50 protein-coding genes and 3 pseudogenes (1 of these 53 cut by a window edge) are annotated in these 56938 nt (G+C 68.8%); 28 read left to right on the top strand and 25 right to left on the bottom strand.

What is annotated here, in order from left to right; genetic code table 11:
* Positions 1-658: the 5' portion of a hypothetical protein gene (locus J7E96_RS15145; RefSeq protein WP_215131508.1), read on the bottom strand. It extends 65 nt beyond the left edge of the window; the window shows 658 of its 723 coding nt (coding positions 1-658); the start codon lies at positions 656-658; its stop codon lies off the left edge, out of view.
* Positions 658-1188, bottom strand: a complete 531-nt coding sequence (locus tag J7E96_RS15140) for a SigE family RNA polymerase sigma factor (RefSeq protein WP_215131506.1) — start codon at positions 1186-1188, stop codon at positions 658-660. The genes J7E96_RS15145 and J7E96_RS15140 overlap by 1 nt, the downstream gene beginning before the upstream one ends.
* A 186-nt stretch (positions 1189-1374) precedes the next feature.
* On the opposite strand from J7E96_RS15140, the gene yicI reads away from it, so the two are divergent.
* Positions 1375-3642, top strand: coding sequence for an alpha-xylosidase (gene yicI / locus J7E96_RS15135; RefSeq protein ID WP_215131504.1), 2268 nt, complete (start codon positions 1375-1377; stop codon positions 3640-3642).
* A 148-nt stretch (positions 3643-3790) separates the two neighbouring features.
* Here the strand turns inward: yicI and J7E96_RS15130 are convergent, their stop codons facing one another.
* Both J7E96_RS15130 and J7E96_RS15125 read right to left on the bottom strand, forming a co-directional pair.
* Complete coding sequence (locus J7E96_RS15130) at positions 3791-3994, bottom strand: hypothetical protein (protein ID WP_215131502.1); 204 nt, start codon at positions 3992-3994, stop codon at positions 3791-3793.
* Complete coding sequence (locus tag J7E96_RS15125; protein ID WP_215131500.1) at positions 3991-4368, bottom strand: hypothetical protein; 378 nt, start codon at positions 4366-4368, stop codon at positions 3991-3993. The genes J7E96_RS15130 and J7E96_RS15125 overlap by 4 nt, the downstream gene beginning before the upstream one ends.
* 174 nt (positions 4369-4542) lie before the next feature.
* On the opposite strand from J7E96_RS15125, the gene J7E96_RS15120 reads away from it, so the two are divergent.
* The gene (locus J7E96_RS15120) at positions 4543-4815 is read left to right on the top strand and encodes a GntR family transcriptional regulator (protein ID WP_215131498.1); all 273 of its coding nucleotides are present in this window, start codon (positions 4543-4545) and stop codon (positions 4813-4815) included.
* 91 nt (positions 4816-4906) lie between these two features.
* Here the strand turns inward: J7E96_RS15120 and J7E96_RS15115 are convergent, their stop codons facing one another.
* The 7 genes from J7E96_RS15115 to J7E96_RS15085 all read right to left on the bottom strand — a co-directional run bounded on the left by J7E96_RS15115 (position 4907) and on the right by J7E96_RS15085 (position 11076).
* Positions 4907-5134, bottom strand: a complete 228-nt coding sequence (locus J7E96_RS15115; protein WP_215131496.1) for a hypothetical protein — start codon at positions 5132-5134, stop codon at positions 4907-4909.
* Positions 5131-5397 (bottom strand): hypothetical protein, encoded by a 267-nt coding sequence (locus J7E96_RS15110; protein ID WP_215131494.1) that lies wholly within the window; start codon positions 5395-5397, stop codon positions 5131-5133. Before J7E96_RS15110 ends, J7E96_RS15115 begins: the two co-directional genes overlap by 4 nt.
* Positions 5394-5603 carry a hypothetical protein gene (locus J7E96_RS15105; protein WP_215131492.1) on the bottom strand — a complete coding sequence of 70 codons (210 nt, stop codon included), beginning with the start codon at positions 5601-5603 and terminating at the stop codon, positions 5394-5396. Before J7E96_RS15105 ends, J7E96_RS15110 begins: the two co-directional genes overlap by 4 nt.
* 82 nt (positions 5604-5685) lie before the next feature.
* Positions 5686-6525 (bottom strand): helix-turn-helix transcriptional regulator, encoded by an 840-nt coding sequence (locus J7E96_RS15100; protein WP_215131490.1) that lies wholly within the window; start codon positions 6523-6525, stop codon positions 5686-5688.
* A complete protein-coding gene (locus J7E96_RS15095; protein ID WP_215131488.1) occupies positions 6522-7277 on the bottom strand; it encodes a DUF6879 family protein in 756 nt (251 codons plus the stop codon). The genes J7E96_RS15100 and J7E96_RS15095 overlap by 4 nt, the downstream gene beginning before the upstream one ends.
* Before the next feature lie 159 nt (positions 7278-7436).
* Positions 7437-8054, bottom strand: a complete 618-nt coding sequence (locus tag J7E96_RS15090; protein ID WP_215131486.1) for a major capsid protein — start codon at positions 8052-8054, stop codon at positions 7437-7439.
* Between the two features lie 178 nt (positions 8055-8232).
* Positions 8233-11076, bottom strand: a complete 2844-nt coding sequence (locus J7E96_RS15085) for a glycoside hydrolase family 3 C-terminal domain-containing protein (protein WP_215131734.1) — start codon at positions 11074-11076, stop codon at positions 8233-8235.
* A gap of 372 nt (positions 11077-11448) precedes the next feature.
* On the opposite strand from J7E96_RS15085, the gene J7E96_RS15080 reads away from it, so the two are divergent.
* From J7E96_RS15080 to J7E96_RS15060, 5 genes are all read left to right on the top strand, one after another.
* Positions 11449-13116, top strand: coding sequence for an extracellular solute-binding protein (locus J7E96_RS15080; protein WP_215131484.1), 1668 nt, complete (start codon positions 11449-11451; stop codon positions 13114-13116).
* Complete coding sequence (locus tag J7E96_RS15075; protein ID WP_308295968.1) at positions 13113-14057, top strand: ABC transporter permease subunit; 945 nt, start codon at positions 13113-13115, stop codon at positions 14055-14057. The genes J7E96_RS15080 and J7E96_RS15075 overlap by 4 nt, the downstream gene beginning before the upstream one ends.
* Positions 14054-15007, top strand: a complete 954-nt coding sequence (locus J7E96_RS15070) for a carbohydrate ABC transporter permease (protein WP_215131482.1) — start codon at positions 14054-14056, stop codon at positions 15005-15007. Before J7E96_RS15075 ends, J7E96_RS15070 begins: the two co-directional genes overlap by 4 nt.
* A gap of 117 nt (positions 15008-15124) precedes the next feature.
* Positions 15125-17299, top strand: coding sequence for a sialidase family protein (locus tag J7E96_RS15065; RefSeq protein ID WP_215131480.1), 2175 nt, complete (start codon positions 15125-15127; stop codon positions 17297-17299).
* Entirely contained in the window at positions 17299-19272 is a 1974-nt protein-coding gene (locus tag J7E96_RS15060) for a beta-galactosidase (RefSeq protein ID WP_215131478.1), read from the top strand. The genes J7E96_RS15065 and J7E96_RS15060 overlap by 1 nt, the downstream gene beginning before the upstream one ends.
* Before the next feature lie 287 nt (positions 19273-19559).
* On the opposite strand, the gene tnpA (J7E96_RS15055) is transcribed toward J7E96_RS15060, so the two are convergent.
* Together tnpA (J7E96_RS15055) and J7E96_RS15050 are read right to left on the bottom strand one after the other, a co-directional pair.
* The gene (gene tnpA, locus J7E96_RS15055) at positions 19560-19988 is read right to left on the bottom strand and encodes an IS200/IS605 family transposase (RefSeq protein ID WP_215131477.1); all 429 of its coding nucleotides are present in this window, start codon (positions 19986-19988) and stop codon (positions 19560-19562) included.
* Positions 19989-20214: 226 nt separating this feature from the next.
* Positions 20215-21219, bottom strand: coding sequence for a LacI family DNA-binding transcriptional regulator (locus tag J7E96_RS15050; protein WP_215131475.1), 1005 nt, complete (start codon positions 21217-21219; stop codon positions 20215-20217).
* A gap of 352 nt (positions 21220-21571) precedes the next feature.
* Here J7E96_RS15050 and J7E96_RS15045 point away from each other — a divergent pair, with 352 nt between their 5' ends.
* Entirely contained in the window at positions 21572-22525 is a 954-nt protein-coding gene (locus J7E96_RS15045) for a polysaccharide lyase family 1 protein (protein WP_215131473.1), read from the top strand.
* Positions 22526-22625: 100 nt separating this feature from the next.
* Here the strand turns inward: J7E96_RS15045 and J7E96_RS15040 are convergent, their stop codons facing one another.
* Positions 22626-24194, bottom strand: a complete 1569-nt coding sequence (locus tag J7E96_RS15040) for an arabinogalactan endo-1,4-beta-galactosidase (protein ID WP_215131471.1) — start codon at positions 24192-24194, stop codon at positions 22626-22628.
* 29 nt (positions 24195-24223) lie between these two features.
* Positions 24224-26236: a beta-galactosidase gene (locus J7E96_RS15035; RefSeq protein WP_215131469.1), complete on the bottom strand. Its 2013-nt coding sequence runs from the start codon at positions 26234-26236 to the stop codon at positions 24224-24226.
* 186 nt (positions 26237-26422) lie between these two features.
* On the opposite strand from J7E96_RS15035, the gene J7E96_RS15030 reads away from it, so the two are divergent.
* From J7E96_RS15030 to J7E96_RS15005, 6 genes are all read left to right on the top strand, one after another.
* Complete coding sequence (locus J7E96_RS15030; protein ID WP_215131467.1) at positions 26423-27745, top strand: ABC transporter substrate-binding protein; 1323 nt, start codon at positions 26423-26425, stop codon at positions 27743-27745.
* Positions 27742-28698 carry a carbohydrate ABC transporter permease gene (locus J7E96_RS15025; protein ID WP_215131465.1) on the top strand — a complete coding sequence of 319 codons (957 nt, stop codon included), beginning with the start codon at positions 27742-27744 and terminating at the stop codon, positions 28696-28698. The genes J7E96_RS15030 and J7E96_RS15025 overlap by 4 nt, the downstream gene beginning before the upstream one ends.
* Positions 28695-29612, top strand: a complete 918-nt coding sequence (locus tag J7E96_RS15020; RefSeq protein ID WP_215131463.1) for a carbohydrate ABC transporter permease — start codon at positions 28695-28697, stop codon at positions 29610-29612. Before J7E96_RS15025 ends, J7E96_RS15020 begins: the two co-directional genes overlap by 4 nt.
* The gene (locus tag J7E96_RS15015) at positions 29609-30658 is read left to right on the top strand and encodes a LacI family DNA-binding transcriptional regulator (protein ID WP_251069927.1); all 1050 of its coding nucleotides are present in this window, start codon (positions 29609-29611) and stop codon (positions 30656-30658) included. Before J7E96_RS15020 ends, J7E96_RS15015 begins: the two co-directional genes overlap by 4 nt.
* A gap of 174 nt (positions 30659-30832) precedes the next feature.
* Positions 30833-32650 (top strand): rhamnogalacturonan lyase, encoded by a 1818-nt coding sequence (locus tag J7E96_RS15010; protein WP_215131730.1) that lies wholly within the window; start codon positions 30833-30835, stop codon positions 32648-32650.
* Positions 32651-32675: 25 nt separating this feature from the next.
* Positions 32676-33482, top strand: coding sequence for a pectate lyase (locus J7E96_RS15005; RefSeq protein WP_215131458.1), 807 nt, complete (start codon positions 32676-32678; stop codon positions 33480-33482).
* A 169-nt stretch (positions 33483-33651) separates the two neighbouring features.
* Here J7E96_RS15005 and J7E96_RS15000 read toward each other — a convergent pair whose 3' ends face one another.
* Positions 33652-34932 (bottom strand): RNA-guided endonuclease TnpB family protein, encoded by a 1281-nt coding sequence (locus J7E96_RS15000; RefSeq protein ID WP_215131456.1) that lies wholly within the window; start codon positions 34930-34932, stop codon positions 33652-33654.
* A gap of 101 nt (positions 34933-35033) precedes the next feature.
* On the opposite strand from J7E96_RS15000, the pseudogene J7E96_RS38810 reads away from it, so the two are divergent.
* Together J7E96_RS38810 and J7E96_RS38805 are read left to right on the top strand one after the other, a co-directional pair.
* Positions 35034-35216, top strand: a pseudogene (locus J7E96_RS38810) (hypothetical protein); the annotation flags it as partial.
* Positions 35147-35371, top strand: coding sequence for a transposase (locus J7E96_RS38805; protein WP_374196680.1), 225 nt, complete (start codon positions 35147-35149; stop codon positions 35369-35371). The pseudogene J7E96_RS38810 and the gene J7E96_RS38805, both read left to right, overlap by 70 nt.
* 103 nt (positions 35372-35474) lie before the next feature.
* Here the strand turns inward: J7E96_RS38805 and J7E96_RS14990 are convergent.
* The 5 genes and pseudogenes from J7E96_RS14990 to J7E96_RS14970 form a co-directional block, all read right to left on the bottom strand.
* A pseudogene (locus tag J7E96_RS14990) lies at positions 35475-36197 on the bottom strand (Tat pathway signal sequence domain protein); the annotation flags it as partial.
* A gap of 51 nt (positions 36198-36248) precedes the next feature.
* Positions 36249-36812: a hypothetical protein gene (locus J7E96_RS14985; protein WP_308295966.1), complete on the bottom strand. Its 564-nt coding sequence runs from the start codon at positions 36810-36812 to the stop codon at positions 36249-36251.
* An 8-nt stretch (positions 36813-36820) separates the two neighbouring features.
* Complete coding sequence (locus tag J7E96_RS14980) at positions 36821-37624, bottom strand: carbohydrate ABC transporter permease (protein WP_251069937.1); 804 nt, start codon at positions 37622-37624, stop codon at positions 36821-36823.
* A gap of 89 nt (positions 37625-37713) precedes the next feature.
* Positions 37714-37881 (bottom strand): annotated as a pseudogene (locus J7E96_RS14975) (ABC transporter permease); the annotation flags it as partial.
* A 23-nt stretch (positions 37882-37904) separates the two neighbouring features.
* Positions 37905-39146, bottom strand: coding sequence for a transposase (locus tag J7E96_RS14970; RefSeq protein ID WP_251069936.1), 1242 nt, complete (start codon positions 39144-39146; stop codon positions 37905-37907).
* A 104-nt stretch (positions 39147-39250) separates the two neighbouring features.
* On the opposite strand from J7E96_RS14970, the gene tnpA (J7E96_RS14965) reads away from it, so the two are divergent.
* On the top strand, positions 39251-39679 hold the full coding sequence (tnpA, locus tag J7E96_RS14965) for an IS200/IS605 family transposase (RefSeq protein WP_215131452.1): 429 nt from the start codon (positions 39251-39253) through the stop codon (positions 39677-39679).
* A 103-nt stretch (positions 39680-39782) separates the two neighbouring features.
* On the opposite strand, the gene J7E96_RS14960 is transcribed toward tnpA (J7E96_RS14965), so the two are convergent.
* Genes J7E96_RS14960 through J7E96_RS14945 form a run of 4 tightly spaced genes read right to left on the bottom strand, consistent with a single transcriptional unit; the run spans position 39783 to position 44120 of the window.
* Positions 39783-40637: a carbohydrate ABC transporter permease gene (locus J7E96_RS14960; RefSeq protein ID WP_374196681.1), complete on the bottom strand. Its 855-nt coding sequence runs from the start codon at positions 40635-40637 to the stop codon at positions 39783-39785.
* Positions 40634-41923 carry an ABC transporter substrate-binding protein gene (locus J7E96_RS14955; RefSeq protein ID WP_215131448.1) on the bottom strand — a complete coding sequence of 430 codons (1290 nt, stop codon included), beginning with the start codon at positions 41921-41923 and terminating at the stop codon, positions 40634-40636. The genes J7E96_RS14960 and J7E96_RS14955 overlap by 4 nt, the downstream gene beginning before the upstream one ends.
* 32 nt (positions 41924-41955) lie before the next feature.
* Entirely contained in the window at positions 41956-43044 is a 1089-nt protein-coding gene (locus J7E96_RS14950) for a rhamnogalacturonan acetylesterase (RefSeq protein ID WP_215131446.1), read from the bottom strand.
* Entirely contained in the window at positions 43044-44120 is a 1077-nt protein-coding gene (locus J7E96_RS14945) for a family 43 glycosylhydrolase (protein WP_215131444.1), read from the bottom strand. Before J7E96_RS14945 ends, J7E96_RS14950 begins: the two co-directional genes overlap by 1 nt.
* Before the next feature lie 497 nt (positions 44121-44617).
* On the opposite strand from J7E96_RS14945, the gene J7E96_RS14940 reads away from it, so the two are divergent.
* From J7E96_RS14940 to J7E96_RS14890, 11 genes are all read left to right on the top strand, one after another.
* Positions 44618-45265 carry a GntR family transcriptional regulator gene (locus J7E96_RS14940; protein ID WP_215131442.1) on the top strand — a complete coding sequence of 216 codons (648 nt, stop codon included), beginning with the start codon at positions 44618-44620 and terminating at the stop codon, positions 45263-45265.
* Positions 45262-46179 carry a dihydrodipicolinate synthase family protein gene (locus J7E96_RS14935; protein WP_215131440.1) on the top strand — a complete coding sequence of 306 codons (918 nt, stop codon included), beginning with the start codon at positions 45262-45264 and terminating at the stop codon, positions 46177-46179. The genes J7E96_RS14940 and J7E96_RS14935 overlap by 4 nt, the downstream gene beginning before the upstream one ends.
* Positions 46176-47906, top strand: coding sequence for an L-arabinonate dehydratase (gene araD / locus J7E96_RS14930; RefSeq protein WP_215131438.1), 1731 nt, complete (start codon positions 46176-46178; stop codon positions 47904-47906). The genes J7E96_RS14935 and araD overlap by 4 nt, the downstream gene beginning before the upstream one ends.
* Before the next feature lie 89 nt (positions 47907-47995).
* A complete protein-coding gene (locus J7E96_RS14925; protein WP_215131435.1) occupies positions 47996-48931 on the top strand; it encodes a carbohydrate ABC transporter permease in 936 nt (311 codons plus the stop codon).
* A complete protein-coding gene (locus J7E96_RS14920; protein ID WP_215131434.1) occupies positions 48928-49848 on the top strand; it encodes a carbohydrate ABC transporter permease in 921 nt (306 codons plus the stop codon). Before J7E96_RS14925 ends, J7E96_RS14920 begins: the two co-directional genes overlap by 4 nt.
* Positions 49845-50996, top strand: a complete 1152-nt coding sequence (locus J7E96_RS14915) for a Gfo/Idh/MocA family protein (RefSeq protein WP_215131432.1) — start codon at positions 49845-49847, stop codon at positions 50994-50996. Before J7E96_RS14920 ends, J7E96_RS14915 begins: the two co-directional genes overlap by 4 nt.
* On the top strand, positions 50993-51850 hold the full coding sequence (locus tag J7E96_RS14910) for a PmoA family protein (protein ID WP_374196679.1): 858 nt from the start codon (positions 50993-50995) through the stop codon (positions 51848-51850). The genes J7E96_RS14915 and J7E96_RS14910 overlap by 4 nt, the downstream gene beginning before the upstream one ends.
* The gene (locus J7E96_RS14905) at positions 51847-53400 is read left to right on the top strand and encodes a glycoside hydrolase 43 family protein (protein WP_215131430.1); all 1554 of its coding nucleotides are present in this window, start codon (positions 51847-51849) and stop codon (positions 53398-53400) included. Before J7E96_RS14910 ends, J7E96_RS14905 begins: the two co-directional genes overlap by 4 nt.
* A gap of 83 nt (positions 53401-53483) precedes the next feature.
* Positions 53484-54770, top strand: coding sequence for a sugar ABC transporter substrate-binding protein (locus J7E96_RS14900; protein WP_251069933.1), 1287 nt, complete (start codon positions 53484-53486; stop codon positions 54768-54770).
* On the top strand, positions 54767-55606 hold the full coding sequence (locus tag J7E96_RS14895) for a rhamnogalacturonan acetylesterase (protein WP_215131426.1): 840 nt from the start codon (positions 54767-54769) through the stop codon (positions 55604-55606). Before J7E96_RS14900 ends, J7E96_RS14895 begins: the two co-directional genes overlap by 4 nt.
* On the top strand, positions 55606-56889 hold the full coding sequence (locus J7E96_RS14890) for a polysaccharide lyase family 1 protein (RefSeq protein ID WP_215131424.1): 1284 nt from the start codon (positions 55606-55608) through the stop codon (positions 56887-56889). The genes J7E96_RS14895 and J7E96_RS14890 overlap by 1 nt, the downstream gene beginning before the upstream one ends.
* Positions 56890-56938: the final 49 nt, after the last annotated feature.

Genomic DNA, 56938 nt, shown 5'->3' with positions numbered 1-56938 from the left:
TCGCTGCCGCGGAGGCGCTGTACGTATCGCCTCCCGCGTCCCGCGCACCCTCGCCGTGATTGTACTGGCCTGCGAAGACGTGCTGTCCCGCAGGGACCGTACGGCCCGGCTTGAGTGTCCAGCGGAAGACGAGGGCGTCGTTCTCCTCGCGTACGGAGACGGTGAAGTCGTCGACCGGGAGCGAGCGCCAGCTGCCGGTGTCCGTGACGCCGCCTGTCTGGGTGACGCGCAGTTCGACCGTGAGCGCTTCGAGCGGTTCACTGGTCTTCAGCCTGACGTTGCTCTGTGCCCAGAAGCGATTGCTGTGCGGGTCCACCACGCCCTCACCCCGCAGGTAGGCGTCCTCCGCCGCATGGTCCGCACCGTTCGCCGGTGGCGGAGTCGGAGTCGGGGTCGTGGGTGGCGGCGTCGCGGTCGAGTGCGTGGGTTTCGTGTCTCGGGTGGCGGACGCCACCGCGTAACCACCCGCCACCAGCACCCCGGCCACGGCGGCCGTCGCGCCCGTGATGCGCAGCCAGGACGCCGGGGACCCGGTGCGACCGCCCGCCGCCCCGGCCGTCGGCGGTGTCATGCCGCGCTCCACCCGCGCCAGCATCCGCGCGCGGTCGGGCCGGTGCGCGGCGGCCGCTTCGCGCAACTGTCTGCGCAGCTCGTCCATCAGCGCCTCTCTCCCACGAGTTCCGCGGTGGCATTGCTGTCCAGCAGCTTTTCCAGCTGCGCCACGCCCTTCGACGTCTGGCTCTTCACCGTACCGACCGAGATTCCGAGGGCGAGGGCCGTGTCCCGCTCGGAGAGGTCGAAGGCGTGGCGCAGTACCACGCAGGCTCGTTTACGGAACGGCAGTGTGCGCAGCGCCTGTTGGACGTCGACGACCGCCGGTACGTCCGGGCCGTCCGCGTGCTCGGCGCGGTGCGGCCAGAAGAGCGCGACCCGGCGGCGTTCCCGTACGGCGCTGCGGATGCGGCTGCGCGCCAGATTGGCGACGACACCGCGTGCGTACGCCGCGGGGTGGTCGGCGGCCCGTACCCGGTCCCAGCGGTGCCAGAGGGCGACCAGCGCGTCGGCCGCCAGATCGTCGGCGGCGTCCGCGTCCCCCGTGAGGAGGTGGGCGAGGCGGGCAAGACCGGCGTGGTGGCGCTCGAAGAAGTCGTGGAACTCCGCGGCGGCGTCCGGCGGGACTGTGCCCACGGCTGGCCTCCTCCCCTTGCCCGGCGTAGGTGTCCCGCGCCATTTGTATATTGGCCTGCTTAATAGTGCGCCTGTTCCTCTGGTCCGGGAACGCGGCGTCACGTAATTTGTTCGGCGTACGACCAAAATGGTGCCGGAGAACGGCAGCCGCCACCCTGCCTCGCCTGATCCCCGCAAGGAACCACTGTGAAGTTCACCGACGGCTTCTGGCTCATGCGCGAAGGCGTGCACGCCTCGTACGCCACCGAAGTCCGCGATCTGCATGTCAGTTCCGACCACATCACCGCGTACGCCGCCGTCAGACGCGTCGAGCACCGCGGCGCCACCCTCAACACCCCGCTCATCACGGTCGAGTGCTTCTCACCGGCCGAGGGCGTCATCGGCGTACGCGCGACCCATCACGCCGGAAAGGCGCACCACGGGCCCGAGTTCGAGCTGTCCGGCGCGGACGGCGGACCGGCTGCCACCACCCGGCGGGACGGCACGGTCACCGAGCTGACCAGCGGGCCGCTGACGCTGCGGTTCGACACGGAGCAGGGCTGGGGGCCGGTCTTCCTCGACGGGGAAGGGCGCAGGCTCACCGCCGTCGAGAGCAAGGGGACCGCCTTCGCGACCACCCCGGACGGGGGGCACCACATGGTCGCCCAACTCGCCCTGGGCATCGGCGAGAACATCTACGGGCTCGGTGAGCGTTTCACTCCGTTCCTGCGGAATGGCCAGAGCCTCGATCTCTGGCAGGCGGACGGGGGGACGAGCAGCGAACAGGCGTACAAGAACGTCCCGTTCTATCTCTCCTCGCGCGGTTACGGCGTCTTCGTCAATCATCCGGGGAAAGTCTCCTTCGAGATCGGCTCGGAGTCGGTCGGGCAGGTGCAGTTCAGCGTCGAGGACCAGTCCTTGGAGTACTACGTCGTCGCCGGGCCCACGCCGAAGGATGTTCTGACTCGCTACACCGCTCTGACCGGGCGGCCGGCGCTGCCGCCCGCCTGGTCGTTCGGACTGTGGCTGACTACTTCCTTCTGTACGGCTTACGACGAGGAAACCGTCACCTCTTTCGTCGACGGAATGGCCAAGCGTGAGATTCCGCTGTCCGTCTTCCACTTCGACTGTTTCTGGATGCGCGAGTACCAGTGGTCTGACTTCCGGTGGGACCCCGATGTCTTCCCGGACCCGGACGGCATGCTGGCCAGGCTCAAGGAGCGGGGCCTGCGGATCAGCATGTGGATCAACCCGTACATCGCGCAGAAGTCGGCACTGTTCGCGGAGGGGGCGGCGGCCGGCCATCTCGTGCGGCGGCCCAACGGCGACATCTGGCAGTGGGATCTGTGGCAGCCGGGGATGGCGCTGGTGGACTTCACCAGTCCGGCGGCGCGCGAGTGGTACGCGAGCAAGCTGCGGGTGCTCCTCGACCAGGGGGTGGACTGCTTCAAGACGGACTTCGGCGAGCGCGTGCCGACGGATGTGGTGTGGCACGACGGCTCCGACCCGGAGCGGATGCACAACTACTACACGCACCTGTACAACCGGACGGTCTTCGAGCTGTTGGAGAAGGAGCGCGGGGGTGGTGAGGCGGTGCTGTTCGCGCGGTCGGCGACCGCGGGCGGGCAGCAGTTCCCGGTGCACTGGGGGGGTGACTGTTTCGCGTCGTTCAAGGCGATGGCGGAGTCGCTGCGCGGCGGTCTGTCGCTGAGCCTGTCGGGGTTCGGCTTCTGGAGCCATGACATCGGCGGGTTCGAGGGGACGCCGGACCCCGATGTCTTCAAGCGGTGGCTCGCCTTTGGGCTGCTGTCGTCGCACAGCAGGCTGCACGGCAATGTCTCGTACCGGGTGCCGTGGGCGTTCGGCGAGGAAGCGGCGGATGTGGCACGGCGGTTCACGCTGCTCAAGCACCGGCTGATGCCGTATCTGTACGGGGCGGCCGTCGAGGCACACCGGACGGGTGTGCCGGTGATGCGGCCGATGCTGCTGGAGTTCCCGGACGATCCGGCGTGCCGAGTCCTGGACCGGCAGTACATGCTCGGCCCGGATCTGCTGGTCGCGCCGGTCTTCAGCGCGGACGGTGAAGTGGAGTATTACGTGCCGGCTGGTACGTGGACGCATCTGCTGAGCGGTGAGGTGGTGACGGGGCCGGCGTGGCGGCGGGAGACGTACGGCTTCGACAGCCTGCCACTGTTCGTGCGCCCGGGCGCGGTGCTACCGCTGGGCGCGGACGACCAGCGGCCGGACGGGGAGTGGCTGGAGGGGCTGGCTCTGCGGGTTTACGAGCCGTCGGCGCTGGTGGAGGGCGGGGTGACGGTGCCGGATCGGGTGGGGGCGGATGCGGCGGTGTTCCGGGTCGTCCGCGAGGGGGACTGCGTCCGGGTTACGGCGGAGGGGTCGGCGCGGCCGTTCCGCGTTGAGTGGGGGGACGTTGCCGCAGAGGGGGCGGGCGAGGTGGTGCTGAGGGTGGGGTGAGGGGGCCGAGGGGGCGGTGCGGTGCGCGGGTGCGGGTGCCTGCGGCGCTTTCCCCTACCCGGCCCTTCCCGATGTTCCAAAGTACGTGTTCTACGGGGAGCCCCGTCCGATGCCTGGCCGAACGGGGCGTCTTGCTCTCCGCGAGGGGCTACGCGCCCCGCTCCAGTTCTCCAGGCATGGGGCCGGGGGCGAGTTCCGCCGCGTGGTCCGGGCATGCGTAGAGGGTCGTTCCGGGGCCGCTGTTGCTCTGAATCCAGCGGACGGGGACCGGGGCGTTGGTCAGCTTGTTGCACTTGATGCAGAGCGCCACGTTCACTGCGGGCAGTTCGTTGGTGAGTGCTTCGCGGGTCATGCGGTCACCCCCGCAGCGGCGACGAACGCTGACCGGGGGAAGGGGGCACCCTCGTACGTGTACGGGTAGTCCACGCCGAGCGTTGCGAGTGCGGCAGCTCGGCGACGCTCGCCGATGATGCCGAGTTCCATCGTGGTTTCCGCGAGGACATAGGGGCGGGTGAGTTCCACGTCTTCACCCCGCAGCGGTGCGTACAGGGCTCGGATGTGCTCGGGGGTCGGCGTGGGCCACGGCTTCGACCACGGGTTGACGGGGGCGGGCTCGGCAGTCGGCTCGGGCTGGTCGGTGAGGAATGCGGCGGAGTGGCGTCCGGGCCGGCGAGGGGCAAGGACGGAGAGGACCCAGGAAAGGGCACGGGCGATAACATCGCGCATAGGTCGTTCAGCTCCTACAAGCTGTCTCGGCTTAGCCCCGGCGAACCGGTCCTACGCGGTTTGTCGGGGCGTTTTCATGCCTGACGCTAGGGCAACCGGTATAGGCCCGTCTATCTATGTTCAACCCTGTCTAGGTGTGTGCTGAGTATTGGCTGGTTGTCTACGCTTCAGCCCATGGCAGCGCACGAAATCGATCATCGGGCACCCGAACCGCCCTTCCGGCAGATTGCCGCCGACCTGACGCAGGACATCGAGCGCGGAGAGCTGCCCCCCGGCAGTCCGGTCCCGTCTGAGAAAGAGCTGGTGGAGCGGTACGGCGTCGCGCGCAATACGGTGCGGTCCGCCCTCGCCGTGCTGCGAGACAACGGGCTCGTCTACACCGTGCCGAGCCGTGGAACGTACGTCCATGAACACAAGGGCGAGAACGAGCGTCAGAACGACGGATAGCCCCGCCCATGCGCCACGGGGGCAGCACATGAACGGGGCCAGGGCCGACGGGCCGGGTTGTCTTGCTCGCCGTCGCCCAGCGAGCCGGGATCTACTCGGCGCGGGTCACCCGGGCTTGATCGGTGAAGTCGCGGCGGAACAGGTCGTGTCCGGTGCGTCCGGTATGCCGCAGTGCCCAGTCTTGAGCGTTGTCGGGGTCGTCCTTGCGGCCGGAGCTCTCACCGCACCCGCTCGCCATGCAGAACACTTGGGCGGTGATGCCACTGTCTGGCACACGAATGATGGTGTGGGCCACGTAGCTCATGACGGTGCGGCTCATCCGAACGCCTCAGCGGGGAGTGTCGGTCCTTCTGCGCTGCGGGGCGCCGTCCGGCTCAGCGCCAGAGCCTCCAGCAGCTTTACCGCGTCGCGGAGTTGCAGGGCTCCGAACTGAACGTAAGCCCGCCCCGTGGCGGTCACGAGGGGGCGCACTTTGCCCGCTTCGTCGTCCGAGATCCCTGCCCGCGTGAGCGCGGAGCGCAGCAGCGTCGTAAGGTGCTCGGCATCGGCGCGGGCGCTCTTGTACTGCTCCATGGGAATCACGCCTGCACCCTCCGCTTCGCGTGGGGGTGCAGGCGGATCTCGACATTCACGTCTGAGACCTTGGACATGTCCCCCACTGCGCGCGCTTCGTCGCGCTCGTCGGCCAAAGCACCGCACACGTCGCACCCCGGCTGCGGGGGAGGGTCCGTGTCGAGTCTCAGCGGCAGCTCAACGGGCGGCCTGGGGTACGTCAGCGGCTTGGTCACGGTGTGCCCCCTTGCATGGTCTGGATGACGACCACGCTAGGCATCCAGCCTCCAACGACAGTGGCGTGATTCTCCGTGATTCTCACGCGCCCAATGCATGCTGCGCACGAACGATGACCCTGTGCGCTTCGGGGCCGTAGACGGCGCTACGCTCCAGCGCTTCCCACGCGCGGGAGTGCAACGCCACGTCCTCGGGATCGTCCAACCACATCTCGGCGTGCCACGCCTCAGTGATCACAAGCCGATCGTCGTGGATGGAGAACCCGACTCCGGCGGGAAGCTGCATGTCCGCGTCGAAGGGCACGATGCCGACCCGGACGTACCCCGCTCCGAGTCGGCCCACAATGCGCTCAAGCTGCGCCGAAAGAACCGGGGGTGTGCAGGGGCGCGCGCGTAGTGCGCCTTCCCAGATGAGGAAGTGGAAAGCGCGGCTCTGGTCGCTGAGGATGTCTTGTCGCCCCATACGTGCCTGTACGGCAGCTTCAAGGTCACGCGGGGCAGTGTGGATGGCTGCGTAACGGGAGAGGACCGCGCGGGCGTAGTCAGCGGTCTGCAACAGTCCGGGAATCAGCGTGGGGTCGAAGCTACGGCGTTTGTGGGTCTGCCGCGCCTGCATCCAGTGCGCCTCTTGAACGGCGCGGTAGCCGCCGGCGAGCTGCCGACGCCATGAGCGGTACTGCGTCTCAAGGCCACGCAGCCGCCCCACCAGTTCCGCTGTGCACTCCGGGTGCCCGGTTCCGTCCGCCCATGCGCTGAGATCGGCGGTGGTGGGGGTCTGCTTGCCGTTCTCCAGCTTGCTGACCTTCGATTGGGTCCAGCCCAACCGGGCGGCGAGTGCACGCCCGGTCAGCCCGCCCTCGGTGCGCAGCTCACGCAGCCGCACGCCAAGGGAGATCCGGGCTTGCTGGTAGTCGGTGCTCACTCAGTGGACGGTACCTGAGCCGTGAATTCCCGGTACGGCGTCGCGTAGTGCCATGCGGCGTCCCGCACCTGGCAGGCTCGCAGGACTTCGGCAGGGTCGGTGATCAGCTCCATGCCGATGGTGCGCTCACCGTCGAAGTGGAAGCGTGCCACGGTGCGGGAGTCGAACAGCCAGAACTCTGATGACAGGTCCAGGTGGTGCCGTTCGGCGTCCTCGCGCCACAGGCAGCGGATGTCTTCCCCGGCGGCGACGTTCGTGCGCGCGCAGGCCAACAGGTACCGCTGCCCGGTGGTCGGCGGAGTGTCCACGATCCGTACTCGCTCGAAGCGCTTCCCCGCGGCGACCATGCGCCGGACGTTCTCGAACCAGGGGTGTCCGGCCTCTCCGGCGGTGTCCCCGGTGCGCAGGAATTCCTGGTACGACGGCATCGCCTGATCGGACGCGTACCCCATCTGAGTCTCCAGCCGCCAGGCGGTGTGCTCGAAACCGTCGTTGATGAACTCGTTGATCTTCTTCTGAGGAACGAACTCCGGCACGTGCACGGCCTCCTTGGGAGCGAAGTTCACCAGCAGCTCACGCGGGACAACCACGAACGCCTCACTGTCCTTGACGTATCGAAGCTGGCTCACATCGTCGGGGTCGGTCACGGCGTCACCCTGCACGAGGACTTCCCCGGTTGCTACGTCCTCGTACAGCGTCGGACAGTCCCCGACTCCGGACGTACTCCCCAGCACCCTCAGTCGTCTCGCCATGACCGTTCCCCTCTCTGTCGGACACAACAGGCACAGCATGAGGTAGGGATTCGCCAACCACCAGGCGTGATTCTCAAATATTCGCTTGTCGGCGGCATCAAGAAAGCCCCCGCACCCACCGCCCCGAGGGGTGGCGAGCACGGGGGCTCTGTGATGTGGTCAGCCGTTCAGTACGCCAGTCAAGCGCGCCGCAGCCTTGCCGCCGAACAGCGCTATACCGCAGTAGAAGTCGATGCGCGTCCGGTAGACGGGTTTGTCGTGTGCCTCACCCAAGTCGGTTGCCTGAACTCCTCCGTTGGCCAAGCCGGTTACACCTGCGTCGGCTTCGGATGAGCCGTAGCGAACGGCGTAGATATCGCCGGTTATCTTGCCGTCCGCTCCAGTCGTAAGCGGCAGTACGTCCGTGCCGTCGAGCCTCTGTCCGGCATCCAGCAGCGGAACCCCATTCCACGAGGTGGCGCGTTTTCCGGCAATTTCGCTGGTCAAGAGTTCTCCGCCGCCGAGCCGACGGAAGCCGGAAATGACCTTGGCGAGGATCGCACTGTTCATGTATAGAGCGCCGTTCGCTCCTGTGATCCCGCGCACCTGAGCAGTCAGCGCGTCCAGGGCATCGAAAAAGTCGTATCCGTCGGCAATAGGTCCGACACCATTGGCGTCCACCACCTGACTTCCCATGAGGCGCTTTCGCAGCCCATCGAACCCCTTCGGGTTCACGGCAACGTCACCGTTGGAGACCAACACATTCCCCGACGTGGTGACCTGCGATGCTGCGACCATGCCCCGACCACTCCAGAAGTGTCAGTCTGGAACATCGGGGCTTCCCGAAACTGGGGCGCTGCCCCAGACCCCGCTCCTCAATCGCCGGAGGGGCTCCATAAGAGCCCGTCCGGCGATTGAGGACACGCCCGAAGGGCGTCTGTGTTGTCCGGGGGCTGGGGGAAGCCCGCCGCAGGCGTCAGGGTGTGAAAGTCAGCTCCGCCAGGCGGACCGGGCCTCGTAGTTCGGCCCGGATGTCCTGGACGCCGGACACGCCGATCGCCGCGCTCAGCACCTCGTAGGCGTACCGACCCCCCGTCGCCGGTACCTCGATCGCCGCCAACGGCGTGCCGTCCGCCAGGGTCAGGGTCACAGCGCCCGGCGCCGTCGCCGAGACCGTGACCGACACGGACGCCGCACCCGCCGCGCCGAAGTCGCAGTCGCGGAAGGACAGTTCCCCCCGCTCCCCCGCCACCGGCGTCACCGCATCGCCCGCCACCTTCGACCGGTCCACGATCTGCGTGCCGCGCTGCTCGTCGTAGTCCACCGCCGCGATGCCCTCCGCCAGGACCGGGCGCGGCGTCGGCGCCTCGCCGTCGATCCGTACGGTCGCGGTGCCGCGGATGTCCGTACTCGAAGCGCCGGCCAGGAATTCGTAACGACCGGGATCGACCGTCCAGCGGCCGTGCGCCACGTCCCAGAAGCCGAGCGCGGAGGCGACATGGACCTCGAACTCCAGCCGCCGCACGGCGCCGGGCGCGAGGTGGACGCGGCGGTGGCCCACGAGTTCGCGCAGCGGGCGCGGGACGCGAGCGTCCAGTGCCCGCACGTACAGCTGCGCGACCTCGTCCGCCGCTACGGCGCCCGTGTTCGTCACGGTGAGGGCGACTCGTACCGCATCCGCTTCGACGGTGGCGGACACGTCCTCGTACGCGAAGGAGGAGTACGACAGGCCGTGACCGAACGGGAAGAGCGGTGTGCCTTCGTAGTACAGGTACGTCTGGCGGCTGCCGATGATGTCGTAGTCGAGCAGCCCCGGCAGGTCGGAATCGGCGGCGTACCACGTCTGCGGCAGCCGCCCCGCGGGCGAGACATCACCGGCAAGGACTCTCGCCAGGGCCGTGCCCGCCGCCTGGCCGCCGTGCGCCGTCCACAGCAGCGCCGAAAGCCCGGTGGCGGCTTCCGGGACGGCGTACGGGTACGACGAGACGAGCACCAGCGCGGTGCGCGGATTCGCGGCGCGGGCGGCGCGCCACAGCCGGTCCTGGTGGTCCGGAAGGGCCAGAGTCGTACGGTCCTCGGTCTCGCGGCCGTTGATGTGCGGGTCGTTGCCCCCGACCACGATCACCACATCCGCGGTCGCCGCCACGCGGGCCACCGCCTCCTCGCCGCGCTCCACGAACTCGACGGAAAAAATCTCACCCTCCGCGGCAACCTTCACGCCGTCGGCGGCGACAGAGACGTAACCACCCGTCGCCATGTGCTTGAGGAGATGCCCGCTGCCATGAGGTTCGAGACGGAAGGTCTCCTGGACGAACCAGCCGCCCGGCTGGTCGGCGGAGGCCCGTACGAAGCCGTCGTCGGCCACCGAGAGGTACCGGGCGTCCGGCGCGCGCAGGGTCAGGACTCCGTCTCCCCAGTCGGTCAGGGCGAATTCGGTGCCTCCGACGCCGACCGTCAGCGGCGGGAGGTCGGTGCGGCCCGCCAGCAGCGCCGGGTCCAGCGCCCCCTCCGCTCCCCGCGCCTCGGCGGGCGCATCGCTGTCCGGAACGTGCAGGGCCCCGGCCGCGCAGCGCAGCCGTACCCGGTCCGCGCCTTCCGCGTACGTCACCCTGTCGTGGCCGAACCGTTCCCGCACTCCGTCGAGCGGCGTGGAGCTGTGCATCAAGGTGCCGCTGTACCAGTCGAGTTTGCACTCGTCGGCGAGTGGTCCGACGACGGCGATGCGCGGCTCGGCGGTCGGGTCGAGAGGCAGCAGGCCGTCGTTCTTCAGCAGGACCACCGCCTGTTCGGCGGCTTCTTGAGCGAGTTGGCGGTGGGCGGGGGTGTCGAAGTCCGTCACCTGCGCGTGCGGATCGAGGTCCGGGTCGAACTCGCCCAGGATGAGGCGTACATACAGCTGCCGCAGGACGGCCGTGTCGATATCGGACTCGTCGATCAGGCCCTGGTCGAGCGCGGCGCGTACCCGGGCCACGGTCGTCGATCCGTCCGTGCCGAGGTCGGTGAAGCTGTCGACGCCCGCCAGCAGTGCCGCGGCCGTCGCTTCCTCGTGGGTGTCGAAGTAGTGCTGCGAATCGGCGAGGTTGCTGGGTGCGCCGGCGTCCGAGCAGACGAACAGGTGCTGTTCGGTCCAGGTGCGCAAGTGCTCGCGCAGATACGGCGAGAGGTGGTTGGGGCGGCCGTTGACCAGGTTGTACGCGGGCATCACCCCGGCGACCGCACCCGCCTCGACGGCAGCCCGGAAGGCGCGCAGATCGTACTCGTGCAGCACGCGCGGCCTGACGGAGGCGGACGAAGTGTCCCGGTCGGTCTCGTTGTTGTGGGCGAGCCAGTGCTTGAGTACGGGCGCTGTTCGCCAGTAGTGCGGGTGGTCGCCGCGCAGGCCCCGGGTGTACGCGACGGCGATGGCGGAGGTGAGTGCAACGTCCTCGGAGTAGCCCTCCTCGCCGCGGCCCCACAGCGGGTTGCGGAGCAGGTTGACCGTGGGCGCCCAGACGTTGAGGCCGATGCGGTCGTCGTGCGCGCGCATGGCGCGCGCTTCGCGGGAGACGGCTTCGCCGACCCGGCGCACCAGGTCCTCGTTCCAGCTCGCGCCGAGCCCGACGGCCTGCGGGAAGACGGTCGCGGGGCCCATCCATGCCACCCCGTGCAGAGCCTCCTGTCCGGTGCGGAAGGCCGGGAGGTCCAGCCGGTCCACGGCGGGCGCGAACTGGTGGAGCATCGCGATCCGTTCGTCGATCGTCAGCCGGCCCAGCAGATCCTCCGCCCGCTTACCGAAGGGCAGGTCCGGGTCCCGGAAGGCAGGCGGCTGGTGGGCGGACAGGTCTGCAGTCACGTGCGGTTCCCCTCGGTCATGGGCCAGTGGACTTTCGAAGCGCTTCGATGCTCTTGCTCACAGAGCTCGGGTGTCAAGACGCTTCACCACCACGCCGTCACGCATTCCGCCCACCGCTCAGCACCACCACCCCGCCCGTAACATCCGAGGAATCTTGGCTTCGACTCTTGTGCGGTCAGAAGCGTTCACTTAACCTCGCAGCAACATCGAAGCGCTTCGACGATGAGGGCGGACCAGCAGTGGTTTCATCTCCTCATCCCCCGCTTCAGCCAAGCCAGTTACGCCAGTTCCACTTCAGAAACCGCAGCCGACCGGCGGGCCTCCGCCGGGTGTCCAGGCGCGCCATGAAGGGTTGACGCAATGACGCCGAACTCCCCCTCCACCCCGAGCCGGAGAAGCTTCCTCGCCTCCACGGCGGTCGCCGCCGTCGCGGTGGCCGGTGGATCGCCGCTGCTCGCCGCGTGCGGCGGGCCCGCGCAGGGCGGCGGCAAGGAAGGTGCGACCGGGGGCAAGGCGCTCAAAGCCATCCTCCCGAAGTACGTACCCGCGAACCTGGTCAGCCCGGACATCCCGAGCGTCAACGGCTCCAGCGCCGGCTTCACCAAGCTGCCCGACCCGCTGGTCACTTCGGTCAAGGGGACGCCCGGCAAGGGCGGCACCTTCAAGGCCATGACCCCCATCTGGGGGACCGTGCCGAAGAAGGACAACGCCTACTACACGGCCGTCAACAAGGCGCTGGGCGCCACCGTCGTTTTCGACCCGCAGGACGGCAACACCTACCAGGAGAAAATCGGCGCCGTACTCGCCGGATCCGACATCGCCGACATCGTCACCATCCCCGGCTGGAACTTCCAGGGTCAGATCCGCAACGCGATCGTCAGCAAGTTCGCCGACCTGGGTCCGTATCTCTCCGGCGACAAGGTCGAGAAGTACCCGAACCTCGCCAACATCCCCACCGGGGCATGGCAGATGTCGGTCTTCGGCGGCAAGCTGCGCGGACTGCCGATGCCCTCGCCCATCATCGGCAACGCGATCTTCTACCGGAAGGATCTCCTCGACGGGCTCGGTGCGACGCTGCCCACCAGCGCCGATGAACTGCTCGCCTTCGGCAAGGAGTACACCGACGCCAAGAAGAAGGTGTGGGCCTTCGACGATCTGTGGGTCTGCATCCAGAAGATCTTCGGCGTGCTTCCCGACGCTCCGCACTACTGGCAGCTCGACGGCGACAAGCTCGTGCACAAGATTGAGACCGCCGAGTACCGGGAAGCGCTCGCCTTCGCCCGCAAGCTGCACGACGCCGGGGTGGTCCACCCCGACGCCGAGGCCAACAAGGACGCCGACGCCAAGATCCGGTTCACCAGCGGCGGTGTGCTGATGTACAACGACGGCACCGGCGCCTGGCAGGGCATGGTCTCGGAACAGGCCAAGGCCAACCCGAAGTTCGACATGCGGGCGCTCGACCTCTTCAGCTCCGACGGCGGGAAGCCGGTCCTCTACCAGGACCCGCCGGCCGGGATCTTCTCCTTCATCAACAAGAACCTGCCGAAGGCGAAGATCGAGGAGCTGCTGGCCCTCGTCGACTACGCGGCCGCGCCGTACGGCACCAAGGAGTTCCAGCTCATCAACTTCGGCGTCGAGGGGACCCACTATGAGATGAAGAAAGGTGTCCCGGTCCGCACCGACCGGGGTGTCCAGGAGGCTCAGCCCTCCACCTACCTGTTCTTCGCCTCCCCGCCGAGCGTCATCGCCTACCCCGACTTCCCGGAGGTGGCAAAGGAGTACGCGGGCTGGATGGCACGCCAGGCCCCGCACATCAAGAAGCCCCTCTTCTTCGGCATGCAGATCGTCGAGCCGCAGCGTTACGCCTCCCTCTACACCCCCTTCGACGACTTCCAGAAAGACATCCGGCGCGGCCGCAAGAAGGTCAGCGACGTGGAAGAGGCCCTGAACACCTGGAAGAAGAGCGGTGGCGACGAACTGCGCAAGTGGTACGCCGACATCCTGGCGAAGCAGGGCTCCGGCCAGTGAGAAGCAAGACCGCCGCCCCCACCGGCGGCATCACCCGCCGCCAGAGATTTCTGCGCGACCGGACCCTGCTCCTGATGACCGTGCCGGCCATCGTGCTGCTGCTCGTCTTCAACTATGTGCCGCTGCTCGGCAACGTCGTCGCGTTCCAGGAGTACGACCCCTACGGCGCGGGCATCACCGGCAGCCCGTTCGTGGGGACGTACAACTTCGAACGGCTCTTCCTGGACAACCGGTTCTGGGACGTCCTGGTGAACACGCTGGTCATCTTCTTCACCCAGCTGGTTCTCTTCTTCCCGATCCCCATCGCCCTCGCCCTGCTGCTCAACAGCGTGCTCAGCGACCGTCTCAGGGCATGGGTGCAGGGCATCATCTATCTCCCGCACTTCTTCTCCTGGGTCCTGGTCGTCACCGTCTTCCAGCAGATGCTGGGCGGCGCCGGGCTGATCGCACAGCAGTTGCGACAGCGCGGCATCGAGGGTTTCGACCTGATGACCGACCCGGAGTTCTTCAAGTTCCTGCTCACCGCCCAGTCGGTGTGGAAGGACGCCGGGTGGGGAGTGATCGTCTTCCTCGCCGCGCTCGCCGCCGTCAACAGTGAGCTGTACGAAGCCGCTGCCGTGGACGGCGCCGGGCGCTGGCGCCGCATGTGGCACATCACGCTGCCCGCGCTGCGGCCGGTCATCGCCCTGCTGCTGGTGCTGCGCGTCGGCAGCGCGCTCAACCTCGACTTCGAGCAGATCCTGCTCCAGCGCGATCAGGTCGGCGCCGGTGCGGCGGAGGTGCTGGACACCTACATCTGGTGGACGGGCGTCAAGACCGGTGACTTCGGCTACGCGACCGCCGCCGGAATCTTCAAGGGCGTGTTCAGCGTGCTCATGGTGCTGCTGGCCAACAAGGTCGCTCACCTGCTGGGTGAGCAGGGGGTGTACTCGAAGCGATGACCGCCGTACTCGTGGATCCGCAGGGCAAGGTGGAAACCCCGCTCCAGAGAATCGACCGCACCGGCCGGCGCCCGGTGTGGGAGGAGGAGCCGACCAGGATCGGGCAGGGCCTGAAGGGGCTGTCCCTCGTCGCCATCTGCCTGGTCGTGCTCGGGCCGCTGTGGGTCGTCCTCGTCACCAGCCTCTCGGACAACAAGACCATCACGGAGGCCGGGGGTCTGGTGATCTGGCCGGGGACGATCACCTTCGAGGCGTACGAGGCGCTGCTGAGCGGTGGCGCGGTGACGCGCGCGGCGCTGGTCAGCGTCGGGCTCACGGTGGTCGGCACCGTCTTCAGCATGGCCGTGTCCGTGCTGTGCGCGTACGGGCTGTCGCGGGTGGGGTCTTTCGGGCACCGGCCGCTGCTGATGATGCTGATGGTCACGATGTTCTTCGGTGCCGGGCTCATCCCGACGTATCTGCTCGTCACCGGAATCGGCCTGCAGGACAGCTACTGGTCGATGATCCTGCCGAGCGCGATCAGCGTCTTCAACATCCTGGTGCTGCGCGCCTTCTTCATGGGGACCGCTCCCGAGCTGATCGAGAGCGCCCGCATCGACGGCGCCGGGGAGTGGCGCATCCTGTTCACCATCGTCATGCCGCTGTCCCGCGCGGTCGTGGCGGTGATCTCGCTCTTCTACGCCGTCGGGTACTGGAGCCAGTGGTTCAACGCCATGCTCTACATCCAGGACAGCGCAAAGTATCCACTCCAGATGATCCTTCGTCAGCTCGTGCTCCAGCACCAGGTTCCGCCGGGCGCGATGGGTCAGGCGGTCAGCAGTGGAGCGCTCAGCAGCCTCGCGGTGCAGATGGCCGTGATGGTCCTGGCGCTGATCCCCGTCGCGGCGATGTCGCCGTTCGTGCAGAAGCATTTCCAGAAGGGCATGCTGATCGGCGCCGTCAAGGGCTGACCTCCGGCTCTTCCCTCAATCCCCCGTCGTATCCGGCCGTACCTGTCCGGCCGGGTACGACGGGCTCCAGACCTTCGCATCTCCCTTCCCCACCCCCACCAGGAAGCGATGGATGTCATGACCACGCCTATCCCCAGCAGAAGAGTCATGCTCGCCGGAGCAGCCGGAGCGGCCGCTCTCTCCGCCCTCCCGGCCGTGCACAGCCCGGCGCGCGCCGCAGCCGAGGCCGCCGCCGCCCAGCCCTACCGCTGGCGCAACGTCTTCATCGGCGGCACCGGCTTCATCACCGGCGTACTGTTCCACCCGGCCGTACGCGGGCTGGCGTACGCCCGGACGGACATCGGCGGCGCGTACCGCTGGGACGACAGGACCGCGTCCTGGATCCCGCTCACCGACCACCTCGGCTGGGACGACTGGAACCTGCTCGGCGTCGAGGCCATGGCCGTCGACCCGGCCCGCCCCGAGCGGCTGTACCTCGCCCTCGGTACGTACGCCCAGCCCTGGGCCGGGAACGGCGCCGTGCTCCGCTCCACCGACCGGGGCGCGACCTGGCGGCGTAGCGACCTCACGGTGAAGCTCGGCGCCAACGAGGACGGCCGCGGCACCGGCGAGCGGCTTCTCGTGGATCCGCGCGACAGCAACACGCTCTGGCTCGGCACCCGTCACGACGGCCTGCTGAAGTCCGCCGACGGGGGCGCGAGCTGGTCCCCCTCGCCCTTCCCCGCCCAGCCCTCGGCCACCGGCCAGGGCATCACTTTCCTCGCTGCCGCGGGCCGTGTCGTGTACGCGGGGTGGGGCGACGGCGGAACGGCGCTGCTGCGCAGCACCACGGCCTCGGGATGGGAGCCCGTACCCGGTCAGCCGGCCGGCGAATCGGCCAAGGTGCCCATCCACGCCGCGTACGACGCCCGTACCCGCGCGCTGTACGTCAGCTACGCCAACACGCCGGGCCCCAACAACCAGACCGCCGGCTCCGTCCACCGCCTGGACACCGTGACCGGCACGTGGACCGACGTGACCCCGGAGAAGGGCGCCTTCGGCTACGGCGGCCTGTCCGTCGACGCGTCGCGCGGCGGCACGGTGGTGGTGTCCACCAACAACCGCTGGTCGGCGGTCGACACCCTGTTCCGCTCCACCGACGCGGGACGAAGCTGGACCTCCCTCAAGGACACCGCCGTACTCGACGTCACCGAGACGCCCTACCTCAAGTGGGGCGAGGCGCAACCGAAGTTCGGCTGGTGGATACAGACCCTCGCCATCGATCCGTACGACTCGAAACACATCGTGTACGGCACGGGAGCCACCCTCTACGGCACCCGCGACCTGGTCCGGTGGGCCCCGCAGATCCGTGGCCTGGAGGAGGCCGCCGTCCGTCAGCTGATCTCGCCGCCGTCCGGTACGGCCCATCTGATCAGCGGGCTCGGGGACATCGGCGTGATGTACCACGAGCAGCTGACGGCCTCCCCGCCGTCGGGCATGGCGTCGAACCCGGTCATGGGATCAGCCACCGGACTCGCCCAGGCCGCGCTCGTGCCGTCGTTCGTCGTACGGGCGGGCTGGGGCGACCACGGCAACGGCTCGTACTCGAACGACGGCGGCCGGACCTGGGCGCCCTTCGCGGCCCAGCCGTCGCTCGCCAACAGCGCGCCCGGCCCGATCGCGACGAGCGCGAACGGCAAGACGCTCCTCTGGTCCTTCGTCCACTGGGACGGGACCAGGCACCCTGCCCACCGTTCCACCGACAACGGAGCCACCTGGGCCGAGGTGCCCTCCTTCCCGAAGGGCGCCACGCCGGTGGCCGACCCGGTCGATCCGGCGCGCTTCTACGCGTACGACACCGCTGCGGGAACGCTGTACGCCAGCACGGACGGTGGCCTTTCCTTCGTCGCGCGGGCGACCGGACTCCCCTCCGGGGACGCCCAGTTCAAGATCGCCGCGGCTCCCGGCCGGACCGGTGACCTGTGGCTCTCGGCCAAGTCGAACGGCCTCTACCGCTCCACCGACGGAGGCACCGGCTTCACCAAGATCACCAGCTGCTGGGCCTCGCACACCCTCGGCTTCGGCCGGGCGGCCACGACCGGCGGCTACCCGGCGATCTTCCACACCGGCGCCACCGAAGGATTCGTCGGCGTATACCGCTCCGACGACGAGGCGCGCAGCTGGGTGCGGATCAACGACGACAGCCACCAGTGGGGCTGGACCGGCGAAGCCATCACGGGCGACCCCCGCATCCACGGCCGCGTCTACCTCGGTACCAACGGCCGCGGCATCCAGTACGGAGACCCCGCCTGATGCCCTCCCTCGACGACTCCACCCGCGGCCGGATCCTCTTCGGCGGCGACTACAACCCCGAGCAGTGGCCCGAGGAGACCTGGCAGGAGGACGTACGGCTGATGAAGCGGGCCGGCGTCAACTCGGTCACGCTCGGCGTCTTCTCCTGGGCGACGATCGAACCGCGTCCAGGCGCCCGTGAGTTCGGGTGGCTCGACCGGCTCATGGACTTGATGCACGCGAACGGCATCGGTGTCGTGCTGGCCACGCCGACCTCTTCGCCGCCGCCGTGGATGGGTTCGCGCCACCCCGAGACGCTGCCGCGCGACGAGCAGGGCCAGACCGTGTGGTGGGGTTCGCGCCAGCAGTTCTGCGCGAGTTCACCGACGTACCGCGCGTACGCGGCCGCCATCACCGAGGACCTGGCGGCGCGGTACGCCGGCCATCCGGCCCTCACCATGTGGCACATCAACAACGAGTACTGCACGCACTGCTGGTGCGACGAGACCGCACGCCACTTCCGGCGCTGGCTGCGGACGAAGTACGGCGCCCTCGATGCGCTCAATGAGGCGTGGGGCACGGCCTTCTGGAGCCAGCGCTACGACGCCTGGGAGGAGATCATCCCGCCGCGCCGGGCGCAGTACATGCGCAATCCCGCCCACACGCTCGACTTCAAGCGCTTCACGTCCGACGCGCTGATGGAGTGCTACATCGCCGAGCGCGACATCGTCGCCCGGCACACCCCGCACATCCCGGTCACCACCAACTTCATGCCGCTGTGGTCGGGGCAGGACGCCTGGCGGTGGGCGGAGCAGGAGGATGTTGTCTCCGTCGACATCTATCCGGACCCGAAGGACCCGCTCGGCGGCCAGTACAACGCGATGCTCGGCGACATGACCCGTTCCCAGGCGCGCGGGCCCTGGGTAGTGATGGAGCAGGCGGCGGGCGCGGTCAACTGGCGTGGCGTCAACCACCCGAAGCCGCCGGGACTGAACCGCCTGTGGTCGCTCCAGTCCGTCGCCCATGGCGCGGACGCCGTCTGCTATTTCCAGTGGCGGCAGTCCCGGCAGGGCGCCGAGAAGTTCCACTCCGGCATGCTCACCCACGCCGGGGAGGACGGCCGTACCTTCAAGGAGACGAGTCGCATCGGCTCCGAACTCGCGCGCCTGAGCCCTCATGTGGCGGGCAGCCGGATCAGCGCGGACATCGCCGTACTGCACGACTGGGGCTCCTGGTGGGCCGGGCAGCAGGACGGCAGGCTCTCCACGCAGCTCGACTACACCGAGGTCGTACGCGCCTGGCACCGCGCCCTGTGGGAGTCCGGGCGTACGACGGACTTCGCCCACCCCGAGCACGACCTGACCGGATACCGCCTGGTCGTCGTCCCGCACCTCTACCTGCTCACGGACGCGGCGATCGACAACCTTCTGTCGTACGTACGGGGCGGGGGCACCCTGGTCTGCGGCTTCCTGACGGGCGTGGCCGACGAGGACGACCGGGTGCGCGCCGGTGGCATGGACGCCCGGCTGCGCGAGCTGCTCGGTATCGGCACCGTCCATGAGTGGTGGCCGCTCGACGCCGACGAGAGTGTGGAGTGCGAGGGCTTCCTCGGCACGCTGTGGTCGGAGGAATTCGAGCCGGCGGGCGGCGAGGTCGTGGCGGCGTACAGGGGGGGCGAACTCGACGGTCTCCCGGCCGTCGTCCGCAACGGCCGGGCCTGGTACGTCTCGACGCTCCCCGAGTCCGACGCGCTGCGTGCCCTGCTCGGCCGGATCGCGGACGACGCGGGGGCCGCGCCTGTGCTGGCCGGCCTGCCGGGCGGAGTCGAGGCCGTACGCCGGGGCGAGCTGCTCTTCCTGCTCAACCACAGCCGGGAGGCGGTCACGGTGCAGGTGCCCGGCTCCCACCAGGAGCTGCTGACCGGCGAGCGGGTGAGCGCCGGACTGACCCTGGAGCGATACGGCGTCGCCGTCCTGAGCCGGACAACCCCGTGAACCAAGCCCGTAATTCACGCACGAAAGGACCCACCATGGCACGACGCACCCTTCCAACCTGGCTCCCCACGGCCGCCTTCGCCGCGCTGACACTGTTCGCCGCCACCCCCGCGCACGCGGCGGCCTGGTCCTCCTCGGACCGCTGGGTACGTACTCCATCTCCGACGGCTACACCCTCTACCTTTGATCTCGCCCAGTGCTCCGCCCTTTAGGGCGGATGGTGAAGGGCGTCCTTGGCCCGGAGGCGCGAAGCGCCGGGGTTCGCTGCGTCTCCAGGCCGGAGAGGTTCATGCCGGGCGTTGCTGGTTGTCGATGTACTGGCGTACGTCGGTCAGTGGTGCGCCGCCGCAGGAGCCTGCGAAGTAGGAGCCGGACCAGAAGTGTCCGCCCCACAGGTAGCGGCGTACGTGCGTGTCGTACTCCTTGCGCAGGTACCGCGAGGAGACACCTTTGAGGCTGTTGACCAGTTTGGAGAGCTGGACCTTGGGCGGGTAGTGCACGAGCAGATGGACGTGATCCTCCTCGCCGTTGAACTCCTTGAGCTCAGCCTCGAAGTCCGCACAAACCTCTCGCATGATCTCTTCGCACCTGGTCAGCATGACGTCTGTGAACGCTCCGCGCCGGTACTTGGTGACGAAAACCAAGTGGACGTGAAGGTTATAGACAAGGTGGCGGCCCGAACGCACGTCCGGGTTGGGATTCCATCGTGGTGACATAAACCAAACGATAGAGTGATCGCGTGAGCGCAGAACTCGTCCTGGAGAAGCGGCAGTTAGGGCACCGCGCCCGGCTGGCGCTGGACCCCGGGCTCGGGGCAACGAGACCATCGGCGATGTGCAGTTCGGTTACGAGATCACCTCGTCGTCCGGTGGCCTCGACTTCCGCACCAACTCGTTCTCGGTTGCGAGTCGCTGAGGTGCAGTCAGCTTGCCGGGTCCCCGGTCACGGCCGGGGGCCCGTGCTTTCGCGCACGGTGAGTTCGGGTGCCAGCAGGACGACCTCGTCGGAGCCGCGCCCCTCGATCTTGGCGACCACCTGCTCGACCGCGTACCGCCCCATCTCCTGCGCGGGGACAGCGACCGCTGTGAGCGGCACCGAGGCGTGGGCGGCGACCTGGTCCGGGCAGATGGCCATCACCGAGACGTCCTCGGGCACGGCCAGGCGCTGCTGGCGCAGCAGGGCGAGCAGCGGATCGGTGGCCGCCTCGTTCTGTACGACAAAGGCTGTGGTGCCGGGGCGCTCCTCCTGGATCCGGGCGAGGGTCGCGGCGACGGCGGCGTAACTGCCCTCGCAGGGGCGGTGCAGCAGCCGCACACCGAGTTCACGGCCCCGCTCGCGCAGTCCGGCGAGCGTGCGCTCGGCGAAGCCGGTGTGCCTCTCGTAGACCGCGGGGGCCTCGCCGATGACCGCGATCTCGCGGTGACCGAGCCCGGCCAGATGCTCTACGCACAGGGCGCCCGCCGCCTCGAAGTCGAGGTCGACACAGCTGACCCGGGAGGGGTCGGCCGGCAGCCCGATGAGAACCGCGGGCCGGCCGGTCTCGCGCAGCAGCGGCAGACGGTCGTCGTGCAGCTCGACGTCCATGAGGATCATCGCGTCGGCCAGAGCGCTGCCCTCGATCCGGCGCACGGTGGCCGGGCCTTCCTCGCCGGTGAGCAGCAGGACGTCGTATCCATGGGTGCGCGCGGTGGTGGCGACCGCGATGGCGATCTCCATCATCACCGGTACGTACATGTCGGTGCGCAGCGGCACCATCAGCGCGATGATGTTGGACTTGCTGCTGGCCAGGGCGCGGGCGCCCGCGTTCGGGTGGTAGCCGAGCTGGTCGATGCTGCGCTCGACCCGCTCGCGGGTCGACAGGGAAATGGACCGCTTGCCGCTGAGGACGTAGCTCACCGTGCTGGCGGAAACTCCGGCATGCTGAGCGACATCGGCGAGGGTGACCATTCGGCTCTCCAAGGCTGACGAGGTGAAGCGCTTCAACGTGGCGGGGCGCCTAGAGCCTAGATTGAGAGCTGCCACGTGTCCATAGGCGCGTCGAAGCGCTTCGACGACCGCCACGACGCGTGACGGTGCGGATGTGGCCGGATGTGGTCGGCGCCGGGCGTTGACGCGCAAGCGCTTCAACTCTACGTTCCGTTCAGTGACATGACTTCAATTCGCTGTCTCGACCGACATTGGGCTCTTCAACCCTTGTCACTCCAAGCTGCAGAACAACAGTCAGTCAGCTGAACAGAGTTCGACGCGAGTTCCACCGTTCCCCCCACCACTCCAAGGCACCGTGAAGGGACGCACCCGCATGCGTACTCATCGACTCGCACTCGTGGCCGCCGCAGCCGTACTCGCGGCCACGTTCGCTCTGCCCCAGTCCGCCGGAGCCGCCGAAACAGCGCCCATCGGCTTCGGCGCCGGAACCACCGGTGGCGGCAGCGCCGGCCCCGTGACCGTCTCCACCCTCGCCGCGCTCAAAACGGCCGTCAGCGGCGACAGCCCCAAGACCGTCCGTGTGAGCGGACTGATATCCCTCACCGGCCAGGTCGACATCGGCTCCAACACGACAGTCGTGGGCGTCGGTTCGGGCTCCGGGCTCACCGGCGGCGGACTGCGGATCAAGGAGGAGACCAACGTCGTCGTCCGCAACCTGAACATCAGCAAGCCCGTCGCCCCCGCCGACGGGCTCACCGTGCAGAAGTCCACGAAGGTGTGGATCGACCACAACTCCTTCTCCGCCGACCGGACTCACGACAAGGACTACTACGACGGCTTGCTGGACATCACGCACGCCTCGGACCACGTCACGGTCTCCTGGAACACGTTCAAGGACCACTTCAAGGGCTCACTGGTGGGGCACAGCGACAACAACGCCGCCGAGGACACCGGGCACCTGAGGGTGACGTACCACCACAACCACTTCAGCAACGTCTACTCGCGCATCCCGAGTCTGCGCTTCGGCACGGGCCACTTCTACGACAACTACGTCCAGGGCGCCGACACCGCCGTGCACTCCCGCATGGGCGCGCAGATGCTCGTCGAGAACAACGTCTTCCGTACGACAAAGCTCGCCGTGACCACCAGCCGCAGCAGCGACATCGACGGCTACGCGGTTCTGCGCGGGAACGATCTGGGGGGCGCGGCCACCGAAATCTCACAGACGGGCTCGTTCACCAACCCGCCCTACAGCTACACCGCCGAGCCCGCGTCGTCCGTCGTCGCCTCGGTGACGAACGGGGCAGGCGCCGGGAAGATCCAGTAGTCCAGCCGCCGGAGGGGCTGAATGGTTGCCGCCACGCGGCGTCATCCAGCCCCTCCGGCGTTCGAAGAGCGGGAGCGGGGTCTGGGGAGGAGCCCCCAGCTCAGCGGTGCGCGAACCAGCCCGCCGCCGGAAGTACCCTGCCGTCGTAGCCGAACAGCGCCTGGTTCTCCCAGGCGTTGCCCGACGACGGGTCCGCCGGGTCCCACCCGCTGCCCGTGACCGCCGTCCAGGCAGGCTCCCAGTAGACGACGCCGAGGCCTCGCCCTCCCGGCACCGCCTCGACGACGTTCAGGACGTCGCGCAGATTGGCCGCCTGCCCCGCCGCGGTGGCCGGGTAGCCCGCCGCCAGCTGGTCGCTCCGGGCGACGTTGTTCTCCAGGGAGTCGGCGTTCGCGAGCGTGTGTGCGTACGCCGTCTCGGCCACCAGGACCGGCTTTCCGTACCGCCCCGACACATCGTCCAGGTTGGCCTGCAGGCCGGAGAGTGCGCCGTGCCAGTAGGAGTAGTACGAGAGCGCGATGACGTCGAAGGGCACCTTGTGCGTGACAGCCCGGTCGAACCACCACCGGGTGCCGGCGTTGTCACCGCCCTCCGCCAGGTGCAGGGCGACCTGCGTGGATGACGACACGGCCTTCGCCGCCTGCGCCCCGGACGTCAGCAGTCCCGCGAGCTGGGGCCACTGGCTGGTGGATCCCTCGGGCAGGAGCATCCCCGAGTTGAGCTCGTTGCCGATCTGCACCATGTCGGCCGTCGTCCCTTGAGCCTTGAGCGCGCTCAGGACGTCGTACGTGTGGTCGTACACATCCTTCTTGAGAGCCTCGTAGCCGTGCGAGGCCCAGGCCGCCGGCTTGATCTGCTTTCCGGGGTCGGCCCAGCTGTCCGAGTAGTGGAAGTCGACCAGCAGCTTCATGCCCTGCGCCTTGGCCCGCGCGGCCGTGGCCAGGACCTGCTTCTTGGTGTTGTAGCCGTCGGCGGGGTTCACCCAGACCTTCAGCCGCACGTAGTTCATGCCGGCCGACCGCAGGATCGTGACAGCGTCGCCGGTGTTGCCGTTCGCGTAGCGGTAGGTGGCTCCGTACGCCTCGTTCTTGGCGAGGGTGGAGAGGTCACCGCCCTTGACCGTCAGACCGGTGGCGCCACGCGTGAAGGTGATGTCGTCGAAGTTGGCCCATCCGCCCGCGCCCGCGTCCGAGTTGAGGCTCACCGTGCACTTGCCGCCGGTCACCTTGACCGACGTCACGAGGCGTATCCACCGCCCGTCGGGGGTGGGCGGCAGGTTGGTGCGCTGCTCGCCCCCGCCGCAGTTGCGCAGGGCGATGTACGCCGCGTTCTGAGCGCCGCCGGACCGAACGCGTGCGCTGAGGGTGTACGAGCCGTCGGTGAGACCGGTGAGTGCCTGATAGGTCTCGACCTTGTACGCGGAGGCCGACCAGTGACTCAGCCGGTAGCTGCCGCTGTGGCCGCCGGCCTCGGTGAAGGAGGCACTGTGGTGGCCCGCGGCGGAGTAGGTGGACCAGCCGGTGGGTGTGGCGGTGCCGGTGCCGTCCGATTCGAAACCTGTGTTGACCGGGACGGTGGCGGCCTGAGCGCTCGTCATGGGGAGCGCGGCGAGTATCAGAGCGGTCAAGGCCGGTACGGCCGCGGCTCTCAGAGTGACGTAGTGGTGCATCGTCGATGTGTCCCTTCGGCTCGGTCGGGTCAGTCGAGGTGTACGACGCGGACCGCGCCCGCCGGGACGGCGAGGTGTCCCGTGGCGCGTTCGCCGGTGAGCAGTTCGGTTCCGGGGGCGCCGAGCGCCACCTTGGCGTCGTCGGCCGTGTGGTTGATCGCGAAGAGGTAACTGCCGGTGTCGCCCTCGCGGCTCACCACTTCGACGCCGTACGGGATTCCGGTGCGCGGCGCGATACCGGCGTCCTCGCCCGCCGCCGCCAGAATCAGGTCCAGTTCGCGCGCGCCGAGGCGTGTGGAGACGTACCACGCGGTGCCCTGCCCGAGTCGGTGCCGGGTGACGGCGGGGCGTCCGGCGGCGGGCCCGTCGGCGTACGTCCAGACGGCTTCGGCGCCGCGCTCCACCACGAACTCGGTCCAGACGTCGGCGGACAACTCGGCGCCGCCGGGGCCGGTGATACGTACGCGCTCGCTCGAGAGCAGCGGCGAGAACTCCTCGACCGTCAGGCCGAGTACGTCGCGCAGCGCGCCGGGGTAGGGGCCGGGGTGGACGGCGTCGTGCTCGTCGACGATGCCGGAGAAGTACGAGACGACGAGCGTGCCGCCGTTCTCGACGTACGAGCGGAGGTTGCGGCCGGCGGCCTCGGTCATGAGGTAGAGGGCGGGGACGACGACCAGGGGGTAGCCGGACAGGTCGGCGGCCGGGTGGGCGAAGTCGACGGTCAGGTGGCGGTCGTACAGCGACTTGTAGAAGGAGTCGGCGCGCTCGCGGGCGTCGTGGTCTTCGGTGGGCCGCCATTCCAGCCGCTGCGCCCACCAGGAGGCCCAGTCCCACAGCACCGCCGCGTCGGCGACCGTGCGGGTGCCGCGCACCGGCGCCAGCGCCTCCAGGTCCGCGCCCAGCTGGACCACCTCGCGCCACACCCGGCTGTCGGTGCCCGCGTGCGGAACCATCGCCGAGTGGAACTTCTCGGCGCCGCGCCGGGACTGGCGCCACTGGAAGAACATGGCGCCGTCGGAGCCGCGCGCGACGTGGGCGAGGGAGTTGCGGGCCATCTGGCCCGGCTCCTTGGCGGGGTTGCGGGGCTGCCAGTTGACGCCGCTGGTGGAGTGTTCGAGGAGCAGCCACGGCGCACCGCCCGCGACCGAGCGGGTCAGGTCGGCGGCCATGGCGAGGTTCACTTCGGTGCGGCGGCCGTCCGTGATGAGGTAGTGGTCGTTGGTGACGAGGTCGACCTCGCGGCCCCAGGCCCAGTAGTCCACCGAGTCGCCCTGGGTCAGTGCGGTCATGAAGTTGGTGGTGACGGGGATGCCCGGCGCGAGGCGGTGCAGGATGTCGCGCTCCATGCGGAAGTTCTCCAGCATGGTGGCGTCGGCGAAGCGGGCGTAGTCCAGGAGCTGGGCCGGGTTGCGGACGGTGGGGGTGGTGCGGGGCGGCTCGATTTCCTCGAAGTCGCCGTACCGCTGGCCCCAGAAGGCCGTGCCCCAGGCCTCGTTGACCGCGTCGAGGCTGCCATGGGTGGCGCGGAGCCACCGCCGGAAGTGTGCGGCGCAGTTCGCGCAGTAGCAGGCGGAGACCGGGACGCCGTACTCGTTGTGGACGTGCCAGAGCGCGAGGGCGGGGTGGTCGGCGTAACGGCGGGCGAGCTGCTCGGTGATGGCGGCCGCGGCCCGGCGGTAGGCGGGCGAGCTGTGGCAGATGGCGCCGCGTGATCCGAAGGCGTGGCGGACGCCGTCGGCGGTGACGGGCAGGGCGTCGGGGTGGGCCCGGTAGAACCAGGCGGGCGGGGCGACGGTGGGGGTGGCGAGGTCGGCTCGTACCCCGTTCTCGTGGAGCAGGTCCAGCAGCCGGTCGAGCCAGTCGAAGTCGTAGGAGCCCGGCTCGGGTTCCAGCAGCGCCCACGAGAAGATGCCGACGCTGACCATGGTGACACCGGCCTCGCGCATCAGGCGGACGTCCTCCTGCCACACCTCCTCGGGCCACTGCTCGGGGTTGTAGTCCCCGCCGAACGCGAGCCGGGTCAGGCCCTTGGGTGCCGACATGGATCACTCCTGAGAATCGATCAACTGGGAACGTACACAGACCATCACCGCGACTAAGAACCCAACATAACCGCACAGCAACAACCATTGACAAGTGTCCGTGCTGTTTCTCTACTGTGAACGTTCACAGAACCACGGCAGGTCGTCCGCAGTCGGCGGAGGCCGCTCGGTCAGGGAGACACATCCATGCCGTACGCGTTGCAGCGCCGCCTTGCGGCCATCGCCATAGCCACCGCCGCCGGGGCCACGACCCTCGTCGGGTGCGGTTCGCCCGACAGCGGCGAGCCGCAGGCCGAGTCCGGTCCGGCGTCACTGACGTACTGGGCCTGGGCGCCCGGCCTGGACAAGGTCGCGGACATCTGGAACGCGGGCCCCGGCAAGGAAGCACAGATCAAGGTCACGGTGAAGAAGCAGGCGGCCGGCGACGATCTGACGACCAAAATCATCACGGCGGCCAAGGCGGGCAAGGCTCCCGACCTGGTCCAGGCCGAGTACCAGACGCTGCCGACGCTCGTGAGCAATGACGTACTCGCTGACATATCCGGCGAAGTGAACGGCATTGAGAAGGAGTTCGCCGCCGGGATCTGGCAGCAGACCACTCTCGGCTCCGACGCCGTGTACGCGGTGCCGCAGGACTCCGGGCCGATGATGTTCTTCTACCGCCAGGACCTCTTCAAGAAGTACGGGCTCACCGTCCCCACCACCTGGGACGACTTCGCCGAGACCGCCCGCGCACTGAAGAAGAAGGCTCCGGACAAGGCACTCACCACCTTCTCCGCCAACGACTCCGGCCTCTTCGCGGGCCTCGCCCAGCAGGCCGGCGCCTCCTGGTGGACCACCGAGGGCCAGAAGTGGAAGGTCGGCATCGACGACGCGGCCACGAAGAAGGTCGCGGACTTCTGGGGCGGCCTGGTCGCCGAGGGCGCCATCTCCAACCAGCCGATGTACACGCCGTCCTGGAACAAGGCGCTCAACACCGGCGGCCAGATCGCCTGGGTCAGCGCCGTCTGGGCCCCCGGCACCCTCACCACCGCCGCCCCCGACACCAAGGGGAAGTGGGCCATGGCCCCGCTCCCCCAGTGGTCCGAGGGCTCCGCCGCCACCGGCAGCTGGGGCGGCTCCACCACGGCCGTCACCAACGACAGCAAGCACAAGAAGGCCGCCGCGAAGTTCGCCTCCTGGCTGAACACCGACCCCGAGGCGCTCGCGGCCCTGGTCAAGGAGGGCGGCATCTACCCCGCCGCCACGAAGGCCCAGACCGGCGGCGCCCTCGCGAAGGCTCCCGCCTACTTCGCCAACCAGCCCGACTTCTACACCGAGGCCGCCGAGATCGCGAAGACCACCGCGCCTGCCGCCTGGGGCCCGAACGTCAACGTCGCGTACACCACCTTCCGTGACGCCTTCGGCAAGGCCGCCAAGAACAAGTCGTCCTTCGGTGCCGCGCTCACCACCATGCAGGACGCCACGGTCGCCGACCTGGAGAAGCAGGGCTTCGAGGTCGCCAAGTGACCGTCGTTCCCGCGCCGTCCGGCGCCCACTCCCCCCGTGGGCGCGGGCGCCGGCGGGGGCGCGGCGCTCCCTACGCGTTCCTGCTCCCCGCCGCCGTGCTCTTCCTGCTCTTCTTCGCCCTGCCGATCGGGTACGCCGTAAACCTGAGCCTGCACAAGGTCGAGGTCAAGGGCCTCGGCCTGGGCAAGGGCGCCCGCCAGGAGGTGTGGGCGGGGCTCACCAACTACGCCGACGCGTTCACCGACTCCGAGCTGCTGCACGGCGCGCTGCGGGTGCTCGGTTACGGCGCCATCGTCGTCCCGGTGATGCTCGGCCTCGCGCTGCTCTTCGCGCTGCTCCTGGACACCGACCGGGTGCGCCTCACCTCCTTCACCAGGCTGGCGATCTTCCTGCCGTACGCCATTCCCGGTGTGATCGCCGCACTGCTGTGGGGCTTCCTCTACCTCCCCGACGTCAGCCCGTTCTACTTCGTCCTGGACCGGCTCGGGCTGCCGCAGCCCGATCTGCTCGACGGCGGGCCGCTGTACCTCGCCCTGGCGAACATCGCCGTCTGGGGCGGCACCGGCTTCAACATGATCGTCATCTACACCTCGCTGCGGGCCATCCCGCTGGAGGTGTACGAGGCGGCCAGGCTGGACGGCTGTTCCCAGTTCCAGATCGCCCTGCGCATCAAGATCCCCATGGTGGCGCCGTCACTGGTGCTGACGTTCTTCTTCTCCATCATCGCCACCCTCCAGGTGTTCAGCGAGCCGACCACTCTCAAGCCGCTCACCAACTCCGTGTCCACCACGTGGAGTCCGCTGATGAAGGTCTACGAGGACGCCTTCCGCAACGGTGACATCTATCAGGCGGCGGCCACCGCCGTGCTCATCGCGCTCGCCACCCTCGTCCTGTCGTTCGCCTTCCTGCGCGCGGCGAACTCCCGTACCAAGCAGGAGGGGGAAGCCCCATGAGCTCCCTTGCCGTCAGAAGAACCGCCCCCGCCGCCGGCACCACCCCCGGCACGGCCCAGGGCCCGCCCCCGCCCCTGTCCCCGCGCCGCCGTGTCGCACTCGTACCGACGGCGGCGCTGCTGCTCGGCGCGCTCTACTGCCTCCTGCCGGTCGCCTGGGTGGTGATCGCCGCGACCAAGTCGGGGCGTGAGCTGTTCTCGACCTTCACCTTCCTGCCGGGCACCGGCTTCTCGGACAACGTCCGCGACCTGTCCGCGTATCGCGACGGCCTGTACTGGCGCTGGATGGCGAACTCCGCCCTCTACGCGGGGCTCGGCGCCCTGCTCTCCACGGCCGTCTCCGCCCTCTCCGGTTACGCACTCGCCGTCTACCGCTTCCGGGGACGCGAGACCGTCTTCAACGTGCTGCTCGCCGGGGTGCTGATGCCACCGGTGATCCTCGCCGTACCGCAGTACCTGCTGCTGGCGAAGGCCGACATGACCGACACCTACCTGTCGGTACTCCTGCCGCTGATCCTTTCGCCGTACGGCGTCTACCTGGCGCGGATCTACGCCGCTGCCGCAGTGCCCTGCGACGTCGTCGAGGCAGGCCGGATGGACGGAGCGAGCGAGTGGCGGATCTTCAGCCGGATCGCGCTGCCGATGATGGTGCCGGGACTCGTGACCGTGTTCCTCTTCCAGTTCGTGGCGGTCTGGAACAACTTCCTGCTGCCGTACATCATGCTCGGCGACGACGAGAAGTTCCCGATCACCCTGGGCCTGTTCACCCTCCTCCAGCAGGGCTCCAACACCCCCGCGCTCTACACCCTGGTCATCACCGGCGCGCTGCTCGCGGTCGTCCCGCTCATCCTGTTGTTCCTGGTCATCCAGCGCTTCTGGAGCCTGGACCTGCTGTCGGGAGCCGTAAAGTCTTGACCATGAGCAACTCCGGGCAGGCGCAAGGGCAGGGGCAGCGCCGCAGGCCGCCGACGATCCACGATGTCGCGCGTGAGGCGGGCGTCTCGCGGGGCACGGTCTCCCGGGTCCTCAACGGCGGCCACTACGTCAGCCCGGCCGCACTGTCAGCCGTCAACGCCGCCATTCGCAAAACGGGTTACGTCGTCAACCGGCACGCCCGGTCGCTGATCACCGGCCGCTCCGACTCCGTCGCCTTCCTCCTCACCGAGCAGCTGGACCGGTTCTTCGAGGACCCGAACTTCAACGTCCTGCTGCGCGGCTGCAACGAGGCCCTCGCCGCCCACGACATTCCGCTGCTGCTGATGATCGCGGGCACCGACGACGAGCGGCGGCGGATAACGCGCTACATCACGGCGGGCCATGTCGACGGCGTGCTGCTGGTGTCCAGCCACTCCGGGGACCCGGTGGCCGAGCAGCTGCGCAAGGCCGACGTGCCGCTGGTCGCCTGCGGCAAGCCGCTGGGACAGTCCTCGAAGGTCGCGTACGTCGCCGCCGACGACCGGGACGGCGCGCGCGACATGGTCCGCCACCTGCTGTCCACCGGACGGCGCCGGATCGCCATGGTGACCGGGCCGCTCGACACCCCCGGCGGTACGGAGCGGCTCGCCGGCTACCGGGAAGTGCTGGCCGAGTCCGGCATCGGGTACGACGAAAGGCTCGTCGTCACCGGCGACTACAGCCGCGCGAGCGGCGAGGCGGGCGCGACCCGGCTTCTTGAACAGGCACCGGACATGGACGCGGTGTTCGTCGCCTCCGACCTGATGGCGCAGGGCGTGCTCAGCGCGCTGCGCGGGGCCGGCCGACGAGTGCCGGAGGACATCGCTGTCGGCGGCTTCGACGACTCCCCCGCCGCGCTCGACAGCGAGCCCGCCCTCACCACCATCCGCCAGCCCTGGTCGCGTATCAGCGCGGAGATGGTACGGGTACTGCTGGGGCTGATCGGCGGCGAGGACCCGGCTGCGGTGATCCTGCCGACGGAGTTCGTGCGTCGCGGATCGGCCTGATCGCTCCTGGCGCGGAAAAGCTCTGCGCGGGCGGCAACCTTCCGGTAACGCCGCGGCAACTGGAGTGTGGCACAGGCACCTCGCCCCCAGGAGGACTCCGTGGCACCACCAGCACTACCGCGCCGACAACGGCGCAGATCCACCGCCCGCACCCGCACGGCCGTCAGTTCGGTCATGGCCGGAGCGCTCGCCGCGGCCGGTCTGATCGCACTCTCCCCGACGGCCGGCGCCGCCGCTCCCGCCCGGCAGGTCGAGGCACTCGACCGGGGAGTGGTCAGCGTCCACAACGGCAGTGGGAACCTGGTCAGTTGGCGCTGGCTGGGCACCGACCCCGACAACGTCTCGTTCAACGTCTACCGCGCCGGTACGAAGGTCAACCCGGCGCCGGTGACCGGCTCGACGAACTACTTCCACTCCGGAGCCCCGAACTCCGCCGACTACACGGTGCGCGCGGTCGTCAACGGCGCGGAGCAGGGCGACTCCGTACACGCCGTGCAGCTGCGCACCGGCTACAAGGATGTGCCGGTCTCCCCGCCACCGGGCGGCCGGACACCGGACGGGGTGGCGTACACCTACGAGGCCAACGACACGAGCGTCGGTGATCTCGACGGGGACGGTGCGCTCGACTTCGTACTGAAGTGGCAGCCGACCAACGCCAAGGACAACGCGCAGTCCGGCTACACCGGCAACACCATCGTCGACGGCATCAAGCTGGACGGCACCCGGCTGTGGCGGATCGATCTCGGCCGTAACATCCGCTCGGGCGCGCACTACACACAGTTCCAGGTGTACGACTACGACGGCGACGGCAAAGCCGAAGTGGCGATGAAGACCGCCGACGGTACGGTCGACGGGCGCGGCACGGCGATCGGCTCCGCGAGCGCCGACCATCGCAACAGCGGCGGTTACATCCTCTCCGGGCCCGAGTACCTGACCATGTTCAACGGGCAGACCGGCGCGGCGATGGGCACGGTCGGCTATGTCCCGGCCCGTGGGACGGTGGCCTCGTGGGGTGACTCCTACGGAAACCGGGTGGACCGTTTCCTCGCCGGGACGGCGTATCTGGACGGCACCCGGCCGTCGCTGATCATGGCGCGCGGGTACTACACGCGGTCCGTGATCGCGGCCTGGGACTGGCGGGGCGGGCAGTTCACGCGGCGCTGGACCTTCGACTCCAGCGCGTCGACCAACGCCGGCAAGGGCTGGGACGGGCAGGGCAACCACAGTCTGTCCATCGCGGACGTGGACGCCGACGGCAAGGACGAGGTCGTCTACGGGGCGATGACCGTCGACGACAACGGGAACGGCCTGTGGACCACGAAACTCGGCCACGGCGACGCCGGTCATGTCGGGGACCTGAACCCCTCCCGCGCCGGACTGGAGTACTTCAAGGTGTCCGAGGACAGCTCCAAGCCCGGCTCATGGATGGCCGACGCCCGGACAGGGCAAGTCCTCTGGCAGACCGCGACGGGCGGCGACAACGGCCGTGGTGTCTCCGCCGACATCCACGCCGGATCGCCCGGCGCCGAGTCCTGGTCGGCGTCGGACACCACACTGCGGTCCGCCGGCGGAGGCACGCTCGGGCGCGAGCCGTCCAGTATCAACTTCGTCAGCTGGTGGGACGGCGACACCACCCGCGAGCTCCTCGACGGCACCCGTATCGACAAGTACGGCACGGGTGGCGAGACACGGCTGCTGACCGGCTCCTCGGTCTCGTCCAACAACGGCACGAAGGCGACCCCCGCCCTGTCCGGCGACATCATCGGCGACTGGCGCGAGGAAGTGGTCTGGCGTACGTCGGACAACACCGCACTGCGGATCTACTCCACCCCGCACCAGACCAGCACGCGGATCACCACGCTGCTGCACGACCCGATGTACCGGACGGGCCTCGCCTGGCAGAACACGGCGTACAACCAGCCCCCGCACACCAGCTTCTTCATCGGCGGCGGCATGCCCACCGCGCCGCGGCCGTCCGTCTACACCCGCTGACCCCCACCGAGAGGAACCACCGCTCATGGCTCACCAGCACAAGAACAAGAAGGCGCGCAAGCGCACGTTCATAGGAGGCGCAGCCGCCTTCGCGCTCACCGCGGGCCTCCTGGGATTCAGCTCCCTGGCCCCCACCGCCTCCGCCGCCACCTGGCCGACACCTAACGGCAGCCAGGCCGTGCCCGCGACCATCCCCGTCTCCGGCACCGTGGACGGCGGCAACAAGAAGTACTACGGCTCCGGTGACCTGGCCGGGGACGGCCAGGACGAGGGCCAGGACCCGATCTTCAGGCTTGCCGACGGTGCGACCCTGAAGAACGTCATCATCGGCGCGCCCGGTGCGGACGGCATTCACTGCCAGGGCAGCTGCACGCTGCAGAACGTCTGGTGGGAGGACGTCGGCGAGGACGCCGCGACCTTCAGGGGCGGGAACTCCGCCGTCTACACGGTGACCGGCGGCGGTGCGAAGAAGGCCGCGGACAAGGTCTTCCAGCACAACGGCGGCGGCAAGCTGAACGTCTCGAACTTCGCCGTCCAGGACTTCAAGACGCTCTACCGCTCCTGCGGCAACTGCTCGACCCAGTACAAGCGCGCCTCGGCCTTCACCAACATCGAGGTGACCTACCCGGGCTCGCGGCTCGTCGGCATCAACACCAACTACGGCGACACCGCCTCGCTGCGCAACATCACCATCATCGGTGACACCGGCAAGAAGATCGTGCCGTGCCAGAAGTACATCGGGAACAACACGGGCGCCGAGCCGACCACGAACGGTTCGGGCCCGGACGGCACCCACTGCAACTACACGTCCTCGGACATCGTCTACAAGTGACCCACAACTGACAGGGCGGCGGAACCGGCCGACAGCCGGTTCCGCCACCTCAACAGCGTTTACGGCATCCGGTCCCCCACCAGCGCCAGGTTCTCGATCGCCGCGAGGCCGTACAGCGCGGTGTCGTTGGTTTGAAGTGCTCCCCCGGGTGAATCCGGAGGATTCCTGCTTACCTTGCGGCAGCGGGCTTGACGCGCTTCGCGCGCCTGACGACTGCCCTCCCGGCAGCCGGGATCGCCACGAGGCCGATCCGGTACAGGTGCAAGATGTTCCTGCCTGCGTTGTGGTCGGCGTTGCCGGACCATCCGCAGTCGGGGTTCTTGCATAAGAACGTGGCCTGCGTCTCCCGACTGCCGGGTGTGACGAAGCCACACGCGGAGCAGCGCCGGGAAGTGTTCTGGGCGGGGACTTTAACCAGCGTGCCACCTCGCTGGGCAAGCTTGTACGTCAGCATCGTGACCGTGCGGCCCCATGCTTCCCCGGTGATCGAGCGGTTGAGGCCCGACTTCTGGGCGACGTGCTTCCCCGGCTCCTCCACGGTTCCTTTGGCAGACTTGACCATGTTCGTGATCTTGAGTGCTTCAACCACTGCGACGCTGTACATGCAGGCGATCTCGGTGGTGACCTTGTGCTGCCAGTCGAGTGCCCGGCGCTTGGCTTTCGCGCGGAGTCCTGCGATCTGGTCGTACGTGTGGTGCAGACGGCGGCTAGTCCGCTCGCCCGGCTTGCGGTGCTTCCTACGCTGCGCGGCGCGCTGCTCGAGGTGAAGGAGTTTGGCCTGTTCAGGGCCGGTCAGCCACTCGCCGTGCTCCTTAGTGGTGCCGTCCGACAGGGCCATGGGCACGGTGACCCCAACGTCGATGCCCACCTCGGGGCCCTGGTGCGGTCCGAGTGGTGCTTGGAGAGTCTGGACGCGGAAGGCGATGTGCCAGCCAAGCGGGTCTTTGACCAGGCGTGCCCCGGTGATGCGGCTTTCTTTGTTCGCGTGCTTGCCGACCGGGAGATCTTTGGTCCAACGAAACCTGATACGGCCGATCTTCGGCAGGTTGACCATGCCCCACCTGCGGTGCACACGGACGACGTTGAGATCCCGGCCCTGCGGCACATCCACGGACATGACGGAGCGAAACCGGCCTTTGAAGTTCGGAGCATCCGCCCAACCTGCCCAGCAGTTGACCCATGCTCGGTGGTAGGCCTTTAACACAGCTTGCGCGGCCTGAGCGGGAAGTACGGCAAGGAAGTCAATGTCCTTGCGGGCTTGGCGGATTGCCGCGTCCGCGTTGGCCAGGGTCCGCTTCTCTTTCGGCATCATCTGCCACCACGCATGCAGCAGATTCCACATCGTGCGGGCAGCGTGTGCCTGGTCCTCAGCCTTGCGTGAGTCGACAGGTGACAGCGCGAGTCGGGCTCGGTGCCCGAACTGCCGCTTCACCACCACCCGCTCGCTCATGGACACGAAGTTAGCACCGACTCACGATGCCCCGACGCGCTTGAACGCCGATGCTTGAGTTTGCCTCCGTAATGATCGCAACGTAGACATTCGCATGGCCAATGCCAGCGGAAGGCGTTCACCGGCGCCATGCTGACCCACCCAGAAGAGATCATGCGCGAGCTCTGCACAGGCTTCGCGGCCGAGCTGAAGCAGTTCAACGGCGAACACGACTATGTCCACTCCTCGTGCACTACCCGCCCAAGGTCCAGCTCTCCAGGCTGGTCAACTCTCTCAAGGGCGTCTCGTCCCGCCGCCTGCGCCAGGAATACGACTCCCACGTCCGACGACTGTGTGGCGCGGCCGCTTCTGGTCCGGCTCCTACTTCGCCGGATCCTGCAGCGGCGCACCCCTGACCCTCGTCCGCCAGTACGTAGAAGACCCGCAGCGCCCCACCTGACCATCACCACGGTCGCTCAGAACACTCCGGTGCTTCGCGCCTCCGCTATGAGGACAGCGTTCCCGCGCCTTGAAGGGGCGGAGCACTGGGCGAGATCAAGGGGGAGCCGGACGGAGAACGGCAGCCAGCTGCGGTTGCCGCGGCGGTGCTTGCCGTCGATGCGGACGACGACGCGGACCGGTCCGTTCTGTTCCACCTCGGTCTTGGATATGGCGCTGTCGAAGCGTTCGTACTTCTCGCTGCCCTGGTCGCCGTCCTCGATCTCGCCCTGCCGGAGGAGGACGAGTCGGCCGTCCTTGGCGATTTCGGTGGCGCCGCGGGTGACGGACTTGACGAGGGTGGAACCGCTCTTGCCGATCTTCGCGGTGATGACGCCCGTGGAGACATCGATGGTGCCGCCGCCGCTGGAGACGGTGACTTTACGGGCGGGTGCGGCCGGGGTCCCCGCGCTGAGGGTGAAGGCGGCGGCGGTCGTCTCGGGGCCGACGGCGTGGGCGGTCCACTTCAGCGAACCGTCGGGCCACTGGGCGAGCGGCCAGGACTGGACGGGCACGTCCTTGCCGTCGGCGGTGGTCAGCGCGAAGGTCTGGTCCTTGTCGTACGCGCCCTTCGGCCAGGGCACGCCGAGGGTCGAGCCGGGCGCGGCTCCGAGGCCCGCGTCCTCCAGCCAGTTCAGGGTCACCGGGTCCGCGGCTGCGGCTGCGGCTGCGGGATCGGCTCTCGGAGCGGCCTGGGCGTTGGTGGCGCCGAGCGCCCAGCTGAACTGGGCGGCGGCGCCGGCCGCCGCTGCCGCCTTGAGGACGGTCCTGCGGGGGATCGGAGACATCGTTGTGCCCTTCCGTTGGTTGAGGCGTGGTGTGTGAGAGAGGCGGCGGGATCAGCGGGAGGCGTACCGCTGCTCCACCGCGACGGCCGCCGCCGTGACGGCGCCGAGCACCGGGACCGCGAGCGGCGCCACGAACCAGGCGGAGGCGGCGACGACCGCGAATCCGCCGACGATCAGGAGCGATCCGGCAGGGTCGAGGACCGTACGCCGGCCCGCCGCGCCCAGCAGCGCCCGCCAGGACGCGCCCGGCTCCCAGCCCGCGGCCGCCCGCAGGCCGGCGACCGCACAGCCGATGAACGCGAGGATGCCGACCGTCCCGACGAGGGGGCCGCCGGGCAGGCCCGCTCGTACAGCTGCCAGGTCGAGCCACAGCAGCCAGACCGCCGCCCAGCCGGCCAGACCCACGACCCAGCCCCGGCGGGCCGCCGAGCGGAAGTCGGCGGCGAACTCCCGCCATCCGGCGCTCTGCTCGCCGGTCAGATGGCGTCGCAGATGCCGCGCCCCGGCGGCGAGCGCGGCGGGCCACGTCACCAGCGGGAGGGAGGCGATCGCGATCCATACGCCCGTGAGCAGGCACTCCGCGAAGACGCCGAAGCGCTCCTGGAAGCGGGCCACCGCGCCCCTCAGCCCTTCAGGCCGGATGTGGCCATGCCGTCGATGAGGTAGCGCTGGAAGGCGAGGAAGAACGCCAGCACGGGCAGCAGCGCCACCAGTGACATGGCGATCATGCCGCCGTAGTCGGCGACCGCGTCCTGGTCGACGAACATCTTCAGACCCATCGAAACGGTGTATTTGTCGGGCTCGTTGAGGTAGAGCAGCGGGCCCATGAAGTCGTTCCAGGCGTTGATGAAGGTGAAGATCGCGCTGGTGATCAGGGCGGGGCGGCACAGCGGCAGCACGATCGACCAGTAGATCCGCAGGTGCCCGCAGCCGTCGAGGCGTGCCGCCTCGTCCAGTTCCTTCGGCAGGTTCCGCATGAACTGCAGCATCAGGAAGACGAAGAAGGCGTCGACTGCGAGGTACTTGCCGAGCAGCAGCGGGACCATCGTGTTGATCAGTTCCAGCTTCTGGAACAGCACATACTGCGGAATCATGAGGACGTGGTACGGCAGCAGCAGCGTGCCGATCATCAGGGCGAAGAGGAAGTTCCGCCCCGCGAATCGGACCTTGGCGAAGGCGTAGGCCGCCAGCGAGCACGAGATCAGGACTCCGCCGACGGAACCCACCGCGAGCACCGTGGAGTTGATGAAGAAGGTGGAGACGGGGATGCCCGCGATGCCTTCGGTGAGCCGCGTGTAGTTGGCCGCGATCGGGTCGGTCGGCAGCAGCTGGAGGCTGCCGATGATCTCGTTGCCGGGCTTGAACGAGCCGCCGATGACCCAGATCACCGGGTAGAGCACGACGGCGAGTACCGCGAGCGCGCCCAGATGCCAGCCGAGGGATCCGACGCGCTTGCGGGGGCTTGATGGGGTCGTGTCGAGAGGGGTCGGGTCGAGAGTCGGGTCGAGAGTGAGAGTCACCGGGCGTTCTCCTCGTAGTGCACCCAGCGCTTCTGCGACCAGAACAGCACCGCCGTCACCAGGCCCACCGCTATCAGCAGCATCCAGGCCATGGCGGAGGCGAAGCCCATCCGGCTGTTCTCGAAGCCCTGTTGGTAGAGGTAGCAGGTTTGAAGTGCTCTCCCTCGTAAACGAGGGAGATTCCTGCCTACCTTGCGGTGGCGGGCTTGACGCCACGGGGACGCCTGACGACTGCCCTCCCGGCAGCCGGGATGAGCGCGTGGCCCATCCGGTACAGGTGCAAGACGTTCCGGCCCGCGTTGTGGTCGGCGTTGCCGGACCATCCGCAGTCTGGGTTCTTGCACACGAACGTGGCCTGGTCCTCCCGGCTGCCCGGTGTGGTGAACCCACAGGCGGAGCAGCGCTGGGAGGTGCCGGGCGCGGGAACCTTGTGAAGGGTGCCGCCCTGGCGGGCGGTCTTGTACGTCAGCATCGTCACGGTGCGGCCCCATGCCTCCTGGCTGATGGAGCGGTTCAGGCCGGACTTCTGCGCGACGTTCTTCCCGGGTTCCTCGATGGTGCCCTTGGCGGACTTGACCATGTTCGTGATGTGCAGGTCTTCCACCACGATCACGCCGTATGTGCGGGCGAGAGCGGTGGTGGTCTGATGCTGCCAGTCAGCGGCGCGGCGCGTGGCTCTTGCGCGGAGCTGCTTGATCTGGTCGTAGGTGTGCCGCAAGCGCCGGGAGGTCTTCTCCTTTGGCTTGCGGAAACTCTTGCGGTGCGCTGCCCGGCGCTCCAGGCGGAGCAGCTTGGCTTTCTCGTCCGGGTTCAGCCACTTGTCGCGGTCGGCTTTCCCGTTCGGGAGCTTGGGTGCGCGGCCGTGGTCCTGGTGGTTGCCGTCGGAGAGGGCGAGGGGCAGGTTTACCCCGGCGTCGATGCCGACCTCGGCCCCGGCGTGCGGGGCGGGGACGGGTTCGAGGGTGGTCACGCGGAAGGCGATGTGCCAGCCGATCGCGTCCTTGACGAGCCGGGCGCCGGTGATCCGGTTGTCCGCGTTCGCGTGCTTGCCAACCGGGAGGTCCTTGGTCCACCGGAAGCGGACCCGCCCCACCTTGGGAATGTTGACCACGCCCCAGCGACGGTGCACCCGCTTGATCTGCAAATCGCGGCCCTGCGGGATGTCCACGGACATGACCGCGCGGAAGCGGGCCTTGAAGTTCGGCGCGTCGGCGCGGCCGTCCCAGCAGTTCTTCCACGACTGCAAGTACGTCTTCAGTACTGCCTGCGCGGCCTGCGCCGGGAGTACGCCGAGCCAGTCGATTTCCTTGCGGGCCTGACGGATCGCCGCGTCGGCCGCGGCCAGGGAACGCTTCTCCTTCGGGAGCATTGTCCACCAGTCGTGCAGGCAGTTCCACATGGTGCGGGCCGCGTGCGCCTGGTCGTCCATGAGCCGGATCTGCGCAGGCGACAGCGCCAGCCGGGCACGATGCCCGAACTGCCGCTTCTCCTGCACACGTTCCGTACTCACACCATCACTGTACCATTTGGTTCATGTCACCACGATGGAAGCCAAATCCCGATGTGCGCGCTGGCCGTCACGTTGTCTACAACCTGCACGTCCACTTGGTGTTTGTCACCAAGTACCGGCGTAAGGCGTTCACGGACGAGATGCTGACCAGGTGCGAGGAGATCATGCGAGAGGTCTGCCAGGACTTTGAGGCCGAGCTGAAGCAGTTCAACGGCGAAGAGGACCACGTACATCTACTGGTGCACTACCCGCCCAAGGTCCAGCTCTCCAGGCTGGTCAACTCCCTCAAGGGCGTCTCCTCCCGGTACCTGCGCAAGGAGTACGACGCGCATGTCCGCCGGTACCTGTGGGGCGGCCATTTCTGGTCCGGCTCGTACTTCGCCGGAAGCTGTGGCGGGGCACCGCTGACCGTCGTACGTCAGTACATCGAGAATCAGCGACGCCCCGTATGACCATGGTCGGGGTCAAGAGCGCAGATCCGTGCCCGAAGCCGATGTCAGAGCGGCCTTGAGATGCGCTTCACCTCCCCCGTGAACGGGGGAGCACTGCGCAAGATCAGAGGTAGACGAGCGTGGCGTCGGCGGGACCGCAGGGGTTGCCCTGGCCACCGAGGATGTACGCCGAGCCGAAGATCTGGAAGGAGTGGATGGTTTCCAGCAGGACGTTGAAGAAGAGCACCGGCGAGATCATCGGCAGCGTGATGTTCCAGAACCGGCGCCATGGCCCGGCGCCGTCCATCTCGGCCGCTTCGTACAGCTCGCGCGGCACCTGCTTCAGTCCGGCCAGGAAGATGACCACGGGCGCGCCGAACTGCCAGACGGTGAGGGCGACCAGGGCGTACAGGATCATGTCGGGGTCGCCGACCCAGCCGCCGGCGTTCATGCCGAAGAGCTGCCCCGTACGGTCGACCACGGCGTCGTCGGTGAAGATCGCCCGCCATACGACGGCGACGGAGACGCTGGCGCCGATCAGCGACGGGGCGTAGAACGCGGCCCGGTAGAAGGCCTGGCCGCGGCGGCTCTGGGCAAGCAGGAGTGCCACGCCGAGCGCCGCGATGAGTTTCAGCGGCGTACCGATGACGACGTACTTGACCGTGACCTCGACCGACTTCTGCCAGCGGGGGTCGGCGAACATGTCGCTGAAGTTCTTGACGCCGACCCACTGCGGGGCGTCGAAGAGGTTGTAGTCGGTGAAGGCGAAGTAGAGGGAAGCTGTCATGGGGCCGGCCGTGAGGACCAGGAACCCGGCGATCCAGGGCGACATGAAGAGGTAGCCCGCGAGGTTCTCGCGGCGGCTGCCGCGCCGCCGCCCGGCAGGGCGCGGTGCGGGCCGCCCCGGTCCGGGCGGCGGGGCGGCGGGTTCGGCCGGCGGCGGGGGGTGGACGGTGTGCGTCACTGCCGGTCCCCTCAGGCGTTCGCGGTGAAGGCCGTCTTCGCCTCCGAGAAGAACTTGTCGACCGCCTCGCCCGGTGACGCCTTGTCGAGGCTCATCTCCGTGGCGAGGCGCAGGAAGGCCCCCTCAATGACGTCGGCGCCGGCGGGGTGCGGGGTGATGGGCTCCAGTACGCCCGTCTCGGCGATCTTCGTCTCGTACGCGGAGATCTGCTTGCTCACCTTGTCGGTGGGCTCGAACGCCTCGAACTGCTCGGTGGTGGAGAGCACTCCGCGGTCGTAACCCATGATCCGGCCCACCTCCGGGTCGTGGACCATGAAGTTGATGAAGGTGGCGACCTCCTTGGGGTGCTTGGTCCTGGCGGTGCCGCTGAGCATGAGCGAGCCGAGGTACTGGCCGGTCTTCTTGCCGTCGGTCGTCGGGATGGGTGCGATGCCGTACGTGCTCTTGCCCTCGGCGGCGTAGCGGACGGTGAAGTTGTCCCAGGTGAACTCGCCGGCCGACAGGCCCCCCGCGGCCGCGGCCTTGGGCTTGATCTGTTCGACCCGCTTCGGATCGGCGTAGACGCCGGAGCGGGTCCGCTTCATCGCCTCGGTCCATTCGGCCTCGAGGTCGCTCTCCTCGAATCCGAGTCCGTCCTCGGTGAAGAACGCCTTGCCCTGCTGGCGCAGTTTGAGGTCGTAGTAGTACATGATCGAGTGCGGGCCGGAGTCGCCGGCGACGCCGGTCTTGCTCTTGATCTTCTGGAGGCCGGCGTACCAGTCGTCCCAGGTCCAGCCGTACTCCGGGGTGACGCCGGCCTTGTCGTAGACCTTCTCGTCGATGATGTAGCCCATCGAGTTCGATCCGACCGGCAGGCCGAGCAGCTTGCCGTCGACCTCGGCGAACTTCTCCAGGCCGGAGCGGAAGTTGTCGGTGCTGAGGTTGCCCGCCTTCACCTGGGGGTTCAGGTCGAGGAGCACATTGCGGGCGGCGTACTTGCGCAGGAAGGTGACGGCGTTCTGGATGACGTCGGGCGCGTTGCCGCCCGCCGCCTGGGTGTTGAACTTCTTCCAGAAGTCGAGGTAGGGCTGGAAGTCCGTCTTGACCTTGATCTTCGGGTACTTCTTCTCGAAGAGCGCGATCGACTGGTTGATCTTCTTGGCCCGGTCGTCGGCGCCCCACCAGGCGTACCTGATGGTCACGGGCCCGCCGGCGGAACCGCTTCCGCCCCCACAGCCTGCCGCTGTCAGCCCGACAGTCGCCAGTGAGGCTCCGGCCGCCTTGAGGAAGGTTCGCCTCTCAACATGCCTGGATGTGCGCATGGTTCACCTCTTCGTCTAACGATTGAATCGTTTTAGGAAAGCGCTTGCCGGGGCAATGTACGAGTGCCCACAGGGCCCGTCAACGGTTTGGACAGCAGGAGAGCACGCAGTTCACCGTTCACGAACGCGGCGTACTCGGTGGCTCCGCGTACGGACGTGTGGGTGTTGTCGCGCTTCTCGTCGTACAGATACAGGGCTTTGGAGGGCTGGGGGCCGAGCTCCTCGACGCGCCGCTTGGTGAGGGCCGTGAGGTCGATCAGTGGTACGTCCGCATCGGCCGCCAGGGCGCGGATCTCGGCGGGGAGGTCGATGCCGAGGCCGTTGACGAGGAGCGCGGTGCCGTTGTTGAGCGTGCCGTCGGAGTTGAACCACCGGCGCACGATCGGGGTGACGAGCACGGGCCGGCCGCCCTTGGCACGTACCTGGTCGACCATGGTGGCGAGGTTGGCCCGGTAGGTGGCGGCCGGGGTCTGCTTGTCGTTGTGGGCGAGCTGGACGAGGACGAGGTCACCTCGGCGCACCCGCGCGAGGGCGGCCGGAAAGAGCGCGGGATTATCGAGCACCGACTGCGAACCCTCCCCCGAGTCGGCGTAGTTGGCGACGGCGACGCCTCGTTCGAGGTACTGGGGCAGTTGCTGCCCCCAGCCCGCGTACGGCGCACCCGGCTGGTCGCATACGGTCGAGTCGCCGACCAGCACGACCTTGCGCGCGCCGGGCGCCGGGGTGACGCGCAGTGCGGCGAGTTTCGGCGACGTACCACCGACGACGAGATCGAGGCCGGGGCTGCCGGCCGGGCCCGTGGGCTCGCCCTCGGGTTCGCGTACGTCGACGGTGAAGGTGCGGCGCATCCGCTGCCCGGGGGCGGTGGGCGCCTCGGTGAGCAGGGTCCGGCGCGTCTCGGCCGTGACGGAGGTACTGCCCGCCTCCGCGCCGCCGAGCGTGACGGTGACGTTGTACGTCCCGGGCGGGACGTCGACATGGCACAGCGCGGGGGCGCACCCTTCGACACCGGGGCCGAGTGTGGCAGCGTGGGCGTGTGCGCTGGGTACGGCGGCGAGTGCGGTGATGGTGGCCGTAGCCAGGGCGAGCAGGGCGACCGCGGTGCCTGAGCGGCGACGCATCAAGGCCTCCCGCCGAGGATCCGGACCGGGCCGTCGGCGACGGGCACGCCGAAGTCGGGGGTGCCGTCCGGTTTCCAGCCGAGCCGCTGGATGCGGGTGTGGCGGTTGGGATCGTGCAGCGGGTCGCCGGCGATCGCCTTGTACTGGCGGGCGTGGTAGACCATGACGTCGGTGCGGCCGTCCTCGGCGACGGTGAAGGAGTTGTGGCCCGGGCCGTATTGGGCGGTCGTGTCGTTGCTGGTGAAGACGGGGACCGGGGACTTCTTCCAGGTGCCGGGCGCGAGAAGGTCGGCGTTCTCGTCGGCGGTGAGCAGGCCGAGGCAGTAGTTCGCGTCGGTCGCGCTCGCCGAGTAGGTCATGAAGAGGCGGCCGTTGCGCCGGATGACCGAGGGGCCTTCATTGACCTTGAACCCGATGCGCTCCCAGTCGTACTCGGGTGTAGTGAGGCGTACTTGGGGCCCTGTGAGGGTCCATGGGTTCGCCATGCGGGAGAGGGAGACGCCGGTGTTGTTGTCCATTCCGGGTTCGTGCTGCGCCCAGGCGAGATAGCGGTCGGAGTTGTGGGTGAAGGTGGTGGCGTCGAGCGAGAAGGTGTCCCAGGCGGTGGTGAGCCGGCCCTTCTCGGTCCAGGTGCCGCGGAAGGGGTTGGCGCTCTTGTTCTCCAGCACCCAGATGCGGATTTTCCATACGTCGTCGGCGGGCGCGGAGGCGAAGTAGATGTACCAGGCCCCGTTGATGTGATGGATCTCGGGCGCCCAGATGTGCGCGGCCATGTCGCCGGTGGCGTGCCGGCGCCAGATGACAGCCTCTTCGGCCGTTGCCAGACCGGCGAGGGTGCGGGAGCTGCGCAGGATGATCCGGTCGTACTCGGGTGCGGTGGCGGTGAAGTAGTAGCGCCTGTCGGTGTGGCGGTGGATGTGGGGGTCGGCGCGCTGGCGGACGAGCGGGTTGGTGGGGGCGGCGGTGCCGGCGGCGTGGGCGGGGGTTGCGGCGGCGGCGTGGGCGGCGACCGCACCGAGGGCGAGGGCGCCTCGGAGCACGCCTCTGCGGGTGGGCGGCGGTATCTGACTGCGCATCAGGGTGGCTTTCCCTTCCGGCTGTTCGGTATATCGAATGGCGTACGAGATCCTGTGCAGCGGAGACGGTAATGGGGTGTTGGCTTGCGCACCAGCCCCTGGGAGTGCGGGTGTGATGTTTGATGTTCGACACCTCGAACGGTGAACTTGATTTCGAACGAACTACGTCCGGGAGCCTTGCGGGAGCCTCGGGGGCGGGTTTAGCGTCCGGCACTGGCTGCGCTCGGTTTCCCTGCGGGGCTTTTCCCCTACCCGCCCCTTCCCGCTGTGACATTTTGCGGCTCCGCCGCGTGAGGGGCTCCGCCGCGTGAGGGGCTCCGCCCCAGAGGAGTACGACCGACTGCTCGGCGCGTACACCCCCTGACATCAACCTCCGTCCTCGCCACCGAAGTTCTTCTGCCAGAAGCATTGACGAAACATGGGAACGGACTTAGCTTCTTCGCGTCGTACTTCGTACGTCATATATGAGACGCCATACGCGAGATATGTGAGTCCCCATGGCTTTCGCTCCTCCGAGTCCGATCCCCTCCCGCACGCAGTACGTGCTGGAGGGGATCAAGCACGCCATCCTCACCGGCGGACTCAGCCCGGGCCAGGCCCTGGTCGAGACCGAGCTGGCCGCCCAGTTCGGCGTGTCGAAGACTCCGGTGCGCGAGGCGCTCAAGACCCTGGCGGGGACCGGACTCGTCGTAATGAACCAGTACAAGGGCGTCACGGTACGGACGGTCGACGCCGCCATGGCCCGTGAGGTGTACGACGTACGGCTGCTCCTCGAACCGGAGGCCCTGCGCCGCACCATCACCTCCCGCGCCTGCCTGGAAGCCGCCCGCGAGGCGCTCGTCCAGGCCGAGGAGGCGACCGACCAGGCCGAACGCTCCCTAGCCAACCGGGAGTTCCACCGCGCGCTCTATCTGCCCTGCGGCAATCCGCTGCTCGCCAGGATGCTGGACGAGGTACGCGACCAGGCGGCCCTCGTCTCGACCGTCGCCTGGGCCGCCGTCCCGTCCTGGAAGCACGAAGCGGTTGAGCACCTGGAGATTCTGCGGCTCGCGCTCGACGGCGACGCGGAGGGAGCCGCCCGCGCCCTGCACACCCACATCGCCGACTTCGTACAGCGCGCCTTCCCGGAGGGGGAACCCGCATGACCAGCACGGCCGCCGACTTCTCCGCTCTGCGCAGCGCGCTCGCCGACGTCGTGGCGATCCCGGTGACGCCCTTCGCCGCCGACGGCTCCATCGACATCGCCGCCCACCGGGCCCTGCTGGGCCGGCTGCTGGACGGCGGCGTGCGGACGCTGACGCCGAACGGAAACACCGGCGAGTTCTACGCCCTCACTCCCGAGGAACGCCGTGACGTCACCGAACTGACCATCGAGGAGGCTGACGGCCGCGCCATCGTCGTCGTCGGCGTCGGGCACGACGTGCCGACCGCCGTCGCCGCCGCCGAGCACGCCCGGGACGCCGGCGCGCAGATGCTGATGGTGCATCAGCCCGTCCATCCGTACGTCTCGCAGGACGGCTGGGCCGACTACCACCGCGCCATCGCCGAGGCGGTACCGGAGCTCGGAGTCGTCCCGTACATCCGCAATCCGCTGCTGAGCGCGGAGAGTCTTGCCGCGTTGGGCGACACCTGCCCCAATGTCATCGGTGTGAAGTACGCCGTGCCGGACGCGGCGCGCTTCGCCGCCTTCGCGCGGGACGCGGGCCTGGACCGCTTCGTCTGGGTCGCCGGGCTCGCCGAGCTGTACGCGCCCCCCTATTTCGCCGCCGGCGCCACCGGCTTCACCTCGGGGCTCGTCAACGTCGCCCCGTCGGTGTCACTGGGGATGCTCGACGCGTTGCGCGCCGGGGACTACCCCGCCGCCATGAAGACCTGGGAGCAGATCCGTACGTTCGAGGAGCTGCGGGCAGCCCGGCAGTCCGCCGACAACGTCACGGTCGTGAAGGAGGCGCTGGCCTCTCTCGGACTGTGCCGTCGCGATGTCCGCGCACCGAGCCGGGTGCTCCCGGAGGACCGGCGCGCCGAGATCGCGGAGCTGATAGCCGGGTGGTCCGTATGAGTGGCCGCATGAGGGATCCGGAGAGTCTGCGCAGCCATCAGTGGTACGGGAGCGAAGGTCTCCGGTCGTTCAGTCACCGCGCCCGCACCCGCCAGCTCGGTTACCTCCCCGAGGAGCACCTGGGCAAGCCGGTGATCGCGGTCCTCAACACCTGGTCGGACATCAACCCCTGCCATGTGCACCTGCGGGACCGGGCGCAGGCGGTCAAGCGCGGCGTGTGGCAGGCCGGGGGTTTCCCGCTCGAATTCCCGGTCTCCACCCTCTCCGAGACGTTCCAGAAGCCGACGCCCATGCTCTACCGGAACATGCTGGCCATGGAGACGGAGGAGCTGCTGCGTTCCTACCCCGTGGACGGCGCCGTGCTGCTGGGCGGCTGCGACAAGTCGACGCCCGCGCTGCTGATGGGCGCCGCGTCCGTCGATCTGCCGGCCGTCTTCGTCCCGGCCGGACCGATGCTGCCGGGCCACTGGCGCGACGAGGTGCTCGGCTCCGGTACGGACATGTGGAAGTACTGGGACGACTGGCGGGCCGGGCTGGTCGGTGACGCCGAACTGGCCGAGCTGGAGAACGGTCTCGCCCGCTCCCCCGGCACCTGCATGACCATGGGGACGGCGTCCACGCTGACCGCCGCGGCCGAGGCGCTGGGTGTCACCATGCCGGGTGCCTCTTCGATCCCGGCCGTGGATTCCGGGCACGACCGGATGGCCGCGGCCTCGGGCCGCCGGATCGTCGAACTCGTACACCGGGATCTGCGACTGTCGCACATCCTGACCCGGCCGGCGTACGAGGACGCCGTCGCGACCGTGCTGGCGCTGGGCGGCTCCACCAACGCCGTGATCCATCTGATCGCGATGGCCGGACGCTCCCAAGTGCCGCTCGTCCTCGACGACTTCGACCGGATCGCGCGGACGGTCCCGGTGCTGGCGAATCTGCGGCCGGGCGGCCAGTACCTGATGGAGGACTTCCACTTCGCGGGCGGGCTGCCGGCGTTCCTGGCGCAGCTGACGGACGTACTGCATCTGGACCGGCCCACCGTGGCGCACGACTCGCTGCGCGAGCAGCTCGCCGGCGCGGTGGTGCACAACCCCGAGGTGATCAGGCCACCTTGCGAACCGCTCGCGGATGAGGGCGGGGTCGCGGTACTGCGGGGCAATCTGTGTCCGGACGGCGCCGTCATCAAGCACATCGCCGCCGAGCCCGGCCTGCTCAGGCACACGGGCCCGGCGGTCGTCTTCGACGACTACAAGACCATGCAGCGCACCATCAACGATCCGTCTCTCGGCATCACCGCCGACACCGTGCTCGTTCTGCGCAACGCCGGCCCCAAGGGCGGTCCCGGAATGCCGGAGTACGGGATGCTGCCGATCCCCGACCACCTGCTCAAGGAGGGGGTGAGGGACATGGTCCGGATCTCCGACGCCCGTATGAGCGGCACGAGTTACGGCACGTGCGTGCTGCACATCGCACCCGAGTCGTACGTCGGCGGACCGCTGGCCCTGGTACGGACCGGAGATGCGATCACCCTCGATGTCGCGGCCAGGTCGCTCCGACTCGAGGTGCCGGACGAGGAGTTGGAGCGTCGCCGCGCCGAGTGGGTGAAGCCGCCCGCGAAGTACGAGCGTGGCTACGGCGCGCTGTACAGCGAGCAGATCACCCAGGCCGACACCGGCTGCGACTTCGCGTTCCTGTCCCGGCCGGGCGAAGTGCCCGACCCCTACGCGGGCTGACCCGCCTCCGTACCCCTCTCCTTTTGTTCGGGATCTCGAACAACATCCGGCAAGCGCTTCACATCCGCACCGAGAACGGAGCAGCAGTCATGGCCTCAGCCGCCTCAGCCGTGGCCAGAAAGCCCAGGGCGCCGGGGCGCCGCGTGGGAGCACCGCCCCGCCGGCTCCCGTATCTGCTCATCGCGCCCGCCGGGCTGCTGATGCTGGGCTTCATCGTCTATCCGGTCATCAGCGTCTTCTACTACAGCCTTCAGCACTACAACGTCACCAAGCCGTGGCGCAACGGCTTCGCGGGCTTCGACAACTTCACCCGCGTCTTCACCGACGACCCGCAGTTCTGGACGACTCTGGGCTTCAGCGCCCGGTGGGTCGTCGTCCAGGTGGGGCTGCAACTCGCCCTCGGACTCGTCCTCGCGCTCATCGTCAACCAGACCTTCATAGGACGCGGCATCGCCCGCGCCATGGTCTTCTCACCCTGGGCCGTGTCCGGTGTGCTGACTACCACGATCTGGATGCTGCTCTACAACCCCTCCACCGGCGTCAGCCGCTACCTGGCGGACGCGGGCATCGGCTCGTACGGCACCTCGGTCCTCTCCGACACCGGCACCGTCTTCTGGGCGGCGGTCCTCACCGAGCTCTGGCGCGGCGTCCCCTTCTTCGCGATCCTCATCCTCGCCGACCTGCAGTCCGTCCCGAAGGAGCTGTACGAGGCGGCCTCCGTCGACGGGGCGAACAGGTCCCGGCAGTTCTTCCACATCACCCTGCCGCACCTCAGGGACGCGATCGTCCTGGCCACGCTGCTGCGCGGCGTCTGGGAGTTCAACAACGTCGACCTGCTCTACACCCTCACCGGCGGCGGACCGGCCGGCGTCACCACCACGCTGCCGCTGTACGTCGCCAACACCGGCATCGAGGGCCACGACTTCGGCTACGCGTCGGCGCTCACCACGGTCGCCTTCGTGATCCTCCTCTTCTGCTCGATCCTCTACCTGCGCCTGAGCAAGTTCGGAGGCGACACCAAGTGACCGCAGCACTGGCGGAGAAGGGCGCACGCGAGGCCCTGCCCGCTCCCGACCCGACCGCCGCCCCGCCGGGGCGCGGCATACGCCGCAGGCCCAGGCGCGAGCGCGCCTTCGACGACGTACCGCGCTGGCAGATCTACCTGCCGCTCGGCCTCTACCTGCTCTTCACCCTCGTCCCCTTCTACTGGATGGTCCTCTTCGCTCTGCGGCCCGCCGGATCCACTTCGCTGGTGCCCTGGCCGCTGACCTTCGAGCACTTCGCGAAGGTGTGGAACGAGCGCAGCTTCGGGATGTTCTTCGAGAACAGCATGATCGTCGGGGTGGCGACCCTCGTCATGACGACCGGGATCGCGCTGGCGGGCGGCTACGCCCTGGCGCGCTTCGAGTTCCGGATCAAGAGCGGCTTCATGCTGGCGCTGCTGTGCTCGCAGTTCATCCCGGGCGCGCTGATGCTCGTACCGCTCTTCGAGATCTTCAAGAACCTCCAGCTGATCAACTCCCTGGGCAGCGTCATCATCGCGGAGACCGTCTTCCAGCTGCCGCTGTCGATCATCCTCATCAGCGGTTTCATCAAGAACGTGCCGGTCTCCCTGGAGGAGGCCGCCTGGGTGGACGGCTGTTCGCGGTTCCGGGCGTTCTGCGCGGTGGTGCTGCCGCTGCTGCGGCCGGGGCTGATCGCCGTCGGCTCCTTCGCCTTCGTGCACAGCTGGAACCACTTCCTGTTCGCCCTGATGTTCCTGAGCGAGCAGGACAAGCAGACGATCCCGGTCGGCCTCAACACCCTCATCGGCGCCGACAGCGTCGACCTGGGCGCGCTGGCCGCGGGCGGTGTCATCGCCGCCGTACCGGTTGTGATCGTCTTCGCCTTCATCCAGAAGTGGCTGATCACCGGCTTCAGCGCCGGGGCGGTGAAGGGATGAGCCTGCCCGTCGTACTCGCCGGGGCGCGCGGTCACGGCCGCTCCCATCTGTACAACGTCCGCCGTCTCGAACAGCTGGGTCTCGCCCGGCTCGCCGGAATATGCGAGCTGAAGCCGCTGGACACCGACGAGCTGGAGGGATTCGGCAGCCCCGAGCAGTCCGCGGACTTCGGCGCGCTGCTGGACTCCACCGGCGCCCGGATCGCCATCATCTGTACGCCCATCCAGACCCACACCGACCTTGCGCTGGCGGCGGCGGAGCGCGGCGTACATCTGCTGCTGGAGAAGCCGCCCGCGCCGTCGTACGCGGAGTTCGAGCGGATGGCGGACGGTGTACGGGCGGCCGGCACCGTCTGCCAGATCGGCTTCCAGTCGCTCGGCTCGCACGCCGTCCCCGCCATCCGCGCCCTGATCGCCCAAGGCGCGATCGGTGAACTGCGGGGCGTCGGCGCCGCCGGCGCGTGGGTGCGGGACACCGCGTACTTCACCCGGGCCCCGTGGTCGGGCCGCCGGCGCATCGGCGCCATCGACGTGGTGGACGGGGCGCTGACCAATCCGCTGGCGCACGCGGTAGCCACCGCCCTCGCCGTGGGCGGCAGTTCGCGGGCCGAGGACGTGGCGGACATCGAGTCGGAGCTGCTGCGCGCCAATGACATCGAGTCGGACGACACCTCCTGTGTACGGATCACGACGACGGCCGGCCTGCCGGTCACCGTCGCCGCGACGCTCTGCGCCGAGCAGCCGGGTGAGCCGTACGTCGTCGCCCACGGCGACCTGGGCCGGATCACCTTCTGGTACAGGCAGGACCGGGTGCTGGTGCAGCGCGCGGGGCACGGACCTGAGGAGTTTCTGCACGGCAGGACGGATCTGCTGGAGAACCTGATCCTCCACCTGACGCGGGACACGCCGCTCCTGGTACCCCCGGAGCTCACGGGAGCGTTCATGCGGGTCGTCGAAGCGATCCGGCTCGCTCCCGATCCGCTCCCGCTGCCCGCGTCCGCCTGGCGCACCGCGCCCGGTGAGTCGTCGGCGCCGCGCCGGATCGTGTCAGGTGTGGACGCTGTGGTCGCCGCGAGCGCCGAGACCCTGACCCTCTTCTCCGAACTGGGCGTCCCCTGGGTGCCCGCCAGCGAGGTGAGAACACCGTGAACACCTTGAACTCCGCGCACACACTGCTCTGTTCGGGTCGTCCCGTCGGCCGCTACACCTTCAGCCCGACGCTCGCGCCCCATCTCTCGGCGCGCCCGTACCTGCACCCCGTCTCGACGCTCGGCGGTGTGGCGGTCACCGAGGAGATGCCTGAGGACCACGTTCATCATCTGGGGGTGGGAATCGCCGTGCCCGATGTGGCGGGCGCCAACTTCTGGGGCGGGCGCACCTACGTACGCGATCAGGGGTCCGTGGAGCTCGACAACCACGGCTCCCAGGTGCACCGGGGATGGAAGCTGCGCGACCCGGACGGGTTCGTGGAGGAGCTGAGCTGGCAGACCGGTGCTGAGTGCTCGGCCGAGCTGCTGCACGAGCACCGCACGGTCGCCGCCACCGAACTGGACGGCCTGGCCTGGGCGCTTGACTTCACCTTCTCGCTCACCAACACCTCGGGCGGTGACCTGTCCATCGGCAGCCCGGCCACCAACGGCCGCGCGGGCGCCGGGTACGGCGGCTTCTTCTGGCGCGCGCCGAAGGAGGCCGCGGCGCCGGTGGCGTTCACCGCGAACGGGGAGGGCGAGGAGGCGGTGCACGGGCGGACCGCCGACTGGCTGGGGCTGGCGGGGCAGGGCTGGACGCTGGTGTTCGCCGGGGCGACCGCCGAGACCCGCCGCGATCCGTGGTTCGTACGGACCGGGGAGTATCCGGGGGTGGGCTCGGCGCTCGCCTGGGCGGAGCGGCTGCCGGTTCCCGCGGGGGCGACGGTCGTACGCCGCCTGGTCACGGTCGTGGCCGACGGCGTTCTGGACCGGGAGGCCTCGGCGGCGTACATCAGCAGGGCGGTGGGCTCGTGAGCCGGCCGTGGACCGCCGACCGGGGAGACGGCACGTACCGCAATCCGGTGCTCGCCGCGGACTGGTCCGATCCGGATGTGCTGCGGGCCGGCGAGGACTACTACCTCACCGCTTCCAGCTTCGGCCGGTCGCCGGGGCTGCCGCTGCTGCACTCGCGTGATCTCGTGAACTGGTCGGTGATCGGGCACGCCCTGGAACGGCCGGCGCCGGTCGGTGAGGACGAGTCCGGCGGGCCGCGGCACGACTGCGGGGTGTGGGCGCCGTCCCTGCGGCACAGCGGCGGCCGGTTCTGGATCTTCTGGGGCGACCCGGACCGGGGCATCCACCAGATCAGCGCGCGGGACATCCGCGGGCCGTGGACCAAGCCGCATCTGCTGAAGGCGGGAAAGGGGCTGATCGACCCGTGCCCGCTGTGGGACGAGGAGAGCGGCGAGGCGTACCTCGTACACGCCTGGGCCAAGTCCCGTTCGGGGGTGAAGAACCGGCTGACCGGCCACCGGATGAGCCCCGACGGGCGCACCCTGCTCGACGAGGGCAAGGTGATCGTCGACGGGGACCGGATCCCCGGCTGGTTCACCCTCGAAGGGCCCAAGCTGTACCGCCATGACGGCTGGTTCTGGATCTTCGCGCCGGCCGGAGGGGTCGAGACGGGGTGGCAGGGGGCGCTGCGGTCGCGGGAGTTCTTCGGCCCGTACGAGAGAAAAGTCGTCCTGCGGCAGGGGGACACGGACGTCAACGGGCCGCACCAGGGCGGCTGGGTGCGCACCCAGACCGGGCAGGACTGGTTCCTGCACTTCCAGGCGCGCGGGGCGTACGGCCGCGTGGTGCACCTCCAGCCGATGCGCTGGGACGAGGCGGGGTGGCCGGTGATCGGCGACGCGGGCGAGCCCGTGTCCGTACATCCCAAGCCTGATCTGCCGCCGCAGCCCGTGACGGCGCCGGTCACCGACGACAGCTTCCCCGGCGGACGCTACGGACGGCAGTGGCAGTGGACGGCCGGGCCGGATGCCGGATGGACCGTGCCGCACTCCGGGGACGGGCTGCTGTCGACCTGTGTACGTACGGCCGCCGCGCACGACCTGCGCAGGGTGCCGAATGTGCTCGTGCAGCGGTTTCCCGCACCGGAGTTCACCGCGACGGTCGAACTGACGCTCAGCAGCCGGGCGGTCGGGGCGAAGGCCGGGTTCGCCGTGCTGGGCGACGCCTTCTCCTGGATCGGCCTGGAGCGGGGCGCCGACGGCGGCGTACAGCTCGTGCACCGGTACGCCGAGACGGTGGCCGAGAGCGAACGGGACGCCGAGTACAGCCGCCCCGTGCCCGCCGGAGCGGGCGGGCGGGTGCGGCTGCGGATCGAGGTCTCGGCCGGGGCACGCTGCCGGTTCTCGGCCGACACGGGCGACGGGTTCCGCCCGTCGGGGGAGGTCTTCGCGGCCGTGCCGTGGCGGTGGGTCGGGGCGCAGCTCGCCCTGTTCGCGACCGCGCCGCCCGGGGCCAGGCCCGCCGGCACAGCACTTTTCACCAACTTCCGTACCTCCAAGGAGTCGCAATGACGCACACCGAGAGAGAAGAGCAGCCCGTGAGAACTTCCACCGGACACCGCGGGCGTGGGAGGCGCACCGCCGCCGCTGTCGCGATGGCGGCCGTGCTGGCGCTGACCGCCGCGGCCTGCGGGGACGACGGCAGCGGCAACACGGGCAACGAGGGTTCGGGCAAGGGCGAGATCACCTTCTGGGACAACAACGGCGGGCCCCGCACCGCCATCTGGAAGGAGATCATCAAGGACTTCGAGGCGGCGAACAAGGACATCAAGGTCAAGTACGTCCCGGTCCCGATCACCGATGTGCAGTCGAAGTACGACACGGCGATCGCGGGCGGCGGCCTGCCGGACGTGGGGGGCGTGGGTACGGCGTACCTCTCCGGCATCGTCGCGCAGAACGCACTGGAGCCGGTCGGGGACCGCATCAAGGACTCCGAACTGAACGGCAAGCTCGTCGAGTCGATGGTGGAGGGCGTCAGGACGGCCGGCGGGCGCGGGGACGAGATGTACTCCGTACCGACGTCCGCGAACAACGGCACGCTCTGGTACCGGACCGATCTGTTCAAGGCGGCGGGACTGGAGGCGCCGAAGACCTGGGAGGCGTTCTACACGGCGGCCGAGAAGCTGACCGACGCGGACAAGAACGCCTTCGGGTACACGATCCGAGGGGGCGCGGGGTCGGTCGCCCAGGCGCTGGACGCGATCTACGGGCAGTCGGGCATCACGACGTTCTGGAACGGCGACAAGACCACGGTCAATGACCCGAAGAACGTCGCGGCGCTGGAGAAGTACGTCGGGCTGTACAAGAGGACGACGCCCGAGGCCGACGTCAACAACGACTTCGCCAAGATGGTCGCCCAGTGGGACTCCGGCACGATCGGGATGCTCAGCCACAACCTCGGCTCCTACCAGGACCACGTGAAGGCGCTGGGGGAGGAGAAGTTCGCCGGCATACCGAACCCGACCGGTCCCGGCGGCACCAGGGTCCAGGTGTCCAACCCGGTCGACGGTCTCGGCCTGTTCAAGGCGAGCAAGAACAAGGCCGCGGCGTGGAAGTTCATCGAGTTCGCGGCGTCGCACGAGTCGAACAGCAAGTGGAACGAGGCGGCCGGCGCGATCCCGGCGAACACCGAGGCGGCGAAGGACAGCTGGATCAGCGAGTCGGAGCCGACGAGGCTCGGCGCGCAGTCCCTCACCGACGGCAGCACCAAGATCGTGCAGCTGCCGTACTACCTGCCGGACTGGAATTCGATCACCAAGGCCGACAACGAGCCCGAGTTCCAGAAGGTCCTGCTCGGGAAGTCCACGCCCAAGGAATTCCTGGACAAGGTTGCCGGTGAGCTGAACGAGGCGCAGGCCGAGTGGAAGCAGCAGAACAAGTGACCAGCCGCCGACGCGCGCTGGCGACGCTCGCCGCCGTGCTGCCGCTCGCCGTGGCCGGCGCCCCGCCGGCCACGGCGGCGGGCACGCGAGACCCCCGAGGAACTCACCGTATGCGAAACGTCTTCATCGCCGGAGACTCCACCGCCGCAGACAAGTACGCCCCGGCGGCGCCCGAGACCGGCTGGGGCATGGCGCTCCCCTTCTTCCTGTCGCACAAGCTCAGGGTCGTCAACCACGCCGTGAACGGCCGCAGTTCGAAGAGTTTCATCGACGAGGGCCGGCTGACACCGATCCTGGAGGCGATCCGCCCGGAGGACTTCCTCCTCATCCAGTTCGGCCACAACGACGCTAAGCGCGAAGACCCCACCCGCTACACCGAGCCGTGGACGAGCTATCAGGAGCATCTGCTCCGGTACGTCGACGGGGCGCGGGCCCGCGGCGGGCGCCCGGTGCTGCTGACGTCCGTGGAGCGCAGGCGGTTCGACGCGGCGGGTACGGCGCTGGCGACGCACGGCGAGTACCCGGAGGCGATGCGGGCACTGGCGGCGGCGCACGACGTACCGCTGCTGGACATCGCGGCACGCTCGCGCGCCCTGTGGCAGAAGCTCGGCCCCGAGGCGAGCAAGGCGTACTTCCACTGGCTGGCGCCGGGCGAATCGCCCAACTACCCGGACGGCGTTTCGGACAACACCCACTTCCATCCGCCCGGTGCCATCGAGGTGGCCCGGATGACAGCACGCGCACTGGCGGACGAGAAGGTGCTGGGCGCGCACGAGCTGCGCCGGCTGAGTGCGGAGATCCCCGAATCCTGGCTGACCTGGCACGAGGAGCCGTAATGCGTACTCGCCTCATATCCATGGCCACTGCGGCGGCACTGCCGCTCGCCGTGCTCCCCGCCGCGACGGCCCACGCTTCACCGGACGGCGTACGGACCGCCCACGTGCTGCCCGGATACGACGGCTGGGCGTCGGCCGGCGGCGGCACCACGGGAGGCGCCGGGGCCGACGCGGCACACACGTACACCGTCGCCACCTGGGACGAGTTCAAGCAGGCGCTGAAGGACGGCGGTGACGCGCCGAAGGTCATCCGGGTGCGCGGCACGCTCGACGGGCTGGGCGGCAAGAGCTGCGAGGACTTCGCCACCGACGGCTACACCCTGGACGCGTATCTGGCGGCGTACGATCCGAAAACCTGGGGCACCGCCCAGCCGTCGGGCCCCCTGGAGGAGGCCCGTGCCGCCTCGGCCGACGCGCAGGGCAAGCAGATCAAGGCGTACGTCCCGGCGAATACGACGATTGTCGGTCTGGGGAACGGCGCGCGGGTGCTCGGCGGGTCCCTCCAGATCAAGGACACCGACAACGTCGTGGTCCGGGGCCTGACCTTCGAGGACGCCTTCGACTGTTTCCCGCAGTGGGACCCCACGGACGGGGACGGGGGCGCCTGGAACTCCGAGTACGACAACCTCGTGGTGTACGGCTCGACGCATGTCTGGATCGACCACAACACGTTCACCGACGGGCGCCGCCCGGACAGCGAACAGCCCTTCTACTACGGCCAGTTGTTCCAGCAGCACGACGGGGAGCTGGATGTCGTCAGGGGCGCCGACCTGGTCACCGTGTCCTGGAACGCGTTCACCGACCACGACAAGACCCTGATGATCGGCAACAGCGACAGCGCGGGCGCGACCGACCGCGGCAAGCTGCGGGTCACCCTCCACCACAACCTCTTCCGCAATATCGTCGAGCGGGCGCCACGCGTGCGGTTCGGCCAGGTCGACGCGTACAACAACCACTTCGTGGTGGCGGCGCAGGGGTACGCGTACAGCTTCGGCATCGGTCTCGAATCCCGGCTGGTGGCGGAGAGGAACACGTTCGCGCTGCCCGGCGGTGTGAGCGCGGCGAAGATCCTGAAGAAGTGGAAGGACGCGCCGGTCACCACGAAGGACAACTACGTCAACGGCGTGCGGACGGACCTACTGGCCGCCCACAACACGGCGAACCCCGGCAACCCGCTGCGGGAGGACGCGGGCTGGACGCCGGTCCTGCGCACCCGAGTCGACCACCCGCGAGTCGTCCCGGCGCTGGTGACGGGGCGGGCGGGCGCGCAGCACCTGCGCTGACATCCTCCCCGGCCGGCCCCCTGCCGGGGAAAGCGCCGCAGGCAACCCG

The organism is Streptomyces sp. ISL-96 (assembly GCF_018614035.1).
Taxonomy (GTDB): domain Bacteria; phylum Actinomycetota; class Actinomycetes; order Streptomycetales; family Streptomycetaceae; genus Streptomyces.
This window is presented reverse-complemented; position numbering and strand designations above follow the sequence as displayed.

Bases quoted from the DNA above. Each gene is read 5' to 3' on its own strand.
- J7E96_RS15130 (WP_215131502.1), bottom strand. From the start codon at position 3,994: ATGACCCGCGAAGCACTCACCAACGAACTGCCCGCAGTGAACGTGGCG.
- J7E96_RS15125 (WP_215131500.1), bottom strand. From the start codon at position 4,368: ATGCGCGATGTTATCGCCCGTGCCCTTTCCTGGGTCCTCTCCGTCCTT.
- J7E96_RS15120 (WP_215131498.1), top strand. From the start codon at position 4,543: ATGGCAGCGCACGAAATCGATCATCGGGCACCCGAACCGCCCTTCCGG.
- J7E96_RS15115 (WP_215131496.1), bottom strand. From the start codon at position 5,134: ATGAGCCGCACCGTCATGAGCTACGTGGCCCACACCATCATTCGTGTG.
- J7E96_RS15095 (WP_215131488.1), bottom strand. From the start codon at position 7,277: ATGGCGAGACGACTGAGGGTGCTGGGGAGTACGTCCGGAGTCGGGGAC.
- J7E96_RS15090 (WP_215131486.1), bottom strand. From the start codon at position 8,054: ATGGTCGCAGCATCGCAGGTCACCACGTCGGGGAATGTGTTGGTCTCC.
- J7E96_RS15080 (WP_215131484.1), top strand. From the start codon at position 11,449: ATGACGCCGAACTCCCCCTCCACCCCGAGCCGGAGAAGCTTCCTCGCC.
- J7E96_RS15070 (WP_215131482.1), top strand. From the start codon at position 14,054: ATGACCGCCGTACTCGTGGATCCGCAGGGCAAGGTGGAAACCCCGCTC.
- J7E96_RS15065 (WP_215131480.1), top strand. From the start codon at position 15,125: ATGACCACGCCTATCCCCAGCAGAAGAGTCATGCTCGCCGGAGCAGCC.
- J7E96_RS15060 (WP_215131478.1), top strand. From the start codon at position 17,299: ATGCCCTCCCTCGACGACTCCACCCGCGGCCGGATCCTCTTCGGCGGC.
- tnpA (WP_215131477.1), bottom strand. From the start codon at position 19,988: ATGTCACCACGATGGAATCCCAACCCGGACGTGCGTTCGGGCCGCCAC.
- J7E96_RS15050 (WP_215131475.1), bottom strand. From the start codon at position 21,219: ATGGTCACCCTCGCCGATGTCGCTCAGCATGCCGGAGTTTCCGCCAGC.
- J7E96_RS15045 (WP_215131473.1), top strand. From the start codon at position 21,572: ATGCGTACTCATCGACTCGCACTCGTGGCCGCCGCAGCCGTACTCGCG.
- J7E96_RS15040 (WP_215131471.1), bottom strand. From the start codon at position 24,194: ATGCACCACTACGTCACTCTGAGAGCCGCGGCCGTACCGGCCTTGACC.
- J7E96_RS15035 (WP_215131469.1), bottom strand. From the start codon at position 26,236: ATGTCGGCACCCAAGGGCCTGACCCGGCTCGCGTTCGGCGGGGACTAC.
- J7E96_RS15030 (WP_215131467.1), top strand. From the start codon at position 26,423: ATGCCGTACGCGTTGCAGCGCCGCCTTGCGGCCATCGCCATAGCCACC.
- J7E96_RS15020 (WP_215131463.1), top strand. From the start codon at position 28,695: ATGAGCTCCCTTGCCGTCAGAAGAACCGCCCCCGCCGCCGGCACCACC.
- J7E96_RS15010 (WP_215131730.1), top strand. From the start codon at position 30,833: ATGGCCGGAGCGCTCGCCGCGGCCGGTCTGATCGCACTCTCCCCGACG.
- J7E96_RS15005 (WP_215131458.1), top strand. From the start codon at position 32,676: ATGGCTCACCAGCACAAGAACAAGAAGGCGCGCAAGCGCACGTTCATA.
- J7E96_RS15000 (WP_215131456.1), bottom strand. From the start codon at position 34,932: ATGAGCGAGCGGGTGGTGGTGAAGCGGCAGTTCGGGCACCGAGCCCGA.
- J7E96_RS38805 (WP_374196680.1), top strand. From the start codon at position 35,147: ATGTCCACTCCTCGTGCACTACCCGCCCAAGGTCCAGCTCTCCAGGCT.
- J7E96_RS14970 (WP_251069936.1), bottom strand. From the start codon at position 39,146: ATGGACGACCAGGCGCACGCGGCCCGCACCATGTGGAACTGCCTGCAC.
- tnpA (WP_215131452.1), top strand. From the start codon at position 39,251: ATGTCACCACGATGGAAGCCAAATCCCGATGTGCGCGCTGGCCGTCAC.
- J7E96_RS14955 (WP_215131448.1), bottom strand. From the start codon at position 41,923: ATGCGCACATCCAGGCATGTTGAGAGGCGAACCTTCCTCAAGGCGGCC.
- J7E96_RS14950 (WP_215131446.1), bottom strand. From the start codon at position 43,044: ATGCGTCGCCGCTCAGGCACCGCGGTCGCCCTGCTCGCCCTGGCTACG.
- J7E96_RS14945 (WP_215131444.1), bottom strand. From the start codon at position 44,120: ATGCGCAGTCAGATACCGCCGCCCACCCGCAGAGGCGTGCTCCGAGGC.
- J7E96_RS14940 (WP_215131442.1), top strand. From the start codon at position 44,618: ATGGCTTTCGCTCCTCCGAGTCCGATCCCCTCCCGCACGCAGTACGTG.
- J7E96_RS14935 (WP_215131440.1), top strand. From the start codon at position 45,262: ATGACCAGCACGGCCGCCGACTTCTCCGCTCTGCGCAGCGCGCTCGCC.
- araD (WP_215131438.1), top strand. From the start codon at position 46,176: ATGAGTGGCCGCATGAGGGATCCGGAGAGTCTGCGCAGCCATCAGTGG.
- J7E96_RS14925 (WP_215131435.1), top strand. From the start codon at position 47,996: ATGGCCTCAGCCGCCTCAGCCGTGGCCAGAAAGCCCAGGGCGCCGGGG.
- J7E96_RS14915 (WP_215131432.1), top strand. From the start codon at position 49,845: ATGAGCCTGCCCGTCGTACTCGCCGGGGCGCGCGGTCACGGCCGCTCC.
- J7E96_RS14900 (WP_251069933.1), top strand. From the start codon at position 53,484: ATGGCGGCCGTGCTGGCGCTGACCGCCGCGGCCTGCGGGGACGACGGC.
- J7E96_RS14890 (WP_215131424.1), top strand. From the start codon at position 55,606: ATGCGTACTCGCCTCATATCCATGGCCACTGCGGCGGCACTGCCGCTC.